General features: G+C 73.5%; 36 protein-coding genes and 4 pseudogenes (2 of these 40 cut by a window edge). 21 read left to right on the top strand and 19 right to left on the bottom strand.

Annotated elements, in window-relative coordinates:
• The 6 genes and pseudogenes from DJ476_RS02240 to DJ476_RS02215 all read left to right on the top strand — a co-directional run.
• Positions 1-1,548 carry the final stretch of a type I polyketide synthase gene (locus tag DJ476_RS02240; protein ID WP_404827447.1) on the top strand. It extends 8,961 nt beyond the left edge of the window, so 1,548 of the gene's 10,509 nt are visible here — the last part of the coding sequence; the start codon falls outside the window, past its left edge; the stop codon is at positions 1,546-1,548.
• A gap of 31 nt (positions 1,549-1,579) precedes the next feature.
• A pseudogene (locus DJ476_RS02235) lies at positions 1,580-7,926 on the top strand (type I polyketide synthase).
• 17 nt (positions 7,927-7,943) lie between these two features.
• Positions 7,944-8,813: a 3-hydroxyacyl-CoA dehydrogenase family protein gene (locus tag DJ476_RS02230; RefSeq protein WP_103417772.1), complete on the top strand. Its 870-nt coding sequence runs from the start codon at positions 7,944-7,946 to the stop codon at positions 8,811-8,813.
• 22 nt (positions 8,814-8,835) lie between these two features.
• Entirely contained in the window at positions 8,836-9,117 is a 282-nt protein-coding gene (locus DJ476_RS02225; protein ID WP_103417759.1) for an acyl carrier protein, read from the top strand.
• Complete coding sequence (locus DJ476_RS02220) at positions 9,110-10,225, top strand: acyl-CoA dehydrogenase family protein (RefSeq protein WP_112489673.1); 1,116 nt, start codon at positions 9,110-9,112, stop codon at positions 10,223-10,225. The genes DJ476_RS02225 and DJ476_RS02220 overlap by 8 nt, the downstream gene beginning before the upstream one ends.
• A 35-nt stretch (positions 10,226-10,260) precedes the next feature.
• Complete coding sequence (locus tag DJ476_RS02215) at positions 10,261-11,361, top strand: HAD-IIIC family phosphatase (RefSeq protein WP_103417771.1); 1,101 nt, start codon at positions 10,261-10,263, stop codon at positions 11,359-11,361.
• 42 nt (positions 11,362-11,403) lie between these two features.
• Here the strand turns inward: DJ476_RS02215 and DJ476_RS02210 are convergent, their stop codons facing one another.
• Together DJ476_RS02210 and DJ476_RS02205 are read right to left on the bottom strand one after the other, a co-directional pair.
• Positions 11,404-12,066: a class I SAM-dependent methyltransferase gene (locus DJ476_RS02210; protein ID WP_112489672.1), complete on the bottom strand. Its 663-nt coding sequence runs from the start codon at positions 12,064-12,066 to the stop codon at positions 11,404-11,406.
• Positions 12,067-12,213: 147 nt separating this feature from the next.
• Positions 12,214-14,040, bottom strand: coding sequence for an AfsR/SARP family transcriptional regulator (locus DJ476_RS02205; RefSeq protein WP_318294302.1), 1,827 nt, complete (start codon positions 14,038-14,040; stop codon positions 12,214-12,216).
• Between the two features lie 620 nt (positions 14,041-14,660).
• On the opposite strand from DJ476_RS02205, the gene DJ476_RS02200 reads away from it, so the two are divergent.
• From DJ476_RS02200 to DJ476_RS02185, 4 genes are all read left to right on the top strand, one after another.
• Positions 14,661-15,422, top strand: a complete 762-nt coding sequence (locus DJ476_RS02200; protein ID WP_112489670.1) for a thioesterase II family protein — start codon at positions 14,661-14,663, stop codon at positions 15,420-15,422.
• Between the two features lie 33 nt (positions 15,423-15,455).
• Positions 15,456-15,809: a helix-turn-helix transcriptional regulator gene (locus DJ476_RS02195; protein ID WP_103417754.1), complete on the top strand. Its 354-nt coding sequence runs from the start codon at positions 15,456-15,458 to the stop codon at positions 15,807-15,809.
• Positions 15,810-16,061: 252 nt separating this feature from the next.
• Complete coding sequence (locus DJ476_RS02190; protein WP_103417753.1) at positions 16,062-17,024, top strand: malonyl transferase; 963 nt, start codon at positions 16,062-16,064, stop codon at positions 17,022-17,024.
• On the top strand, positions 17,021-18,100 hold the full coding sequence (locus tag DJ476_RS02185; protein ID WP_112489669.1) for an arylcarboxylate reductase: 1,080 nt from the start codon (positions 17,021-17,023) through the stop codon (positions 18,098-18,100). The genes DJ476_RS02190 and DJ476_RS02185 overlap by 4 nt, the downstream gene beginning before the upstream one ends.
• Positions 18,101-18,129: 29 nt before the next feature.
• Here DJ476_RS02185 and DJ476_RS02180 read toward each other — a convergent pair.
• A pseudogene (locus DJ476_RS02180) lies at positions 18,130-19,585 on the bottom strand (short-chain fatty acyl-CoA regulator family protein).
• Between the two features lie 211 nt (positions 19,586-19,796).
• On the opposite strand from DJ476_RS02180, the pseudogene DJ476_RS35300 reads away from it, so the two are divergent.
• Positions 19,797-20,015: pseudogene (locus DJ476_RS35300) on the top strand (MmgE/PrpD family protein); the annotation flags it as partial.
• A 230-nt stretch (positions 20,016-20,245) separates the two neighbouring features.
• On the opposite strand, the gene DJ476_RS02170 reads toward DJ476_RS35300, so the two are convergent.
• From DJ476_RS02170 to kdpF, 7 genes are all read right to left on the bottom strand, one after another.
• Positions 20,246-21,277: a sodium:calcium antiporter gene (locus DJ476_RS02170; protein ID WP_112489667.1), complete on the bottom strand. Its 1,032-nt coding sequence runs from the start codon at positions 21,275-21,277 to the stop codon at positions 20,246-20,248.
• Positions 21,278-21,538: 261 nt separating this feature from the next.
• A complete protein-coding gene (locus DJ476_RS02165) occupies positions 21,539-22,864 on the bottom strand; it encodes an LCP family protein (RefSeq protein WP_167480363.1) in 1,326 nt (441 codons plus the stop codon).
• Positions 22,865-23,090: 226 nt separating this feature from the next.
• The gene (locus DJ476_RS02160) at positions 23,091-25,628 is read right to left on the bottom strand and encodes a DUF4118 domain-containing protein (protein ID WP_112489666.1); all 2,538 of its coding nucleotides are present in this window, start codon (positions 25,626-25,628) and stop codon (positions 23,091-23,093) included.
• Between the two features lie 68 nt (positions 25,629-25,696).
• Complete coding sequence (locus tag DJ476_RS02155; protein ID WP_112489665.1) at positions 25,697-26,371, bottom strand: potassium-transporting ATPase subunit C; 675 nt, start codon at positions 26,369-26,371, stop codon at positions 25,697-25,699.
• A 6-nt stretch (positions 26,372-26,377) separates the two neighbouring features.
• On the bottom strand, positions 26,378-28,486 hold the full coding sequence (gene kdpB, locus DJ476_RS02150; RefSeq protein WP_103417747.1) for a potassium-transporting ATPase subunit KdpB: 2,109 nt from the start codon (positions 28,484-28,486) through the stop codon (positions 26,378-26,380).
• On the bottom strand, positions 28,483-30,147 hold the full coding sequence (gene kdpA, locus DJ476_RS02145) for a potassium-transporting ATPase subunit KdpA (protein ID WP_103417746.1): 1,665 nt from the start codon (positions 30,145-30,147) through the stop codon (positions 28,483-28,485). Before kdpA ends, kdpB begins: the two co-directional genes overlap by 4 nt.
• Before the next feature lie 8 nt (positions 30,148-30,155).
• Entirely contained in the window at positions 30,156-30,245 is a 90-nt protein-coding gene (gene kdpF, locus DJ476_RS02140; RefSeq protein ID WP_103417745.1) for a K(+)-transporting ATPase subunit F, read from the bottom strand.
• 458 nt (positions 30,246-30,703) lie between these two features.
• Between kdpF and DJ476_RS02135 the strand changes: the two genes are divergently transcribed.
• Genes DJ476_RS02135 through DJ476_RS02115 form a run of 5 tightly spaced genes read left to right on the top strand, consistent with a single transcriptional unit; the run spans position 30,704 to position 44,332 of the window.
• Positions 30,704-31,564 carry a DUF4132 domain-containing protein gene (locus DJ476_RS02135; RefSeq protein ID WP_103417744.1) on the top strand — a complete coding sequence of 287 codons (861 nt, stop codon included), beginning with the start codon at positions 30,704-30,706 and terminating at the stop codon, positions 31,562-31,564.
• Positions 31,561-36,996 (top strand): hypothetical protein, encoded by a 5,436-nt coding sequence (locus DJ476_RS02130; protein WP_112489664.1) that lies wholly within the window; start codon positions 31,561-31,563, stop codon positions 36,994-36,996. The genes DJ476_RS02135 and DJ476_RS02130 overlap by 4 nt, the downstream gene beginning before the upstream one ends.
• Complete coding sequence (locus DJ476_RS02125; protein ID WP_112489663.1) at positions 36,993-38,222, top strand: ATP-binding protein; 1,230 nt, start codon at positions 36,993-36,995, stop codon at positions 38,220-38,222. The genes DJ476_RS02130 and DJ476_RS02125 overlap by 4 nt, the downstream gene beginning before the upstream one ends.
• Positions 38,223-38,225: 3 nt before the next feature.
• The gene (locus DJ476_RS02120; RefSeq protein ID WP_318294300.1) at positions 38,226-42,344 is read left to right on the top strand and encodes a vWA domain-containing protein; all 4,119 of its coding nucleotides are present in this window, start codon (positions 38,226-38,228) and stop codon (positions 42,342-42,344) included.
• Positions 42,341-44,332: a hypothetical protein gene (locus tag DJ476_RS02115; RefSeq protein ID WP_112489662.1), complete on the top strand. Its 1,992-nt coding sequence runs from the start codon at positions 42,341-42,343 to the stop codon at positions 44,330-44,332. Before DJ476_RS02120 ends, DJ476_RS02115 begins: the two co-directional genes overlap by 4 nt.
• A 262-nt stretch (positions 44,333-44,594) precedes the next feature.
• Here DJ476_RS02115 and DJ476_RS02110 read toward each other — a convergent pair whose 3' ends face one another.
• Positions 44,595-45,002: an SHOCT domain-containing protein gene (locus DJ476_RS02110; RefSeq protein ID WP_053558255.1), complete on the bottom strand. Its 408-nt coding sequence runs from the start codon at positions 45,000-45,002 to the stop codon at positions 44,595-44,597.
• Positions 45,003-45,171: 169 nt separating this feature from the next.
• On the opposite strand from DJ476_RS02110, the pseudogene DJ476_RS02105 reads away from it, so the two are divergent.
• Positions 45,172-46,280, top strand: a pseudogene (locus tag DJ476_RS02105) (ammonium transporter); the annotation flags it as partial.
• On the opposite strand, the gene DJ476_RS02100 reads toward DJ476_RS02105, so the two are convergent.
• The 5 genes from DJ476_RS02100 to DJ476_RS02080 form a co-directional block, all read right to left on the bottom strand.
• Positions 46,243-46,773: a nucleotide triphosphate diphosphatase NUDT15 gene (locus DJ476_RS02100; protein WP_103417740.1), complete on the bottom strand. Its 531-nt coding sequence runs from the start codon at positions 46,771-46,773 to the stop codon at positions 46,243-46,245. The pseudogene DJ476_RS02105 and the gene DJ476_RS02100 sit on opposite strands and share 38 nt — an antisense overlap.
• A 198-nt stretch (positions 46,774-46,971) precedes the next feature.
• Positions 46,972-47,871: an NAD(+)/NADH kinase gene (locus DJ476_RS02095; protein ID WP_103417739.1), complete on the bottom strand. Its 900-nt coding sequence runs from the start codon at positions 47,869-47,871 to the stop codon at positions 46,972-46,974.
• Positions 47,868-48,917, bottom strand: a complete 1,050-nt coding sequence (locus DJ476_RS02090; protein ID WP_103417768.1) for an SPFH domain-containing protein — start codon at positions 48,915-48,917, stop codon at positions 47,868-47,870. The genes DJ476_RS02095 and DJ476_RS02090 overlap by 4 nt, the downstream gene beginning before the upstream one ends.
• A 77-nt stretch (positions 48,918-48,994) precedes the next feature.
• Positions 48,995-49,792, bottom strand: a complete 798-nt coding sequence (locus DJ476_RS02085) for an SDR family oxidoreductase (RefSeq protein ID WP_112489661.1) — start codon at positions 49,790-49,792, stop codon at positions 48,995-48,997.
• Between the two features lie 261 nt (positions 49,793-50,053).
• Positions 50,054-50,722, bottom strand: coding sequence for a TetR/AcrR family transcriptional regulator (locus DJ476_RS02080; protein WP_103417737.1), 669 nt, complete (start codon positions 50,720-50,722; stop codon positions 50,054-50,056).
• A 159-nt stretch (positions 50,723-50,881) separates the two neighbouring features.
• On the opposite strand from DJ476_RS02080, the gene DJ476_RS02075 reads away from it, so the two are divergent.
• Positions 50,882-51,796, top strand: a complete 915-nt coding sequence (locus DJ476_RS02075) for a phosphatase PAP2 family protein (protein ID WP_103417736.1) — start codon at positions 50,882-50,884, stop codon at positions 51,794-51,796.
• Entirely contained in the window at positions 51,793-52,827 is a 1,035-nt protein-coding gene (locus tag DJ476_RS02070; protein ID WP_112489660.1) for a DMT family transporter, read from the top strand. The genes DJ476_RS02075 and DJ476_RS02070 overlap by 4 nt, the downstream gene beginning before the upstream one ends.
• A gap of 106 nt (positions 52,828-52,933) precedes the next feature.
• On the opposite strand, the gene DJ476_RS02065 is transcribed toward DJ476_RS02070, so the two are convergent.
• A complete protein-coding gene (locus tag DJ476_RS02065; protein WP_112489659.1) occupies positions 52,934-53,467 on the bottom strand; it encodes a PadR family transcriptional regulator in 534 nt (177 codons plus the stop codon).
• Between the two features lie 56 nt (positions 53,468-53,523).
• The gene (locus tag DJ476_RS02060) at positions 53,524-55,539 is read right to left on the bottom strand and encodes an NADPH-dependent 2,4-dienoyl-CoA reductase (RefSeq protein WP_103417733.1); all 2,016 of its coding nucleotides are present in this window, start codon (positions 55,537-55,539) and stop codon (positions 53,524-53,526) included.
• A gap of 248 nt (positions 55,540-55,787) precedes the next feature.
• Between DJ476_RS02060 and DJ476_RS02055 the strand changes: the two genes are divergently transcribed.
• Together DJ476_RS02055 and DJ476_RS02050 are read left to right on the top strand one after the other, a co-directional pair.
• Complete coding sequence (locus tag DJ476_RS02055; RefSeq protein WP_112489658.1) at positions 55,788-56,318, top strand: DoxX family protein; 531 nt, start codon at positions 55,788-55,790, stop codon at positions 56,316-56,318.
• A gap of 42 nt (positions 56,319-56,360) precedes the next feature.
• Positions 56,361-56,834 (top strand): DUF7144 family membrane protein, encoded by a 474-nt coding sequence (locus DJ476_RS02050; protein WP_181006481.1) that lies wholly within the window; start codon positions 56,361-56,363, stop codon positions 56,832-56,834.
• Here DJ476_RS02050 and DJ476_RS02045 read toward each other — a convergent pair.
• On the bottom strand, positions 56,777-57,671 hold the final stretch of the coding sequence (locus tag DJ476_RS02045; protein WP_318294297.1) for an MMPL family transporter. Its footprint extends 1,310 nt past the window's final position; the window shows 895 of its 2,205 coding nt (coding positions 1,311-2,205); the start codon falls outside the window, past its right edge — the gene reads right to left on this strand; the stop codon is at positions 56,777-56,779. The genes DJ476_RS02050 and DJ476_RS02045 overlap by 58 nt on opposite strands.

Genomic DNA, 57,671 nt, shown 5'->3' with positions numbered 1-57,671 from the left:
GCCGCCGTGACCGGCCTGCTGCCCCGGGCCCTGGCCGGAACCGAACCCCAACTGGCCATCCGCGCCGGGCGACTCCTCGCGCCCCGACTCACCAGGGCCGCCATCACGACAGACCTGAATCCGGGCACGGACCTGCACCCAGGCCCTGACCCGGACCTGAACACGAACCCGGCTCCTGCCCCTGCCCCCGACACCCTGTCCGGTATCGCCGCTTCCAGCGGAACCGTCCTCGTCACCGGAGCGGGCGGCGCGCTCGGCGGTCTGGTGGCCCGGCACCTCGTGACCGCGCACGGCGTGCGGAACCTGCTGCTCGTCGGCAGGCGCGGCGCGGACGCCCCGGGCCTGGCAGACCTCGCCGCCGAACTGCGCGGACGCGGCGCCCGGGTGGACGTGGAGGCGTGCGACGTCGCCGACCGGGACGCGCTCGCCGCCCTGCTCGCCGGTATCCCCGCCGACCGTCCGCTGAGCGCGGTCGTCCACGCGGCCGGTGTCCTGGACGACGGGACGGTCGAGTCGCTGACGCCTGCGCGGATGCGCCACGTACTGCGGCCCAAGGTCGACGCGGCTCTCCATCTGCACGCCCTCACCCGTGATCTGCCGCTGTCGGCCTTCGTCCTGTTCTCCTCCGCGTCCGCCACGGTCGGCAACGCCGGGCAGGGCAACTACGCGGCCGCCAACGCCTTCCTCGACGCGCTCGCCCAGCACCGCCGGGCCCTGAAGCTGCCCGCCCAGTCACTCGCCTGGGGTCTGTGGGAACGCCGTAGCACCATGACCGGCACGCTGACCGCCGCCGACCTGCGGCGCATGTCCCGGGGAGGCACCGCGGCCATCGGCAGCGAAGAAGGCCTGGCGCTGTTCGACGCGGCCCTCACCCTGGACGAACCGCTGCTCGTGCCGGTCAGGATCGACCTCGGCCGGCTCCGGGCGGCGGCCCGCACCGCACCCGTCCCGGCCCTGCTCTCGGCCCTGGTCCCCGGCACCGTACGCCGCCCGGCCTCCGGGGCGGACGCCGCCGAGGCCGACTCGCTGCGCCGCCGGCTGACCGGCCTCCCCCCGGAGGAACGCCTCACCACCCTGCTCGACCTGGTACGGAGCCGGGGCGCCGACATCCTCGGCCACGGCGGAGCCGGGTCCATCGACCCGGACCAGCCGTTCAAGGACCTCGGCTTCGACTCGCTCACCTCCGTCGAACTCCGCAACCGGCTCGGCGCCGCCACCGGCCGCCGGCTGCCCGCGACCCTGGTCTTCGACCACCCCACCCCCGCCGCCGTCGCCGCCTACCTCAGCACCCGCCTGGTACCCGACGGGGCGGGCGGACCCGCCGTCACCGGGAAGGCTGGCGGGACGCCGGACCACGAGATCGGCTCCCTGCTCGCCACGATCCCGCCCGCCGCCCTGCGCCGGGCCGGTCTCCTCGATGCCCTCCTGGACCTCGCCGGCCGGCCGGAGGCAGCGGCGGACGACACCGGCACGCCCGCCGCCGACGACATCGAGGACATGGCCGTCGACGAACTCGTGCGGATGGCCCTGGGCGGCGAACGTGACTGACCGACAGCCGCAGAAGGAGAAGCCGAACCCCATGCCCGCCGACACGGATCAGGTGGTCGCCGCCCTGCGCGCCTCGCTGCTGGACAACCAGCGCCTGCGGGAGGAGAACCGACGGCTCCGCGACGACCGCGCCGAGCCCGTCGCCATCGTGGCGATGAGCTGCCGCTACCCCGGGGGTGTGCGCACCCCGGAAGACTTGTGGGAGCTGCTGCTCAAGGAACGCGACGCGGTCTCGCCGTTCCCCATCGACCGGGGCTGGGACGTCGAGGGCGGCTTCGACGCGGACCCCGACGCGCCCGGCACGTTCTACGTCCGGGAAGGCGGCTTCCTCCACGACGCCACCGGCTTCGACCCCGGCTTCTTCGGTATCTCCCCGCGCGAGGCCCTGGCCATGGACCCCCAGCAGCGGCTGCTGCTGGAAGCGTCCTGGGAAGCGGTGGAGCGCGCGGGCATCGACCCGACGACCCTGCGCGGCAGCCGTACCGGCGTCTACACCGGAGTGATCTACGGCGAGTACGCGTCCCGGCTCGATCGCGTGCCCGACGAGGTGGAGGGCTTCCTCGGCACCGGCAGCATCCCGAGCGTCGCCTCGGGCCGGATCGCCTACACCCTGGGTCTGGAAGGCCCGGCGGTCACCCTGGACACCGCCTGCTCGTCCTCCCTGGTCGCCGTCCACCTCGCCTGCCAGGGGCTGCGCTCCGGCGACACCTCCCTCGCCCTGGCCGGCGGGGTGACCGTGATGTCCACCCCCGGCCTGTACGTCGGATTCAGCCGCCAGCGCGGCCTGGCCCCCGACGGGCGCAGCAAGTCCTTCTCCTCCGCGGCGGATGGAGCCGGGTTCGGGGAGGGCCTGGGCCTGCTCCTGCTGGAACGCCTCTCGGACGCCCGGCGCGCGGGCCATCCCGTCCTGGCCGTCATCCGGGGCTCGGCCGTCAACCAGGACGGTGCCAGCAACGGGCTGACCGCCCCGAACGGGCCCGCGCAGCAGCGCGTGATCGGCCAGGCGCTCACCCGTGCCGGACTCGCCCCGTCGGAGGTGGACATGGTGGAGGCGCACGGCACCGGCACGGTGCTGGGGGATCCCATCGAGGCGCAGGCGCTGCTGGCGACGTACGGCCAGGACCGGCCCGCCGACCGCCCGCTGCGGCTGGGATCGCTGAAGTCCAACCTCTCCCACACCCAGGCCGCCGCGGGCGTCGGCGGGGTGATCAAGTCGGTGCTGGCGCTACGGCACGGAGTGATGCCGCGCACCCTGCACATCGACCGCCCCTCGCCCGGCGTCGACTGGACCGAGGGAGCCGTCTCCCTGCTCACCGAGGCCGCCCCCTGGCCGGAGACGGGACGGCCGCGCCGGGCCGGGGTGTCCTCCTTCGGCGCCAGCGGGACCAACGCCCACGTCATCCTCGAACAGGCCCCCACAGTCCCGACGGCCGCTCCCGACAAGCCGGTTGACCCGACCGTCGCGCCGGGACCGGGGCCCGTCGCCGTCCCCTGGATACTGTCGGCGCGCACTCCGGAGGCACTGCGCGCCCAGGCGGCGGCGCTGCACGAGCGGGTGGTGGCGGAACCGGGGCTGAGCGCCGTGGACGTGGGCCATTCGCTGGCGGTGGGGCGTTCGCGGTTCGCGGAGCGTGCCGTGGTGGTGGGGGCGGACCGGGACGAACTGCTGGCCGGTGTCGCCGCCCTGTCCCGGGGCGCGGGCGCGGCGGGCCTGGTGTCCGGCAGCGGTCGGCTCCCGGGCCGGTCGGTGCTCGTGTTCCCGGGCCACGGCTCGCAGTGGGTGGGCATGGCCGCGGAGTTGCTGGGGAGTCGGAGGTCTTCGCTGAACGGATGGCGGAGTGTGAGCGGGCGCTGGGGCCTTACGTCGACTGGTCGTTGACGGAGGCGCTGGGCTCGGAGCGGCTGCTGGCGCGGGTCGATGTGGTGCAGCCGGTGCTGTGGGCGGTGATGGTGTCGTTGGCGGAGGTGTGGCGGTCGTTCGGCGTCGTTCCGGACGCCGTCGTCGGCCACTCCCAGGGCGAGATCGCGGCCGCCTGCGTGGCGGGCGGTCTGAGCCTCGACGACGGGGCCCGCGTGGTGGCTCTGCGTTCCCGTGCGGTGGGGGAGCTGGCGGGCCGTGGTGGCATGGCGTCGGTCCCGTTGCCGGTGGACGTGGTGCGGGAGCGCATCGCCCCATGGGCGGGCCGGTTGTCGGTGGCCGCCGTCAACGGCCCCTCGTCGACGGTGGTTTCGGGCGACGCGGACCCGGTCACGGCACTGGTGGAGGAACTTCTCGAAGAAGGGGTGTGGGCGAGCCGTATCGAGGTCGACTACGCGTCGCACTCCTCGCATGTGGCGCAGATCCGTGAGCGCCTGCTCTCCGACCTGGACGGCATCACCCCCCTCCCGGGCGCCGTGCCGTACTACTCGAGCGTGACCGGCGGCCTGCTGGAGACGGAGGCCCTGGACGCCGAGTACTGGTACCGCAACCTCCGGCAGACCGTCGAGTTCGAGCAGGCGACCCGATCGCTCCTCGCGGCCGGGCACCGCGTCTTCGTCGAAGTCGGCCCCCAGCCCGCCCTGATGTACGGGATCGAGGACACGGCCGCCGCCGCGGGCGCCCCGGAGACGCTGGTGCTCGACACCCTGCGGCGCGGGGCCGGAGGGCTCCGCCGGTTCCAGACCGCCCTCGCCGAGGCGCACGTCCGGGGCCTGCGCGTCGACTGGGAGCAACTGTTCGAGGGAACCGGCGCCCGGCGGGTGGACCTGCCCACCTACGCCTTCCAGCGACGTCGCTACTGGCTCGACGCCCTCCCGGCCGGCCGGGACCCGGTGGCCGCCGGACAGTCGGCCGTGGACCACCCGCTGCTCGGCGCCGAGGTCGAACTGCCCGACGACGCGGGCACCCTCTTCACCGGCCGGATCTCCCCGGCCACCCACCCCTGGCTCGCGGACCACGCCGTGGCCGGGACCGTGATCGTGCCCGGCGCGGCCCTCGTGGAGCTGGCCGCGCACGTGGGCCGCCGCCTCGGCTGTGCTCTCGTTGAGGAACTGACCCTCGCCGCCCCGCTGCTGCTGCCCGGCGACGCCGCCGACGACCACGCCGTACACCTGCGCGTACGGGTGGGGGCCGAGGACCCCACGGGGCGGCGCCCGGTGGAGTTCCACTCCCGGCCCGAGGCCGCCCCCGGCGCCGGGGCCCCGCCCTGGACCCGGCACGCGACCGGCACGGTCGGCCCGCAGGAGCCCTCGGCCGACGGGAACGGCACGGCCGCCGAACCGGTCGGCGCATGGCCACCGCCCGACGCCGTCCCGCTGGATGTGGACGGGCTGTACGGGCTCCTCGAAGCCCGGGGCGTCGCCTACGGCCCGGCGTTCCGGGGCCTGCGCGCCGCCTGGCGCACCCCGGACGCGATCCACGCCGAAGTGGCCCTGCCCGACGGCCTCCCCGGCACCGGAGCGGACGGGTTCGCCGTGCACCCGGCCCTCCTGGACGCGGCCCTCCAGACGGCCGGTCTCCGTGGAGGCGCCGGGGCCGAGGAGCCCGCCGACGGCGTCCCCCTGCCGTTCTCCTGGCAGCGCGTCGCGATCGAGCCCTCCGACGCGCCGGTCCTGCGCGTCCTGCTGCGCCCCGACGGCCCCGACACCGTCGCCGCGCGGATCACCGACCCCTCGGGGCGCACGGTGGCGACGGTCGGCGCACTCACCCTGCGCACGGCCTCCACCGCCGCGCTGCGGGCGTCCTCCGGCTCGGTCTTCCACGTCGGCTGGACGCCGGTCACCGCCGGGCCCGGCCCCCGCCCGGTCACCCGCTGGGGCCTCCTCGGCCCTCGGGACGAGCGGCTGCTGCCGGCCGGATTCCCCGCCGAACCCCTGTCCGCGACACCGGACGCGATGCTGCTGGTCTGCCCGCCGTCCGCCAGTACCGGCACCGGGACCTCGGCCGGTGAGCCGGGGGGCGCCCCCGCCCGGGACGCGGACCCCGAGGCGGTGCACACGGTCGTGTCCGGGGTCCTGGACCGCCTCCAGGCCCACCTGGCCGACGACAGCACCGCCCGTACGCCCCTGGTGGTCCTCACCCGGGGGGCGACCGGCCCGCTCGGCGCACGGCCGGCGGACCCCGGCGCGGCGGCCGTCCGGGGCATGGTCAGCGCCGCTCAGCTCGAACACCCCGACCGGTTCGTGCTCCTGGACATCGACGGTCCGGACCCGGACGGCCTCGGCGGCGCGCTCGCCGACCTCCTCGCCACGGGCGAACCCCAGTCGGCCCTGCGTGGCGGTGTCCTGTACGCGCCCCGGCTGGTCCGGCCACCGGCCACCACGGCCCCCGCCCCCGCCTCTACGGAGACGGCCCGGTCGGCCGGTGCGTTCGGCCCGCCCGAGGGAACCGTCCTGCTGAGCGGCGGCGGTGTTCTCGCCGCCGTCCTGGCACGCCATCTCGTCGCCGCGCACGGAGTACGCCACCTCCTCGTGCTGAGCCGTCGCGGCGCCGACGCCCCGGGGATGCCGGAGCTGACGGCGGAGCTGGCCGAGGCGGGAGCCGAACTGACCTCCGTGAGTTGTGATGTGACGAATCGTCAGGCACTGGCCGCCGCGCTCGCGGCCATCCCCGAACGCCATCCGCTGTGCGCCGTGGTCCACACCGCCGGAGCGCTCGACGACGGTCTGCTGGACGGGCTGACGGGGGAGCGGGTGGCCGCCGTCCTGCGGCCCAAGCTCGATGCCGCCCACCACCTCGACCGGCTGACGCGCGGGGCGGACCTCTCGGCGTTCGTCGTCTTCTCCTCCGCCGCGGGTGTGCTGGGCAGCCCCGGCCAGGCCTCCTACGCGGCCGCCAACGCCGCGCTCGACGCCCTTGTCGCGGAACGCCGGAGGCTCGGTCTCCCCGGCCTGTCCCTGGCCTGGGGGCCCTGGGAGCGGGCCAGCGGAATGACGGCGGAGCTCGGCGGCGCCGACCGGCGGCGCATCGACCGGCGCGGCGCCCGCGGCCTCTCCGACGAGGAGGCCATGGCCCTGCTCGACACGGTGTGCGCCGACGCCGCCCCGCCGGAGGACGGGAGCCCCGTCGTCCTGGCCCACCTCGACCTCACCGCGCGCGGCGACGGCCCGGTGCACCCGATGCTGCGCTCCCTGGTCCGGCGCGGCCCGGCCGCCACGACCGGGGCGAAGGGGACGCCGAGTGCCGCAGCGGCGCTGCGACACCGGCTCGACACCGCCGCCGACGCACCGGAACGCGAGCTGATCCTGCGTGAACTCGTCCTCGCCCAGGCCGCCGAAGTCCTCGGCCACACCGACTCCGGGGCGCTGTCCGCGACCGCGCCCTTCCTCTCCGTCGGATTCGACTCGCTCACCGCGGTCGAGCTGCGCAACCGGCTCGCCGCCCTCACCGGACTGCGGTTACGGCCCTCCGCCGTCTTCGACAGCGCCACCCCCGCCGCACTCGCGGCACGCCTCGCCACTGAGGCCCGTACGGAAGACACCCCCCGGCCCGCACCGGCACCCGCACCCGTGACCGGCGCCGCCGCATCCAGCACCGCCGCATCCGACACCGACGACCCGGTGAGCGTGCTGTTCCGCCGCGCCTGCGCGCTCGGCCGGATCGACGAGGGCATCGCCCTGCTCAAGAACGCCTCCGCCCTCCGCCCGGCCTTTCACAGCGGCGGCGACCTCGCGGCCACCGGCACCGGCCCCCGGCTGCTGCGCCTGAACGAGCGCGCCGACGCCCCCGTGCTCGTCTGCTTCGGCTCCGTCGTCGCCCTCGGCGGCGCCCACCAGTACGCCCGCTTCGCCGCCCGCTTCCGGGACCGCTACGCCGTCGCCGCCCTGGACGCCCCCGGGTTCACCCCCGAGGAGGAACTGCCCGCCGACATGGCGGCCCTGCTGGACTTCCAGGCGACGACCCTGCTCCGGGAACTGCCCGGACGGAGGCTCGTCCTGGCCGGCTCCTCCTCCGGCGGCACGCTCGCCCACGGAGTGGCGGCCGCGCTGGAACAGCGCGGCGAGGGCCCGGCGGCCGTGGTGCTGCTGGACACCTACCTCTCCGACAACCAGGGCATCACCCAGTTCAACGACGTCCTGCTGGGCGGCATGTTCGCCCGCGAGGACCGGGCGGCCCCGATGGACGGGACCCGGCTGACCGCGATGGGCGGCTACTTCCGTCTGCTCGACGACTGGACCCCACCGGCGGTCCGCGCCCCGCTGCTGTTGGTCCGCGCCTCCACCCCGCTCGGCCGCCCGTCCGCCGAAGCCGGTGACTGGCGCTCGTCCTGGGCCGGTGCCGACACCGTCCTCGATGTTCCCGGAGACCACTTCTCGATCATGGAAGAGCATGTCGCGACCACCGGCGACGCCGTCGCCGACTGGCTCGGCACCACCCTCCGCACCCCCGACGACCTGTGAAGACGAAGGAGAACCCGTTGACCGCGGCCCCGTACGACGACCCGCCCCCGCGCCCCGCCCTCACCGTCCTGGGAGCCGGGGTGATGGGCGTCGGCATCACCGTCCTCGCCCTCGGACACGGCCTGCCGGTCCACCTGGTCGACATCGACCGGGAACGGCTCGACCGGGCCGGGGAACTGATCGACGGTGAACTCCGGCTGGCCGAGCTGATGGGCGCCCTGCCCGCCGGGACGGCCCCCGGCACTCTGGCCACCTGCACCTCGCTCAAGGCCGTCGGCAGCTCGACCGCCGTCATCGAGGCGGTCACCGAGAACGCCGCCGTCAAGGCCGCCGTCCTGTCCGAGGTCTCCGGACTGGTCCGGCCCGGAACCCTGCTGATCACCAACACCTCCTCCATCCCCGTCGACGAACTGGCCGGGGCCCTGGAACGGCCGGAGGAACTGGTCGGCACCCACTTCATGAACCCGCCCTACCTGATCACCACCGCCGAGGTGGTCCGGGGTCCCCGGACAGGGGACTCCGCGATGGCCGCCGTGGCGGCCCTGCTCACGGCGGTACGGCGGCGGGCCGTCGTCGTCCGGGACGCACCCGGCTTCGTCACCAGCCGCATCCTGCACCCGATGATCAACGACGCGGCCCGGGTCGTGGAGGAGGGCACGGCGACCGCCGAGGACGTCGACGCCCTGATGCAGGGCTGCCTGGGACACCCCACCGGCCCGCTGCGCACCGCCGACCTGATCGGCATCGACAACCTCGTCGACTCCCTCACCGTGCTCCACGAACGCACCGGCGACGACGGCTGCCGTCCCACCGGACTGCTGCTCCGACTGGTCCGCGAGGGGCGGCTGGGCCGCAAGTCCGGGCGCGGCTTCTACGACTACACCTGATCACCCCGACGAGGAGACGGCCATGACCGCAGCGAACACGCCCAACACCCACGACCTGGAGAAGGAACTGCTGGAATTCCTGGAGGAACGCACCGGAACCGCCTGGGACGCCGAGACCGACCTGTTCGACGTCGGCGGCCTGTCGTCCCTGTTCGCCATGCAGGTGGTGGTGCACCTGGAGAAGACCTACGCCATCGCCATCCGCGGGGCGGACCTGCGGCTGGACAACTTCCGTACCGTACGGCGGATGGCGGAGCTGGTGGACCGGCTCCGGGTGCCCGCCGCCGGGGGCCGGCATGGGTGAGGACCTGAGCGGTGCCATGACCTCCCTCACCCTGCGGGTCGGAGATCTGGCGGGGGAGTGGGACCGCACCGGCCTCATCCCGCCGGAGCTGCTCCGCGACCTGGGAGCCGAGGGCCGGCTGTGCGCCGAAGTCCCGGAGCAGTACGGCGGCTGGGGGCTCAGCAGCCTGCACAGCGGCGCGTACACCGCGCACGCGGGTGGCCTGTGCAGCTCGCTGCGGAGCGTGATGACCTCCCAGGGCATGGCGGCGTGGACCATCCAGCGCCTGGGCACCGCCGAGCAGTCGGCCGGCCTCCTGCCCCGGCTGACCGGTGGGGCGCTGGCGGCGGTCGGCTTCAGCGAGCCCGGCGCGGGCAGCGACCTCGCGGCGATGACGACGACCGTCCGCCGCGACGGTGACACGGTTGTCGTCGACGGACACAAGAAGTGGGTGACCGCCGCCCACTACGCCGACCTGGTGGTCGTCGTCGGCCGCCACGAGGACGGTGCCGTGGCTGTCGTCGTGCCCACCGGCACGCCCGGGGTCAGGATCGAGCGGATCACCGACCCGCTCGGCTGCCGCGCGGCCGGACACGCGGACGTCCACCTCGACGGGGTGCGGCTGCCGGCCGACAGCGTCCTGGGCGGCCACGGGCTGCCGACCGCCCTCCTGGTGACGACCGCGCTGGCCTACGGGCGGATGTCCGTCGCCTGGGGGTGCGTGGGCATCCTGCGGGCCTGTCTGGCGGCGGCCACCGCGCACGCCGCCGGACGGGAGCAGTTCGGCAGACCGATCGCGGAACACCAGCTCGTCGCCGGGCACATCGCCGACCTCTACACGGCCGAGCAGGTGGCCACGCGGGTCTGCGAGTACGCCGGCCGCTGCTGGGACGAAGGCTCCCCGGACCAGGTGGTGGCGACCGTACTGGCCAAACACGTCAGCGCGACCCAGGCCGCGCGGGGCGCGGCGACGGCGGTTCAGGTACTGGCCTCGGCCGGGTCCCGGGACGGGCACACGGTGGCCCGGGCGTACCGGGACGCCAAGCTGATGGAGATCATCGAGGGCAGCAACGAACTGTGCCGGCTGATGCTGGCCCAGCACGCCCTCTCCGCTCCGGGGGCACCGTGAGCGGGCCCGCGTCCGACGAGACGAGGAAGGACGACATGGCCGAGACCGTCAAATGCCTGGTCTGGGACCTGGACGACACCCTCTGGCAGGGCACCCTGCTGGAGGACGGCGAGGTGCACCTGCCGGACGAGGTGCGCAAGGTGGTGATCGAGCTCGACTCCCGCGGCATCCTCCAGTCCGTCGCCAGCCGCAACGACCACGAGCACGCCTGGGCCCGGCTGGAGGCGTTCGGCGTGGCCGAGTACTTCGTCCTGCCGGAGATCGGGTGGGGGGCCAAGTCCGATGCGGTGCGCCGGATCGCGGACCGGCTGAACTTCGCGCTCACGACCATCGCCTTCGTCGACGACCGGCCCGCCGAACGGGCCGAAGTGGCCTTCCACCTGCCCGACGTACGGTGCTACCCGGCCGACCGGGTCCTGGCCCTCCCCGACCTCGTCGAGTTCACCCCCGCGACCAGCACCGTCGACTCCCGGCGCCGCCGCGAGATGTACCAGGCGGGCTTCCGCCGCGAGGCCGAGCGGGCGGCCGCACCCGGCCCCGACGAGGAGTTCCTGCGCTCCCTGGACCTGCGGATGTGCATCGGCCGGGCCACCGGCGAGGAGCTGTCCCGGGTCGAGGAACTCACCCTGCGCACCAGCCAGATGAACGCGACCGGGGTCCACTACCCGGACGCGGTGCTGCGCGGCCTGATCACCGACCCCCGGCACGAGGTCCTGGTGGTCACCCTCACCGACCGGTTCGGCCCGCACGGCGCGGTCGGCGTCCTGCTGCTGGAGCGGCACCCGGGCCTGTGGCACCTCAAGCTGCTCGCCACGTCCTGCCGGGTCGTCGCCTACGGTGCCGGTGCGACCCTGCTGAACTGGCTGGCCGACGCCGCCGCCCGGTCCGGGGTCCACCTGGTGGCGGACTTCCGGGCGACCGAACGCAACCGGATGATGGAGATCGCCTACCGGTTCGCGGGCTTCGAGGGCCTGGCCGAAGCCCCGTGCCCGTGCGCCGCCGTCTTCGTACCGGTCGCGGAGGACACCGGACTGGAGCGCCTGCACCTGGCCCCCGGCCCGCGCGTGGTGTCCACCGTCATGGATGTGGAGGCATCCGACCTGAGCACACCGGGAGGGGGCCCGGGAACACCGTGACCGCCGCGGCGGCCGGTGCTCCCGGGCTCCGGCCCGCTGCCCTCAGCGCTTGCGGACGAGGGTGATCCCGTCGGCCATCACCAGCAGCGACAGCTCCACCCGGGGGTCCTCGTGCAGCACCCGGTTCAGAGCCCGGACCCCGGCGGTCTCCGGGTCCACGGCGGCCGGGTCCGCCACCCGGCCGAAGAAGAGGGTGTTGTCGACCACGATCAGACCCCCGGCGCGCAGCAGCGCGAGCGACGACTCGTAGTAGCGGGGGTAGTTGGCCTTGTCCGCGTCGATGAACACCAGGTCGAAGCTCTCCGGCCCGCGCTCCGCCAGCAGCGTGTCCAGGGTCGCGGCGGCATCGCCGATCCGCAGGTCGATCCGTGAGTCGACCCCGTCCCGTTTCCAGAAGTCGGCGCCGATGGCCGGCCACCGGTCGTCGATGTCGCAGGACACCAGCAGACCGCCGGCCGGGAGCGCGCGGGCCATGCATAGGGTGCTGTAGCCGGTGTAGGTGCCGATCTCCAGCACCGTCCGTGCCCCCGTCAACCCGACCAGCAGGGAGAGCAGTTGGCCCTCCTCCGCCATCACCTGCAGGGCGCTCCCGCCCGGCAGCTCCGCGGTGGTCTCCCGCAGCTCCTTGAGGAGATCGTCGTCACGAAGGGAGATCTCGCGGACGTAGGCGAGCAGGTCGTGGGTGGCTGCTGTCTGGTCGGCCATGGTGCGGGGGTCCTCTCGAGGGAGATCGGGGTGATCGGGGTGGAGGAGATCCGGGCGAAGGACATCGGGTCGCGAAGGATCGGGTCGGACGCGAAAGACCGGGTCGGAAGGATCGGGGCGATGGGTGGGGCAGGGGTGCCGGGAGGGTCACCCGGCGCGCATGTAGGAGCGGCCGTGCCGCCGTACGGCGACCGCCTGCGCCCGCTCGCGGGCGTACGCCCGCAGCAGCGCGTCCAGCTGGTAGAGGCCCCCCGCGGGCGCACCCAGCAGATTCGCCACGACCAGGGAGTCCAGGGCCTCCTCGGCCTGCGCCTCCGGGCAGCCGAACATCACCGCGACCTCGCCGCCGGAGACCGAGGACGCCCCGGCGGCCCCCAGCGCGGCCAGCACCTCGGCGGGGTCGATTCCGCCCGGTGCCGTCCGCCGGAGCCCGGCCACCTCGGCGTCCAGACAGGGCCGGACACCGGCATCGCCCGCGCACAGTTCGTCCAGCAGCCGGGGGGCCTCCGTGAGCCGCCGGGCCAGGTGCCCGATGCTCCAGTGCGGGCGCTCCAGCAGCCGGGTCCCCGCGATCCGGATCGCCAGCGGCAGGCCCGCGCAGATTGTCACCACCGTACGGGCCGCCCGCGGTTCGCCGCCGACCCTGGCCGTGCCGACGATGCTGCCCAGCAGCTCCAGCGACCCGGCCTCGTCCAGCGGGCCGAGCAGAAGGGTGCGCGCCCCCTCCAGATCGGCCAGCCGCCGCCGACTGGTCACCAGCAGCCTGCTGCCCCCGCTGCCCGGGATCAGCGGCCGCACCTGCGCGGAGCCGGAGACGTTGTCGAGCACCACCAGCAGACGGCGGCCCGCGGTGAGCGAACGGTAGAGGCTCTCCCGCTCCGACTCCTCCCCGGGGATCTCGTCCCGGGGCACACCGAGGTCCGCCAGGAACCGCGGCAGCACCTCCCGGGCGGTCGACGGCCGCTCCGCCCCGCCGAGATCCGCGTAGAGCTGGCCGTGTACGGAGGAGCCGCGCATGGTGTGCGCCGCGTGCAGGGCCAGGGCGCTCTTGCCGACACCGCCCCGGCCGGTCACCACCGCCGTCGCCACCATGCCCGCGGGCATCGTGCCGGTCGTGAGGAAGTGCCGCACCCGCGCCAGCGCGTCGGAGCGGGCCGACAGCGGCAGCGGCACCGAGGGAAGCTGCGCAGGATCGGGCCAGCGGGGCCTTTCCCGGACCGTGGCAGCGGCCGGTGCGGCGGCTGTCTCCGGGGCCGGCGCGGGCCGCTCCTGCGGGTCGGGCGTACGGGGCCGGTCGTGGGCCGAGAGGATGTGCCGGTGGACCTCGCGCAGATCCGCGCTCGGCTCGGCCCCGAGCTGTTCGACGAGCAGTACCCGGGTGCGCCGGTAGAGGTCCAGGGCCTCCGACTGCCGTCCCGAGCGGAAGAGCGCCAGCATCAACTTGCCCACCAGGGCCTCCCGTAAGGGATGCTCCCGCACCAGCCGCACCAGCTCCGGCACGATCTCGGCGTGCCGCAGCAGCGCCAGCTCCGCGTCGAACCGCAGCTCCATGGTCTGCAGCCGGAGCTCCTGGAGGTAGCGGCCCTCCACATCGCGCAGCGTCCGCGACGGGATGTCCGCCAGCGGCTCCTCACGCCACAGGGCCAGCGCCTCGGCCAGCTCGGCGGAGGAGCCCTCCAGGTCTCCGCGCTCGGCCAACTCCGCCGCGCGTCTGCGGTGGGCGGTGAACTGGCCGAGATCACTCTCGTGCTCGCCGAGTTCCAGAAGGTAGCCGGGCGCCCGGGTGAGGATGCGGGCGGAGGCGTGCTCGCCCAGCGACTGCCGCAGGCGCATCACGTAGGTGCGCACGGTCGCGGCGGCACTCGGAGGCGGGGCGCCGTCCCAGACGTACTCGGTGATGCGGTCGACCGAGATCACCCGGTTGGCGTTGAGGAGGAGCGCTGCCATGACCACGCGCTGCCTCGGCGCCGACACGTGCACCTCACGCGCGTTCAACCGGACGGAAAGCGGGCCCAGCAACAGGAAGTTCAAGGGGGGAGTCCTCTTCGTCGCACGACCGGTGGGCAAGACTGCTTCCAGCGTCTTAGGTGACCATGTGGGGGTCAACGCGCTCCTGTCGTGTCTAGATGTATTCCTAGAGCGAGGGGTCTTGCGCTCGTGCCGGGTTTACGCTGCGCGGCACCCTCGTGGCGGCTCCGCGTCCGCCGCTCCGGGGCGGCCGGAGTCCGGGGTCGTACGGGAGGAGCAGCGGGTCCGCCGTCACGGGCCCGCCCGGCCCGTCGCCGTGGAGCCGGAGCCGAGTAAATCCCCGGGATTGATCCGGACCGCAGCTTTCTCGCCATTTACCGGAGAAGCAGCGGAAATTGAACGCGGACCTGCGTGGCCGGATACGCTCAGATGCGTACTTGCTGACATTCCGAGAGGCATGGCAGGCTGTCATATGCGGTGCCCTGACTCGCCGATCACCGCCGCTCGGCGCTCCCCGCATTAGCGCGTACTGGCCGACCCACCGGTGCGGAGGATGTGCCATGCGATCACCGAGCACCGCTCGCCGGCCACGCGCGGATAATTCGAGAAAGGATTGAAAGGCCGACATGACCTCGCTTTCCTTGGACAGCGACCTGTGGTGCCGTCGCTTCCATCCCTCGCCGACGGCCACGCGCCGCCTGGTCTGCTTTCCGCACGCCGGTGGCTCGGCCAGTTTCTACTTCCCGGTTTCCGCGGCGCTGCGCGGACCGGTCGACCTCCTGGCCGTGCAGTACCCCGGCAGGCAGGACCGCCGGGAGGAGCCCGCCGTCCAGGACCTGCACCGCATGGCCGACGACGTGGCCGAAGCGCTGCGCCGCTGGGACGACCTCCCTCTGACGCTCTTCGGGCACAGCATGGGCGCGCTCGTCGCCTTCGAGGTGGCCCGGCGGATCGAGCGCGCGGGCGGCCGGATCGACCACCTCTTCGTCTCCGGCCGCAAGGGGCCGTCCGTGGACGGGCCCGAGCTCTCCCACCCGCTCGACGACGAGGGCATCGTGGCGGAGGTCAGGGCCATGAGCGGCACCGACGCCCGGCTTCTGGAGGACGAGGAGCTGCTGCGGATGGTGCTGCCCGCGCTGCGCGGCGACTACCGGGCCCTGGGGGCCTACCGGGCCGACCGCGACGCCGTGGTCACCTGCCCGGTCACCGCCGTGGTGGGGGACCAGGACCCCTGGACACCGGTCCCCGAGGCCGCGCACTGGCGCGACCGCACGACAGCCGCGTTCGACCTCAGGGTCTTCCCCGGCGGGCATTTCTACCTCAGCAGCCGGGCGGACGAGGTGACCGCCATGCTCCGTGACCACCTCACCGGCACGCTGCGGACCTGAGACAACGGACGACAGAGAAGGGGGGACCGGGGAGTGACACCGTCAGCGACCTCTGAAGAGACCAAGCCCGCACCGCGGCCGCCGAGGTCCGAGCCCGTCGGCGACGCCCGTCCGGCGGGCGCGGACCCGTCCGCCGGCACGGGTGTCCGGCGGCTGACCGCCGTGGACGTCCGCATCCTGGAAGGTGTCGCGGTCGGCACCCCGACCGTCCGGCTGGCGGCATCGCTCTATCTGAGCCGACAGGGCGTCGAGTACCGCATCGGGCTGATGATGCGCCATTTCCAGGCCACGAACCGGGCCGCTCTGATTTCCCGGGCGCACTCGCTCGGTGTGCTGAGCGTCGGGGCATGGCCGCCCCGTGTCCTCCCGGAATTCCTTGAACCCTAGAAGAGGGCGTCGACCCCTCGGACAAAGGACCGAACAGATCCTTTCCGAAGGCGAGAGAACGCACTCCGCCGGTATGCTGCCGGAGATTTTCCCAGAGCTGGATATCGTCTCGATATCGCGCCGCGCGACAGATTGCCGACCGCCCGGGCGAACGCCGGATTCTGCGCCATGGAACTGTCAGGTACACGTCCGCTGTACTGCACCTGGGCCGCACCACTGCCCCTCCATTCACACCAATCCACAGGAGCTGTCATGAGTCTGGGGTACCTATTCGGCGGTGGCGTCGGGACCGAGCCGCGGGGCCTGGAGCTCTACCGGACCTACGAGACCGTGCGGAGCTGGTACGAACAGGTCTCCGCATGGACCGGGCTGACGGTCGGACAGATCCTGGAGGAGGACCTCCCGGCCGCCCAGGAGGAGCGCCAGAGCGTCGGCACCGTCCGCGAAGCCGCCCTCGCGATCGGCGTACACGACGTACTCGCCTCGTTCGGCCTGCGCCCCGCGGCCATCGGCGGACTCAGCCTCGGCGCGATGACCGCCAGCTGTCTCGCCGGGGCGCTGGGGCGGCGGGAACTCTTCGACATGCTGGCCGGTTCCCGCGACGCCCCGGAATCGCCCGCCGGAGACCCGCGACAGGGGATAGCCATCGCCTTCGGCTCCCTCGACGGGGGCGCCCCCTCCCACCCGGGCGAGAACGTCCCCGGCATCCACCTGGCGGGCGACTTCGGGCCCACGGCCGACGGCACCCGGCGCATCATGATGCTCGCCGGCCACGCCGAAGCACTCGGCGCGCTCGCCGCCGAGGCCCCACCGGGAACGGTCGTGCCGCTCCCCGGGCGCACCATCGCCGTCCACACCCCGCTGCGCCGGCCCTACCGCGACTTCATGGCCCCGCGCATCGACGCGATCCCCTTCACCGACCCCGAACTCCCTTTGCTGTCCTGCCTGGAGCCCAAGGTCCTACGCACCGCGGCCGACGTCAGAGACCTCTTCCAGCGCAACTCCACGCACCCGATCAGCCTGGTCGACGTCTACGGCGGGATGAAGGAGCAGGGCGTACGGCTCGGGCTGGTGATGGGCCCCTCGATCCCCGAGGGCATCCTCGCGTTTCCCTTCCCCGTGGTCCACATCGAGCGGCCCGAACACATCGAGCAGGCCCTGACCACCGCCTACGACCTCGGTATCGACCTCTCCGGCGCCCCGGCCCTGTCGTGACCGCCGCCACCCGCGCCGACCCCGACGCCCGGATCGCACGATGGCTGGACACCGACCTCGACGAGTGGACCCGCACCGTGGTCCGACGGCACTTCGACCCGGTGTCCGGCAGCCCCTACTGGCTCGATCAGGCCTCCCGGCTGGACTTCGACGCCCGCGACATCACCCGCTACGACCAGCTCGGCGCCTTCGGCCCGTTCCCGCTCGACCGGCTGCGCGAGGAGGACCCCGCGGACCTCGTCCCGCTGTCCGTGCCCAGGCCGCTGGCCGGACGGGTCTGGGACAGCGGAGGCACCACCGGCACCCCCTGCCGGGCGTTCTACACCCCCGACATGCTGCTGCACCGGGCGATCTGGCGCCGCTGGTCCTTCGTACGGGAAGGGTTCGCCCCCGGCCGCACCTGGCTGCAGGCCACCCCCACCGGACCGCACCTGATCGGGAACGGCGTCCGGGAGGTGTCCGAACTCCACGCCGGCCAGGTGTACGCGGTGGACATGGATCCCCGGTGGGTCAAGCGCCTCATCCGGGCGGGACGTCTGGCCGAGGTCGACGACTACACCGCCCACTTGCTGGAGCAGATCACCGACGTCCTCAGGCAGGGCCGGGTCCACTACCTCAACACCACCCCGGCCCTCCTCCAGGCCCTCTGCCGGCACCGGCCCGAACTGGTCGCGGCCCTGGACGGCGTACGCCTGAGCGGCACCCAGATCAGCGCCGACATGTACCGGACCTTCACCACCGCCCTGCGGGGCGGGATCTGCGGACTGACGTACGGCAACACCTTCGGCAACGCGGCCTGCCTGGACATCGAGCGGGACGGCGAACTGATCAGCTACGTCCCGAACTATCCGCAGGTGACTATGGCGGTGGTCGACAGGAGCGACCTCTCGACCCCGGTCGCCCCGGGCGCGGTCGGCCGGGTGCGCCTCACCGTCCTCCACGAGGACCTCTTCCTCCCCAACATCCTGGAACGCGACCAGGCCCTCCGCCACCCGACCGACCTCTGGCCCACCGACGGCGTCGCCAACATCCGCCCCCTCCAGATCACCGACTCCTCGCCCGAGGGCCTCTACTGACGCAGCTCCCCGGCCAGGCGCTGGACACGCTAGGAGCGTCTCGCCCCGCGGGAGTTGGCGCCCTCCACCGAGTACGGGACGTACGTCCGCCGGTCCGGGTCGATGGCCAGGCGGCCCCCGGCCGGGGGGCGGGCCCGCTGGGCGCAGTCGCGGCGTTCGCAGATGCGGCAGCCGAGGCCGATCGGGGTCGCCGCCCGGGGGTCGTCGAGGGCGACCCCCTCCGCGTAGACGAGGCGGTGCGCGTGGCGGAGTTCGCAGCCCAGGGCGACGGCGAACTCGGCACGCGGGGCGTGATGGCTGTAGCCGCCGCGGGTGATCGTCCGGGCGACCCAGAAGTAGCGCTTGCCGTCCGGCATTTCCGCGACCTGGGTGAGGGTGCGGCCGGAGGCGGAGAACGCCTCGTACACCGTCCAGAGCGGGCAGGTGCCGCCCATGCGGGAGAAGTGGAAGTCGGTCGCGGACTGCCGTTTGGAGATGTTGCCGGCCCGGTCGACCCGGAGGAAGGAGAACGGCACCCCGCGGTGGCCGGTGCGGTGGAGGGTGCTCAGGCGGTGGCAGATGGTCTCGAAGCTCACACCGAAGCGGGCGGACAGCAGCTCGATGTCGTAGCGGACGGCCTCGGCCGCGGCGTGGAAGACGGTGTACGGCATGAGCAGGGCCCCGGCGAAGTAGTTGGCCAGGCCGATACGGGCCAGCGTGAACGACTCGGGCGAGGACAACTCTGATGCGCTGTCCGCGAGTTCGTCCATCAGCGGGCGCTGTTCCAGGAAGGCGAGCTGGGTGGCGAGCTGGAAGGCCCGCTGGCCGTCGCTGAGCCAGGGGGAGAGGAAGAGCAGCCCGGTGTCGGGGTCGTAGCGGCGGGCATCGGCGGCCCGGCCCGGCCTGGACGACGTGGACACCGTGGCGTTCGGCGAGCAGCGCCGTGAGGGGGTCGGCGGCCCGGCCCGGGCGCAGCTCCAGGGCCTCCGCGGTGCGTTCGGCCTCCGTGTCGAGGGGGCCGAAGTGGTTGTGGTGGGCGTAGAAGAAGTCGCGTACCTCGTCGTGCGGCTCGGCCGGGGGCAGGAGCGTCTGTCCTGTTTCCGGTGAGGCGAGGGCGGCGGCCTGTTCGGCGGTCTCGCGGTAGCGCAGGTGCAGGGCCACCAGTGCGCGGGCCACCTCCGGGTGGTCGCGGGCCGCTTCGGTGATCTCCTCGGCCGCCGGGACGGTCACCCCGCACGCCTCGTCGGCCAGGGCCGCGCGCAGGTCGGCCGCGAGACGGTCTCCGGCGGCCTCGGAGAAGAACTCCGCGTCGACCCCGAAGACCTTCGCGATCTGCGGGAGCACGCTCGCGGTGAGCGGCCGCTGCCCCAGCTCGATCTGGTTGGCGTAGCTGGCGGAGATGCCGAGCGCACGGGCCATCTCGATCTGGTTCATCCCCCGCTCGCGGCGCAGACGGCGGAGCTTGGAATGGGCGTAGACCTTGTGCTCGGTCGCTCGTCGGGCCACGGGTCCCCCCTGGTCGCGTGCCTTCCGAAGGCGGGGTGCACCTGCGCATGTGCTTGCGAACATAGCATCCGCGTCATTCGCAACATTCGCAGATTCGCAGCTCATTCCTGGTGGGGCTTCACAGCTTCGACAGGTGGTCCGGGAGCGGCGGAGCGGGCACTGTCCATGGCATCAGCTCTGACAGCACCGACCACGCTTTGCGAGGAGTCCCGTGATCGACCACCAGGTACGCGTCCACCCCAGCGCCGCCCGGCTGCCCCGTGAGGAGCAGCTCGCCTGGAAGCTCGCCGTCGTCGCCGCAGGCACCCAGGAGGCCGGGGAGCTGGACCCGGACGCGGCGGCCATGGCCGCCAACCGGATCATCGACAACGCGTCCGTCGCGGTCGCCTCCCTGCTGCGCCGCCCGGTCGCCGTCGCCCGCGCCCAGGCCCAGCGCGCCGTGATCACCGCGGTCCGGCGGACCCTGGAAGCCATCAACCGCGACGGCGACAGCGGTGCCGTCCATGACGACATGGCCTCCTTCGCGGAACGCGAGCGCATCGTGCGCACGGCCGAGTACCTCGCCATCGGGTCCTGACGGCCGGAGGACCGGAGGGGTCGGGTGCTGCGGGAGCGGCCCGTCGGATGCCGGACCGCTTCAGGCATCAGAACGCTTCGGCGTCAGAACGCGAGCACGACGACGGTGCTCGCGTAGATGGCGATCAGCAGGATCCCGTCGAAACCGATCTTGAGCCAGCCACGCTTCTGGCGGACGAGGAGACCACCGAGCAGGACCGCCGTCATGACCAGCGCACCGCTCGTGAGGAACAACTCGTCCTGACTTGCGGCGTGGAACAGGGAGCCGCCCCGATAGGCGATGTCCCCGACGACGAGGTTGAGCGCGTCCAGGCAGTTACCGCCGACGATGGCGGCCACGGCCAGGGTGACGGCTCCGCGGCGGACGGCCGCGATGGAGGTGACCGTCTCCGGAAGCGCGTTGACCAGGCCCATGAACACAGCCCCGACGAGTCCGGCGCTCAGGCCCGTGTTCTCCACGATGCCTTCCGCCGCGCGGGCCACCGCCCACCCTCCGACCATGACGAGGGCCGCCGCGGCCAGGAACTCGCTCCACAGCCGTGCCGTGCTGTGGGCGCCGAGCCCTTCGGTCTCTTCGCTCGCGACATCGGAGACCGTGTCCGTCGTGGGCACCGCCCGCCACATGGGTTCGCCGTGGGAACGGATGAGTTGGAGGCCTCCGACGTAGAAGGCCACCATCACCACGGACGCGGGGTGCAGGCCCAGAACGGTGACCGACGGGCTGAACGTCGCCATCAGGGCGATTCCCAGCAATCCGATCAGCAGGCAGCCGAAGAGCATGTTGGGCACCGACGCTGAGGCGTGTTCAAGGTTGACTCTCCGTAGGAAGGCATCGGCGACGACGAGAGCGAGCGTCTGCGCCGCGATACCGCCCACAGCGTTGCTGTACGCGAGGTCGGGCTGATCGGCAGCGGCGCTGACCGCGGTCATCACGATGCCCGAGAGGGACGTCACCAAGCCGAACAGCACCGCGCCGAACAGGGCTTCGCCCCAGCCGGTACGGTCGGCAAGGGTGTCGCCCACCCCCGCGAGCCGGATGCTGCACACCACGGTGACGGCCGTGGCCAGCAGGAAGATTCCGATGCTCCCGCTCAGAGGCCATACGTCGGTCAGCATGGAGCATGGAACCCCTTCGGCGTGACGAAGCAGCGGAGAGTAGCCGTCTCTCTCTTACCACGTAGCTCCCGCTCTGAACGTGCTGCCTGCCAGAGGGAGGCAGTGGCGGGCGGAGCTCATGGGGCACGGGTTCAGGAACTCCACCACGGCGGGCGGGCGTCCTGCCCGGTGCCGGTACGGGGGGCGGTGGTGGTTCCGATTCCGGTACGGGGGCGGGGGGGCGCGCGGCCCGGCGCGGCCCGTACCGGCACTGGCGAAGCCTCAGGCGGCGCCCGGGTAGTCCGGCCCGATGACCAGGGTGAGGACCTGGCCCGCACTCTGCTCGTCCGGGTGGGCCGTGACCCCGTCCAGCCGGGAGGTGAGCACCCGTGCGTGGTCCGCCATGCCGGGCGCGTGCAGTACGGCCGTACGTTCGGCCGGATCCGGGGCGTTTCCCGTACCGACGACGGTGTAGCCGAGGTCGCGCAGCTCCTCGGCGGCCTGCGCGGCCCGGCCGGCGACGCCGGTCCCGTTGAGCACCCGGACCCGGACCGAGCGGGCGTGGACCGGGTCGGCGGCCGAGGCTTCCAGCGCCTTCTTGTCTGTCTCGCGGTCTTCGGCCATCGCGTCGAAGAGATCGGCGGCCTGGGGGTACTGCCAGACGACGTTGGCCCGGTCGGAGGGCACATCGGCCTCGCGGGCGTAGTTGGGCACGGTGAGGAAGGTGAGCCGGTCGGCGGGTATGCCCTTGAGCTCGGCGGCGAGCGCGGACAGCGGCTTGATCCCGGCCAGGGCGCGGTCGGTGGTGATGGACTTGGTGGCGGAGTCGAGGAAGCCGTAGAGGTCGGCAGGGCTGGTCAGCGTCTGCTGGGCCTTGGCGGCCAGCGCCTTCATGAACTCCTGCTGGCGTCCGATGCGTCCGATGTCGGAGCCGTCGCCCACGCTGTAGCGCGTGCGGACGTAGCCGAGGGCGTCCTCGTCCCTGACGGTCTGGCAGCCGGCTTCGAGGTCCAGGCGGGCCTTCTCGTCCCGGATGGCCGCCTCGGGACACACCTCGATCCCGCCCAGCGCGTTCACCATCCCCTTGAACCCCTGGAAGTCGACGGAGACGAAGTGGTCGATGCGCAGTCCGGTGTTCTGCTCGACCGTCCTGATCGTGCAGGCGGCGGCTGCCCCGACATCGCCCCCCGTACCGCCGATGGCGAACGACGCGTTGATCTTGAAGCTGTGCGGTTCGGACCTGATCCCGTCGCCCCGGTCGCAGGCCGGTATACGGACCCAGGAGTCGCGCGGGAGCGATACGGCCGTGGCCCACTCGCGGTCGGCGGCCAGGTGGAGAACCATCAGCGTGTCCGACTGCATGGTCTCCAGGCCCTTGCCGTACGCCGCGTTCCCGCCCGCCCTGCTGTCCGAGCCGACCACCAGGATGTTCTTGGAGCCCGGGCTCATGTTGCGGGGGCGCTCACCGCCGATCCGGTTGTCGACGTCGGCGGCGTGGATGTTGCCGTCCAGCTCCCCGTAGATCCAGGCCCCGGCTCCGGCCGCGCCCAGTACCAGTACGGCCAGCACCCCGGCCGACCACAGCAGGACCCGGCCACGCCGGGTCAACGGTGCCTTGCGGCGGTCCCTTCCCCGACGGCTACGGCGTCGCGCGGCACGGCCCCGCCGCCCTTGGCCTTCTGTGCCCACACTGCCCTCCGACGATCCTGCCCCGCCCTGCCTCCCCGCGCACACGCCGATCCGGGGTTGCCGCCGCATCGTGCGGCTGAAAGAACTTTACAGTTCTGTAGATGTGCGGATGCGGGGTCCCCTTCCCCGGCTCGCGTCCATGAGGTCACCCGCCGCCGCGTTCGGCCGGGGGAGCCGGTGGCCCGGCGGCGGTCCGGGGCAGGGTGAGGACCATGGTGAGGCCACCGCCGGGGGTGTCCTCGGCGGTGAGGGTGGCCCGGATCGCCTCGGTGAAGCCGCGCGCGACCGCCAGGCCCAGCCCGACGCCGGCACCCCGTGGGGCGTCCCCGAGGCGCTGGAACGGTTCGAAGATGTGCTCCTTGGCCGTGTCGGGGACGCCGGGGCCCCGGTCGACGACGCGGAGGACCACCCGGTCGTGCAGGCTCCCGGCCGATACCAGGACGGGGCAGCCCGGCGGGCTGTACTTGACAGCGTTCTCGACGATGTTGGCGACGATACGTTCCAGCAGTCCACGGTCGACGGCGACCATGGGCAGGGTCTCCGGGATGTCCAGCTCCACGCTGCCCTCGGGCACACCGCTCAGGGCCATGGGGACGACTTCGTCCAGATCCGTCTCCCTGATCATCGGGACGACGGTGCCTGTGTTCAGCCGGGACATGTCCAGGAGGTTGCCGATCAGCGCGGCCAGCCGGTCGGCCCCCTCCTCGATGCCTTCGAGGAGGGCCTCGCGGTCGGTCTCCGACCAGGTGACGTCATGGGAACGCAGCGAGGTGACCGATGCCTTGATCCCGGCCAGGGGCGTGCGGAGGTCATGGCTGACGGCGGCGAGCAGGGCCGTGCGGAAGCGGTCGCTCTCCGCCAGCTCGCGCGCCTCCTGGGCCTGGCCGACCAGGCGCTGCCGGTCCAGGGCCACGGCGGCCTGGGCGGCGAACGCGCCCAGGACCCGGCGGTCCTCGGCCCGCAGCGCCCGGCCGCTCAGGACCAGGGCCAGGTTGTCCCCCACGGGGATGTCGACGTCGGCGTCCTCGGGACGGCCGACCGGGCGGCCGCCGACCGCCGCCGCGCACGACCAGTGCTCGACCTCGCTGTCACGCTCCAGCAGGGCGACGGAGTCCATGGCGAAGGTCTCCCGGAGCCGTTCGAGCAGGGCGTCGAGGGAGTTCTCACCCCGCAGGATGCTGCCCGCCAGGAAGGACAGGATCTCCGACTCGGCGCGCAGCCGGGCGGCCTGGTGGGTACGGCGGGCCGCCAGGTCGACGACCGAGGCGACGGAGACGGCCACACCGACGAAGATCACGATGGCGACGATGTTCTTCGGGTCGGAGACCGTGAACCGGTGGAAGGGCGTGGTGAAGAAGTAGTTGAGCAGCAGGCAGCCGGTGGCGGCCGAGGCGAGGGCGGGAAGCATGCCGCCGAGCAGAGCGGCGGCGACGGTGAAGGTGAGGAACAGCAGCATGTCGTTGGCGAGCCCGAGATCGGGAACGACGGTCTTGAGCAGCAGGCCGAGGAGGGCGGGCCCCAGGATGCCGACGAGCCAGCCCCAGACGATCCGGGCCCGCCCGAGCCGGGCGCCCCCGGCGGTCGGCAACCCGCGGCCCTTGGCGGCGGCGTCGTGCGTGACGATGTGGACGTCGAGGTCGGGACCCGACTCACGGGCGACCGTGGCGCTGACCCCGGGGCCGAGGACGTACTGCCACGCCCTGCGGCGGCTGACACCCAGGACGATCTGGGTGGCGTTGACCCCGCGGGCGAAGTCCAGCAGCGCCGAGGGCACATCCTCACCGATGACGTGGTGGAACGTCCCGCCGAGCCCCTCGACCAGCGTGCGCTGGACGGCCAACTCCTCGGGCGACACGGCCTTCAGCCCGTCGCTCGCGGCGATATGGACGGCCAGCACCTCGCCGCCTGCCCCCTTCTCCGCGAGGCGGGCGGCGCGGCGGATGAGGGTGCGGCCCTCGGGTCCACCGGTGAGGCCGACGACGATGCGTTCACGGGCCTGCCAGGTGGTCCGGATGCCGTGCTCGCCCCGGTACTGCCGCAGGTACTCGTCGACCCGGTCGGCGGTCCACAGGAGGGCCAGCTCACGCAGGGCGGTGAGGTTGCCGGGGCGGAAGTAGTGGGAGAGGGCCGCGTCCATCCTGTCCGGCCGGTAGATGTTGCCGTGCGCCATCCGGCGGCGCAGCGCCTGGGGCGACATGTCGACCAATTCGATCTGGTCGGCCCGCCGCACCACCTCGTCCGGGACCGTCTCGCGCTGCCGTACCCCGGTGATCGACTCCACGACATCGCCGAGCGACTCCAGGTGCTGGATGTTGACCGTCGACACGACGTCGATCCCGGCCCTCAGCAACTCCTCGACGTCCTGCCAGCGCTTGGCGTTGCGGCAGCCGGGGACGTTGGTGTGGGCCAGCTCGTCCACCAGGGCCACGGCCGGAGCCCGCTCCAGGACCGCGTCCACGTCCATCTCGGTGAACGTGGCTCCCCGGTGCTCCAGCGCCCGACGCGGAACGGTCTCCAGCCCGTGCAGCATCACCTCCGTCCGGGGCCGCCCGTGGTGCTCCACGAACCCGACGACCACGTCGGTGCCGCGCTCGATCCTCCGACGGGCCTCGGAGAGCATCGCGTACGTCTTGCCGACGCCCGGCGCCGCACCGAGATAGATCCGCAGTCTTCCGCGTTCCATGACCGTTCCCTGCCGTTCCGTGCTGTTCCTTGCCGTTCCGTGCCGGACGAGGACTCAGGGTTCCGGATTCATCGGTTCCGGGTCAGGTTCCTGAGCGCCGTGTTCAGCTCCAGCACGTTCACCCGGGGTTCCCCCAGGAAGCCGAGGACCCGGCCGGCGGTGTGGTCCGCGACCAGATCCTCCACCTCCCCGACATCGAGGCCGTTCTTCGCGGCGACGCGGTGGACCTGGAGCTTCGCGTACGCCGGTGAGATGTGCGGGTCCAGGCCGGAACCGGACGAGGTGACGGCGTCGGCCGGGATGTCACCGGGGTTCACCTTGTACGTGGGCGTGGAGTTGTCCCTGACCACGGCGGCCCTGGCGTCCCGCACCCACCGGATCAGCTCCTCGTTGTCGCCGGAGCGGTTGGTGGCTCCGGAGAGGAGCAGCGAGTACTGCGTGTTGACGCTGTTGGTGCCGAGCCCGTTGGAGGGGCGCGGCTGGAACCACCGCAGGTCCGGGGCGGGAGTCCCCCCGCCCCCCTCCGGCGGGAGGTCGTACCGCTGCCCGATGAGGGAGGAGCCGACGACCTGCCCGCCCGCGTCCCTGATCTCGGAGCCGTTGGCCTTGTCGGGGAACAGGGCCTGGGCGACGCCCGTGACGGCGAGGGGATAGAGGAGCCCGCAGACCAGGGTGAGGACGAGCAGGGCGCGGAGACCTGCCCCGAGTACGCGCGCGGTGTTGCCGACGGTGTTGTGGGTCATGGCGGATCAGCCGATTCCGGGGATGAGGGAGAGGAGCAGGTCGATGAGCTTGATGCCGATGAACGGGGCGACGATGCCGCCGAGTCCGTACAGGGCGAGGTTGCGGCGCAGCATCCGGTCGGCGCTCGCGGGCCGGTAGCGGACGCCCTTGAGGGCGAGCGGCACCAGGGCGACGATGATCAGTGCGTTGAAGACGACGGCGGAGAGGATCGCGGACTCGGGCGAGGAGAGGCCCATGATGTTGAGCCTGTCCAGCGACGGATACGCCACGGCGAACATGGCGGGGATGATCGCGAAGTACTTCGCGACATCGTTGGCGATGGAGAACGTCGTCAACGCGCCCCGGGTGATCAGGAGTTGCTTGCCGATCTCGACGATCTCGATGAGTTTGGTGGGGTTGGAGTCAAGGTCCACCATGTTCCCGGCCTCCTTGGCGGCGGAGGTGCCGGTGTTCATCGCCACGCCGACGTCCGCCTGGGCGAGGGCGGGGGCGTCGTTGGTGCCGTCGCCGGTCATCGCCACCAGCTTGCCCCCGGCCTGCTCCCGCTTGATGAGGGCCATCTTGTCCTCGGGCGTCGCCTCGGCGAGGAAGTCGTCGACCCCTGCCTCCTCCGCGATCGCCTTGGCGGTCAGCGGGTTGTCGCCCGTGATCATCACCGTACGGATGCCCATCCGGCGCAGCTCCCCGAACCGCTCCCGCATGCCCTCCTTCACCACGTCCTTGAGATGGATCACTCCCAGGACCCGGGCACCCCGGTCGTCCTCCACGGCCACCAGCAGCGGCGTGCCACCGGCCTGGGAAATCCGGTCGTTGAGGGCGTGCGTGTCCCCGGAGACGCTCCCGCCCCGCTCCTTCACCCACGTCACGACCGAACCCGTCGCCCCCTTGCGGACCTTCCGTCCGTCCAGGTCGACGCCCGACATCCGGGTCTGCGCGGTGAACGCGACCCATGCGGCCCCGGTCAGCTCGCCCCGGTCCCGCTCCCGCAGCCCGTACTTCTCCTTGGCCAGCACGACGACCGACCGGCCCTCGGGGGTCTCGTCGGCGAGCGAGGAGAGCTGGGCCGCGTCCGCGAGTTCGGCTTCCGCCACGCCCTCGACCGCCAGGAATTCCGCTGCCTGCCGATTGCCCAGGGTGATCGTCCCGGTCTTGTCGAGCAGCAGGGTCGATACGTCACCGGCGGCCTCCACCGCACGACCCGACAGGGCCAGCACATTGCGCTGGACGAGCCGGTCCATCCCGGCGATGCCGATCGCGGAGAGCAGGGCCCCGATCGTGGTGGGGATCAGGCACACCAGCAGGGCCGCGAGCACGATCAGCGAGGTCTGGTCGTCGGCGCCCGCGTAGATCGCGAAGGGCTTCAGGGTGACCACCGCGAGCAGGAAGACGATGGTGAGGGAGGCCAGCAGGATGTTCAGGGCGATCTCGTTGGGCGTCTTCTGCCGGGCCGCGCCCTCCACCAGATTGATCATCCGGTCGATGAAGGTCTCGCCCGGCTTCGTGGTGATCCTGATGACGACGCGGTCGGAGAGCACCTTCGTACCGCCGGTCACCGCGCTGCGGTCGCCGCCGGACTCGCGGATGACCGGGGCCGATTCGCCGGTGATCGCGGATTCGTCGACGGAGGCGACGCCCTCGACCACGTCCCCGTCGCCGGGGATGACGTCTCCGGCCTCACAGACCACCAGGTCCCCGACGCGCAGCTCCGTTCCGGCGACGCGCTCCTCGGCCGCGCCGATGACGCGGCGGGCGACGGTAGCGGTCTTGGCCCTGCGCAGGGTGTCGGCCTGGGCCTTGCCCCGGCCTTCCGCCACGGCCTCGGCAAGGTTGGCGAAGACCGTGGTCAGCCAGAGCCACGCGGTGATCGCCCAGCCGAACCAGTCGGTCGGGTCCGTGACCGCGAGCACGGTGGTGACCACCGAGCCGACCAGCACCACGAACATCACGGGCGATTTGATCATCACGCGCGGGTCGAGTTTGCGCAGCGCGTCCGGGAACGACTTGAGGAGCTGCTTCGGGTCGAACAGGCCGCCGCCGACACGAGTGGCCGGCCTCTCGCCGCCGGTCGGCGGCAGGTCTCCGTGCGGAGCGCGGGCGGGGGTGACGGTGCTCATGAGGCGAGCCCTTCGGCGAGCGGGCCCAGCGCCAGGGCCGGGAAGTAGGTGAGTCCGGTGACGGTGAGGACCGTGCCGACGAGCAGCCCCGCGTAGAGGGGCTTGTCGGTGCGCAGGGTGCCCGCGGTCGTGGGCACCGGCTGCTGCTCGGCGAGCGAGCCGGCCAGCGCGAGGACGAAGACCATCGGGAGGAAGCGGCCGAGCGCCATCGCGATGCCGATGGTGGTGTTGAACCACGGAGTGTCGGCGTCGAGTCCGGCGAACGCGGAGCCGTTGTTGTTGGCGCCGGAGGTGTAGGCGTACAGGATCTCGGAGAAGCCGTGCGCGCCGGTGTTGGTCATCGAGTCGGCGGGCGTCGGCAGGGCCATGGCGACGGCGGTGAAGCCGAGCACGAGCGCCGGAGTGACGAGGATGTAGCAGGCGGCGAGCTTGATCTGACGGGTGCCGATCTTCTTGCCCAGGTACTCGGGGGTGCGGCCGACCATCAGCCCGGCGATGAACACCGCGATGACCGCCATGATCAGCATGCCGTACAGGCCCGAGCCGACGCCGCCGGGAGCGATCTCACCGAGCTGCATGCCCAGCATCGTGATTCCGCCGCCGAAGCCGGTGTACGAGGAGTGGAACGAGTTCACCGCACCGGTCGAGGTGAGCGTTGTGGCGACCGCGAAGAGGGACGAACCGGCGATCCCGAAGCGGGTCTCCTTGCCCTCCATGGCCCCACCGGCGATTTCGAACGCGGCCCCGCGGTGGGCGAATTCGGTCCACATCATCAGTGCGGTGAACCCGATCCAGATGACGGCCATCGCGCCGAGGATCGCGTACCCCTGTTTCGACGAGCCGACCATCCGCCCGAATGTCCGCGTCAGCGCGAACGGAATCAGCAGGATGAGGAAGATCTCGAACAGGTTGGACAGGGGAGTGGGATTCTCGAAGGGGTGGGCGGAGTTGGCGCTGAAATAGCCGCCGCCGTTGGTGCCGAGTTCCTTGATGGCCTCCTGGGAGGCGACGGCACCCCCGTTCCACTCCTGCGGACCGCCCAGGAACTGGCCGACCTGGTGAATACCGGAGAAGTTCTGGATCGCCCCGCAGGCGACCAGGACGACCGCCCCGATCACTGATATCGGGAGCAGGATACGGACGGTGCCGCGCACCAGATCGGTCCAGAAATTGCCGAGTTCACCGGTACGGGACCGGGAGAAGCCCCGTACGAGCGCGACGGCGACCGCCATGCCGACCGCCGCGGAGACGAAGTTCTGCACCGCGAGGCCGCCGGTCTGCACGACGTGCCCCATGGCCTGTTCGCCGTAGTAGGACTGCCAGTTGGTGTTGGCGACGAAGGACACGGCGGTGTTGAACGCCTGGTCAGGGCTGATCGAGGAGAAGCCGAGCGAACCGGGCAGCAAGCCCTGCATCCGCTGCATCAGGTAGAGGAGGAGGACGCTCACCGCAGAGAAGGCCAGGACGGCGCGCAGATAGGCGGGCCACCGCATCCCGGCGGCCGGATCGGCGCCGATGACCCGGTAGATCCACCTCTCCGGGCGGTAGTGCCTCTCGGAGGAGTAGACCTTGGCCATGTAATCGCCCAGTGGGCGGTGGACGAGGGCAAGTGCGGTTATCAGCGCGAGAAGCTGGAGCACACCAGCGATCTGGGAACTCATTTCGGCACTCAGAACCTCTCCGGGTAAAGGAGGGCCAGAACGAGATACCCGACCAGGGAGACGGCCACGACAAGGCCGACGAAATGCTCGGCGGTCACAGCTTGGTCACCCCCCGGGCGACGAGAACCACCAGCGCGAATACCGCGATCGTGGTGGCGACGAAGGCCAGATCGGCCATCGCGAGCTCCTGGGATGAGAAGTGAGGAAGGGAATCGGCCGGTCGGCCGACATAAGCAAACCTCGGGTCCGAGCCGGTTGTTGACCATCTTGACGGGGCTCATACGGGACGGGGATATTCTTGACGCCGGCCTGACGCCATTGCCTGCACAGCGCTACAAGGTGTCACTCTCCGCATCGCGCTTCGCATCGCGCGAAAGGCCGCGCTCACCCTCGGGGCCGGGGAGCGGAGGCCGAAGGGACGGCGGACAGGGTCTGGCCGCATTGTCAGTGGGGGCGCCTAGAGTCTCTCTCACTCGTCACGGTGCGTTGCCGTCGGCGGGTCTCATCAGCGTGCCGCCGCCCGGCGGCGCCGTACGGAACACGGGGAGAACAGCGCATGGGGTGGGTACCGGCGGGCGACTACGAAGTCGGCCTGGAGGCGGGCAAGGTGGTCTGCCGCAACGGGAAGGGCCGACGGCTGAAGTCCGTCCCGGCCAAACTGAAGGACGACCCGGCGGTCGTCGGCCTCCGGCAGCTCACCGAGTGGCTGGAGCGGCACGAACGCCGGTGCCTGAGCGATGTCGAGCAGTGGATGGTGCGCTCGCTGCCCGTCCCCACCGCCGTCCTCGCCCGGGTCTGGCCCGACCCGGCGTGGCAGGCGGCCCTGCGGGACGTGGTGGTGACCGGCGCGGACGGCGGGGTCGCCGGGTTCCTGCGCGATGTCGACCCCGACCGCGGCCTCGGTCTCGTCGACCTGGACGGTGACACGGTCCGGATCACCCCGGACGTGGTGAGCGTTCCGCACCCCGTCCTCCTCGACGACCTGGACGAGCTGCGGGAGTTCGCGGTCGAGCTGGAGGTGAGCCAGCAGGTGGAGCAGCTGTTCCGCGAGGTGTGGCGCCGCCCGCCCGGCCTCGCCCCGGACACCGTCTCCGTGGACACCTACGCGGGCGGTGCCTTCAAGGAGCTGCGGTTCCTGCACGGCCGCGTCACCCAGCTCGGCTACCGGTCGCGCGGCGGCTACGCGGTCTGCCCGGTGGTGGAGGACGGCACCACCGTCGAGGCGCGCATCTGGATCGGTGAGCACGACGGATACGGCGAGTACGACACCGAGACGGGCCCCTTGGGCTGGACCGACCCCTCGGGGCGCACGCTGACGGCCGCCGAGGTCGGCCCCGTCGCGTGGTCCGAGGGCATGCGCATGGCGGCGGCGCTCTACGCCGGTCGCGACGTGGAGGACGAGGAGCGGGCGGCATGAGCACCACGACGACGAACAACGACGCGAACAGCACCGTGAACACCGAGACCGAGACCGAGACCGGCATCGGGGCGGCTGCGGCGGCGCTTCCCGCCCAGGCGGGCGACCAGGCCCGTGGCCGTACCACCGACAACACCGCCACCACCGAAAACACCGCCCCCGCCGGAGACCCCGCCGCCGAGGCCCGCGCCGCGGCCCTGCTGGACGCGGGCGCCGTCGTCCCGGCCGGCACCACCGGACGGGACGACGCCGACGCGCTCACCGCCCGCACCTACACGCACCCCGCCCTCGGCGACCGCCCCGTGGTCCGCCTGGTGCCCGGCACCCTCGGTGAGGCCGAGGACCTGGCCCTGGAGTTCCTGGGGCTGACCCGGGCCGCCGAGGCCCCCGTCGTCGGTCAGGTCCGCCGCGAGACGCTGGGCTTCCCCGCCTGGGCGCTGGTCAACGACCCGGCCAACGGGCACCACGCCCTGGCCCTGGTCAAGGACATCGAGCGGCTGGGCCGACAGGCCAAGTCCCGCGCCGGTGCCGCCAAGGAGGGCTTCGACGAGCTGGGCACCCGGCTCGGCCGAGCCGTGCCCCACTTCCTCCCCACCTACTACGAGCAGGTCGCCCGCCTCTTCCTCCAGGCGGAGAACACCGTCTACGCGGCCTCCTTCTTCGGCAAGGCCCGCGAGGCCGAGCGGGTTCACGGCCTCGTCGTGGACGAGGACCGGCAGCGGGCCGTCTTCCTGGAGTTCGCCTTTGCCGGTGCGCTCACCGTCAAGGCGCTCCGGCAGTACGTACGCGACCTGGTCGCCCGGCTCGATCCGGCGGACGCCTGGGCGCAGTTCCGCCGTCTGCTCGTCGAGCGCTGTGCCGCGGGCATGCCGCCCTACGCCGCCCTGCCGCAGGACGTCCGCGCCCTGGTCAAGGCCGCCGGACTGGACCGCGAGAGTGCCGAACGCGACCTGGTGGCCGACCTGATCGGCTCCCCGGGAGTCGTGCGGGCCCCCGCCTCGTTCTGGACGGCCTACCGCCCGGCCGTCGTCGCCCTCGCCCAGCGGGACCCGGCCGTGCGCGCCCGGCTCCTCGGCTTCTTCCCGGAGACCTTCACCGAGGACGGCAGCCGGGGCGCGGACGCCGAACGCGGCTGGCTCACGCTGCTGGCCGAGTCCGGCGCCGAGGACCTGCTCACGGCCCTGCCCGGAGCCTCCGATGCCCCCGACGCCTCTGCGGTTGGCGCCTCCGGGACCGCTGTCACCTCCGCCACCGGTACTTCCGGTATTTCCGGCGCTTCCGGTCGTCCCGGTTCGCCCGGCGAGCGCGTGCCCGCCGTCTCCCCGGCGGACTGGCTCGCCCGCTGGGAGGCGCACCGTCGCCGCAACCGGGCCACCGCGGGCCGCAGCCCGGAGACCCTCGCGCTGGTCGCCCGCGCGGCGGACCGGCTGCGCACCGACGCACGCCCTGTCGAGCTCTTCCAGGGCCGCTGGCAGCGCACCGCCGACCTGGACATCCTCGACCTCTGCCTGGCCTCCGGAGTCCCGGTCGCCGAGCCGGACGACGAGGACCAGGGCGCCAGGTACGCCCCGGGCTTCCCCCTCGACGGCTGGCTGACCGACACCGCGCCCGGCGCGCGGGGCCTCACCGCCCTCGACGGACACCCCGCCTTCCGCGCCCTGCTGAGCCGCACCGTCGGCCAACTCGGTGGCGGACGCGGCCAGCGGGTGAGCGACACGGGCATGGCCCGGCTGGCCGCGCACCCCGTGCTCTCCGGAGTCCTGCGCGAGTGGCTGACCGCCCGCGCCGAGGAGTACACGGCCGCCCGGGGGCTCCCCGGACTGCAGTCCGCCCTCAACAAGCTCTCGGGATTCCGTGCCGTGGCCGCCGAGGTCGCCCCGGAGGCTGTGCGGCTCCTCAAGGCCCACGACGTGGTGCCCCTGCTCGCCGCAACCCTGCGTACCGGCGTCCTGGACGAACTGGGCTGGCCCGCACTGGACGAGACGTACGCCGAACTCGCCGCGGAGGCGGCCGCCGCCTCGGCGGGCCAGCGCCACCGCTCGGAGAGCGTCGGCGTCACCGGCGCCTGGCCCGCGCTGATCCTCAACACCTTCGAACGCGTCGTCGTCGTCGGCCCCGAAGGCGTCCTGCTCCGGCACACCCTGCGGCTGCCCGCCACCCTGGACCGCTGGCGCACCCTCGGATTCCGTTACGCCGACGGCGAGTTGCTCGTCATCTGGTGGGAGGACGGCAAGCAGCGCGGCTACTGGTCGCACCGCCCCGCCGAGGTCTTCACCGTCGGCGGCGAGCAGATCCCCCGATGGGGCCACTCCGGCGCCTCCGACGAGGTCTGCCTCCCGCTGCCCGGCGGCGGCCGCGCCACCGGCGGCAAGGCCCTGCACGCGGGCGACACCTCCCTTCCGCCGCAGCGCGCCGTCATCTCCGACGGCACCGGCCACTGGCGCGACGGACACCAGGGCAAGCAGCGCGTCTGGCTGGAGTACGACCCCGCCACCGGCACCCACGGCCGCGCCTCCCTGCCCGCCTTCCTCCGCTCCGGCGTCCAGGACGGCACCCGGCTGCTCACCGAGCACTGCCAGGTCCTGCCCCTCCAGCCCGGCCTGGAGAACACCCCGTTCGGCACGGACGGCACGGTCCTGGGCCGCTGGGTCCGCCGTACGGTCACCGAGCCCGGCACCGCCGCCCCCGCGGACGGCGACCGCATCGTCGCCGGCACCCCCGACGGCCGCACGGTGACCCTGCCGTACCCGCTCTGCGCCGACTGCGCCCCGGTGCCCCTCGGCGCCCTCGCCCTGCCCGGCGGATCACGGCCGGTCATGGCCCTGCACCACCGTTCCGTCGAAGCACGCCCGGCGGACACCGACGGCACCGGCGGCACTCTGTGGTCCGTCACCCCCGACTCCTCCGGCGGCAACGACGCGGCGGGCACCCCCTACGTGCCACCCGTCGCCTACTGGCACGCCCTGCGCCCGAGGGACGAGCGCGGCTCCGCCGCCCTGCGGGCCCTGACGGACTCGCGGGCGGGGGAGCTGTTGAAGGAGGTCGCCGCAGCGGTCGCCCGGCACCGGGAGGCGTTCCGGGCGGTCGAGGAGTACACCGGGCCCTCGTCGCGGGAGCTGAGCGAGGAGGCCGTCGCCCGGGTCCTGCCCGAGGTGTCCGACGCACGGCTCCGCGCCGGAGTCACCGGCCTCGTCCGCAACGCGGTGGACCGCGCCGCCGCAGCCGTACGGTACGTGACACCGCCCGAGCCCGCCCAGCCGGTCACCCCCCGGAACACCGCGCGCACCCAGGGGATGTTCTTCGACCACGCGCCCGAGCACGGCGACGACACGACCCTGCGGGAGGCCACCGCCTTCGGCTCCGAGCGTCTGTACGGCGGCTGGTGGGGAGGCGGGCCCCGGTGGACCACCATCCGGCAGATCCTCGGTGTCAACCATGTCCTGGGCGGCGAACCGGCGTTCGGCCCGCCCGTGCCGTCCAAGGCCCCCTTCACCCCTGTCGACGGCTGGCAGCGGGACGAGTTCACCGTGCCCGTCGGCTCGCTGTCCTGGACCTCCCTCCTCGACCAGCTGCCCGAACTCGCCTACCGGGCCGCCTCGTCGGCCCTGTCCCCCGAGCACCGCGCCGGGCTCCTGGTCCTGCTGGACACCTTCGCGGCGGGCCCGCTGGCCGACCCGGCGGGCACCGTCCGGCAGGTGGACCTCATCGAGCCGTACAGCGGCACGCCCGGGCGGGGACGCCGGGACGCCGTGCAACGCCTCGGCCAGGTGCTGCGCAAGGGCGGCCGTACGGTGGTGGTCATCGCCGAACGCGGCTGGAACACCCACGACGACGTGGCCCGTTGGCTGGCCCTGGACCACGACCCGACCGGTGCCTTCGGACCCGTCGCCGGCTTCACCCTGGACCGCGAGCGCATCTTCCGCGAGGGCATCGACCGCGACCGGCTGACCCGGCTCACCGCCCTCCTGCGGGAACAGGGCCCCGCGCCCTGGCGCCCGGAGGTCGCCGAGGCGTTCCACACGGCCACCGGGATCGGACCGCTCCAGGCCGTCGCCCTGCTTTCGGCCGCCGTCGCGGAGCCAGGCGCCGAGGCGCTCGCCCTGCTCGGCGCCAAGACCCGGGCCTTCGAGGCCGCCCGGGCCAGGCTGGACGCCCTGCCGGGCGACGAACGGCACGCCCTGCTCAGGGCGTTGCTGCCCGCGGACCCGGCCGAGCTGTGGACCAAGGGCCCGGACGTGGAGGCCGCCGCCGAGGTCTGGCGGGAGCGCCTGGGCTCCCTCGTCCGCGTCCCCGAGGAGCTGGACCTCGACCTGTCGGGCACCACGCCCGGCGCCGTCGACCTGGTCCTCAACGCGGTCTCACGCAACTGGCTCACCCACGGCACCGACGTCCCGGACGGGACCGGCCGCCCCGCCCTGCGCCGGGTCGGCGCACGCGGTTCGGTCGCCTCCGCCCTGACCGCGCTGCGGACCCTCGCCTACACCCTGCCGTACGGGCACCCCCTGCGGGCCCACCTGCCCACCGGGCTGGCGGCCCTGCGCGCCCGCCTCGCCGACCCGGCGCTGGTCCTGGACCTCGGTCTGGACTGGACGGAGGAGGGCAAGCCGATCGGCGTCCCGATCCGCGCCGCCCTCGGGCTGCCCGAGTCCGGCGGGGCGGACGCGGACGGACTGGTCCGGGCGGGTGCGGCGCTGCTCCTCGGCCCCGGCCACGGCTACGGCAACCACGAGAAGCTCCTGATCCGCCCGGCCGGTCTGACGGGCCCCGACGACCCGGCCTTCGGCCTCGTCGAAGGGACGGCCGCGCCCCACGCCACCGGCGACCTCCTCGCTCTGCGCGCCCTGCTGGGGGAGGAGACCGAGGCGCTGGTCTCGGCGGGCCTCCCCGACGGCTCGGCGGAGGCCGGGGGCACCAAGCCTTCGGAAGCCGCTACGTTCTCCGAAGGCGCCCCGAGTGCCGACGGCCTGCCGCACTACCCGGCGCAGGACCCGACCCGCGCGGTGCCGGAGCTGGTGGCGGAGGCGGCCGGGACCCTCGGCCTGAGCGCGGATGCCGCCGCCCTCTATCTGATGCTGCTCACCCTGCCCGACCCGACGGACCGCAACTGCGTCCGCTGGACGGAGTGGAAGCCGGCCCGCGTCAAGAAGGCACGCGCCGAACTCGCCGCCACCGACCTCGTCGTGGAGGCGAAGCGCTCCCGCGCCGGTCGCACCCTGTTCCTGCCCTGCGGCTGGATGGAGCGCAACGCCCCCGCGCTGCCGTTGGAGACCTGGAAGGAAGGCCTGTACCCGGTGGTCGGCGGTGTCCGCACCGTGCCCCACCTCCCTGTGCCCGCGCTGTTCGCGGCCGCCTGGGCACGGGTGCGCGGCGGCGACGCCCCCGCCTTCGAAGAACTGGACACCCGCACCTCCCGGAAGGGCCGCCGCCGATGACGAGCGACACCACCACCAGCAGCGACATGGACAGCACCACTGTGGCCGGCGTCCCGGACCAGGCGGCGGCGCCCGGCCGGGAACACCGCCAGGTCACCCCGGCCGAGGACCGGTACGCCACCGAACTGGCCTTCCTCGCCGCCCAGGACACCGGCCCCCGCCCGCCCGGCTGGCAGCTCACCCCGCGCGCCGTCGTCACCTTCGTGACCGGGAGCGCGGGGGAGGCGCTGAGCCTGCCGAAGGGCGCCCGGCCCGACGCCGGGGTGCCGCGCCGCCTGGTGATCGAGCAGAAGTTCGTCGGTGAACGCGCCCTGGTCGAACGGTGTGTGGTCACCCTCGCCGGAGAGCGCGGACTGCTCCTGGTGGGCGAGCCCGGCACCGCCAAGTCGATGCTCTCCGAACTGCTGTCGGCGGCCGTCTGCGGCACCAGCGCACTCACCGTGCAGGGCACCGCGGGCACCACCGAGGACCAGCTCAAGTACGGCTGGAACTACGCGCTGCTGCTCGCCCAGGGCCCCACCGAACAGGCCCTGGTGCCCTCCCCGGTGCTCACGGCCATGACCCGGGGAGCGGTCGCCCGCGTCGAGGAGGTCACCCGCTGTCTGCCCGAGGTCCAGGACGCGCTGGTCTCCCTCCTCTCCGAGCGGCGGATCGCGGTCCCCGAACTCGCGGGCAGCGAGGGCGCCCAGGTGCACGCGGCCCCCGGCTTCACCCTCATCGCCACCGCCAACCTGCGGGACCGGGGCGTCTCGGAGATGTCCGCCGCCCTGAAGCGGCGCTTCAACTTCGAGACGGTCGGCCCGATCGGGGACGTGGACGCCGAGACCGCGCTCGTCCGCCGCCAGTCGCGCGCCGCCGTGGAACGGGCGGGCGCCGCCTACCAGGTGGACGACGCGGTCCTCGAAGCGCTGGTCACGGCCTTCCGGGACCTGCGCGAGGGCCGCTCCACGGAGGGCTGGGAGGTCGAGCGCCCCTCCACGGTGATGAGCACGGCGGAGGCGGTCTCCGTCGCGGGCTCCCTCGGCCTGGCCGCCGCCTACTTCCCGGGGGACCGGGACGTGCTCTCCCTCCTGCCCGGCCATCTGCTCGGCGTCGTCCGCAAGGACGACCCGGCCGACGCGGCACGGCTGCTGGGGTACTGGGACGGCCCGGTCCGCAGGCGCGCCGAGCAGGGGTCGGCCACCTGGCGTGCCCTGTGGGACCTGCGCGCGGTGCTGGAGAACTGACGGATGAGCGAGTCGACCACGCCCGAGGAGCGGGCGGCCATGCCGGAGGGGCGGCCGGTTGCCGAGGCGCCCGGAGCCGTCCCACCGCAGGGCCCGGAGGCGGGGCCCGTCACCCCGGAGGCCGCGGTGGCGGCGCTCGCGGCGGACGGGCCCGGGCTGCCGTTCCTGATCGGGGTGCGCCACCACGCGCCCTCCCTCGCGGCCGCCGTCCCGGCCCTGCTGGACGCGGCGGCCCCGGACGTCCTCCTCGTCGAACTGCCCGCCGAGTTCCAGCCCTGGCTGGGCTGGCTCGCCCACGAGGAGACCCGGGCCCCGGTGGCGCTGGCCGCCGTGCCCGCCGCAGGAGCGGGCGCGGGCGGCGAACGGGGGCCCGCCTTCTACCCGTTCGCGGACTTCTCGCCCGAACTGGCCGCCCTGCGCTGGGCGGCCCGGAACGGGGTCCCGGCCGTGGCCTGCGACCTCCCGCTCGCGGACCGGGCCTGGGCGCGGGGCGGGCCGGACGCGCCTGTGCCCGCGCCCGCGCCGGGCGCCGACTCCGTACGCGTACCGGGGGAGGGCCACGGGCTGTCCACCGCCCTCCGGTCCCGGCTCACCGGCCGCGAAGGCGACGACCTGTGGGACCGCCTGGTGGAGGCCCCGGCCCCCGGCTCCTCGCCCGAGGCGCTCCGCCGCGCCGCCCTGCTCACCGGCTGGGCGCTGCGGTACGAGGCCGAGGCGCGGTACGGCGTGGACGGCACCGACCTCGTGCGCGAGGCGTGCATGCGCGACCACATCGCCGCAGCCCTGGCGAACGGGCAGCGGCCCGCCGTGGTGGTGGGCGCCTTCCACACCCCGGCGCTGCTGCCGTCCGCCGTGCCGGGGGCGGACACGGCCCTGGTGTCGGGCGCATCGGCGGCACCCGGCACCTCCGGGGCTCCGGCGGGCCCGACGTACGCCCCTGCGGACGCACCCGATGCCGCCGCGGGCGTGCCCGACACGGGGCCGGATGCATCCAGCGGTGCCGCCGCAGGCACTCCGTACGCCCCCGGGGACGCGTCCAAGGCCGGCACGGACGCGCCCGACACCCCGGCCGACGCACCGGCCACCCCCGCCCGCGAGCCCGGCGCGGGTTCGACGGAGGCGGCCTGCACCGTCTCGCTGATCCCGTACACGTACCCCCTGCTCGACTCCCGCTCCGGCTACCCGGCGGGCATCCGGGACCCGGAGTGGCAGCACACCGTCCTGGACGCCGCCGGGGACCCGGCCGCCCTGCATGAGGCGCTGATCCGTACGGCGGTCCGGGTCTGTGTGGCCCTGCGTGAACAGGGCCACCCCTACGGTCCGGCGGACGGCCGGGAGGTCGTACGGGTCGCCGGGGACCTGGCACGGTTGCGCGACCTGCCCGCCCCCGGGCGCGGTGAATTCCTGGAGGCCGTGCAGACGGTGCTCGGCCGGGGCGAGACCTACGGCACGGGCCGCGCCGTCGCCCACGCGCTCGAACGTGTCCTCGTCGGCTCCCGTACCGGACGCCCCACACCCGCCGCCCCGCGCAGCGGCCTCGGCCCCGCCGTGGAGGCCGAGACCGAGGCGCTGTCCCTCCCCGGCCCGGCGGACACGGCCGGGAAGGCCCCGCGCGACCTCCGGCTCGACCCGGCCCGCTCCGCCCTCGACGGCCGCCGTGAACTGCTGCTGCGCCGGCTGACGGTGTGCGGCATCCCGTACGCGCAGGAGCAGGAGGTGACCGGCGCGGCGGGTTCGGAAGGGCTCACCACGCGCTGGCAGGTGCGGTGGACCCCGGCCACGGCCGCGATGCTCACCGCGGCCGGAGCCCGGGGCGTCACCCCCGCCCAGGCGGCCGAAGGCGTACTGCGCGGGCGGCACGCGGCCGAGCGCGCGGAGGGCGGCCCGACGGCCGCGCAGGTCGTACGCGGCCTGACGGAGGCCGCGGAGTGCGGGCTCCCCGCCCTGGCCGAGGAGCGCCTGACGGAGCTGGCGGCCGTACTCCCCGCGAGCGGGACCCTTCCCGAACTCCTCGCCGGTCTCGACCTCCTGGACCGCGTCGCCGCAGGTCACCTGCCGGGCCTGGCGGTGCCCCGCGACCTCTCGCCCTCCGGCACTCCCGACGCCCTCGCTGCCCTCCCCGCCCGCCTCGCGCACGCGGCGGAACTCCTGACCTCGGCGGCGGTCCGGCAGGTCGACGGCCTCACCGGTTCCGAGGAGCCCGAGGACGCCCGGGCGCTGCTCGAACTGGCGCAGCGCGCCGACCGGGTGGGCGGTATCCGGCTTGCCGACGCCCTCGCCCGGCTCGCCTCCGACGGCACCCCGCTGATCGCAGCGGCCGCCGGAGCGGTCCGGGTGCTCACGGGCCACGAGCAGGCCGACACCTTCGGGGTGCGCGTCGCCTCCTGGGTGGACGCGGCGGTGGACAGCCCCTCCCGGGCCGCCCTGATCGCCCGTCTCACCGGCGTCCTGACGGCGGCGGGCCCGCTCCTGACCGTCGGCGTCGCGGCCCTGGACCCCTTGCTGCACCGGGTCGTCGAGCTGGACGACGCCGCGTTCCTGGCCCGGCTGCCCGCCCTGCGCGGGGGTTTCGACACCTTGAGCCCGGCCGCCCGGGACCGGCTGCTGGACACCGTCGAGGAGCGCCTGGGCGAACGGGTGGACCTCGCCGGTGCCGACGACCCGGCCGAGTTGGCACGCCGCGCGGTCGCGGACCTCGCGGCCCGCGACCTCCTGGCCCGCCTGGGCCTGCCCGTCCCGTCCCCCGGGGGCACCGAGGGGCACCCGCCTGCGGCCCACACTCCAGAGCCCGCGCCGACGACCACCGCCACCACCACGGCCCCGCCCTCGGCCTGCGCCACCATCACCCCGTCTCCCGCCGACCGGGCGCACCCCCACCCCCGTACAACAGAGGAGGGCACCAAGACCGGCACCGGCACCGCCCAAGCTCCCAGCCCCGAGACCGGCCCCGACGCAGCCACCGGGACCGCCGCTCCGCCGACCGGCCTCGGGGGTGCCACCACCCCCGTGCGGACCCTCGCGCCCGCCGACCGGTGGCGGCTCGTCCTCGGCCGGCGTCCCGACCAACTGCCGCCCGGGGCCGCCCGCCTGGCCACCGCGCTGGACGAGTTGTACGGGGCGGGGCGTGGTGAGGGCTCCCGTGGGGGTCTGCCCATGCCCGGCCAGGGCCGAGGCGGCCGGGAGGCGTCGTTCCCCGGCGTCCGCGAGTGGTCCGAGGAACTCGCCGCGCTCTTCGGCCCCGGCGTCCGTGAAGAAGTCCTCGCCGCCGCTGCCGCGACCGGACGGCAGGACGTGCTCACCGAACTCGACCCGGCCGCCGCCACCCCCTCCGTGGAACTGCTCCGCACAGTCCTGCGTTACGCCGGCGGGCTCCCCGAGGCGCGCCTCGCGGCGCTCCGGCCGCTGGTCCGCCGCCTGGTCGACGAACTGACCCGGCAACTGGCCACCCGGCTGCGGCCCGCCCTCACCGGCACCATGCAGGCCCGGCCCACCCGTCGCCCGGGCGGACGGCTGGATCTGCCGCGTACGCTGCGCGCCAATCTGGCCACCGCCCGCCGCACGGAGGACGGCACGGTCCAGGTCGTCCCCGAGAGGCCGGTGTTCCGCAGCCGCGCCCGTCGGTCGGCCGACTGGCGCCTGATCCTGGTCACCGACGTTTCCGGGTCCATGGAGGCCTCGACGATCTGGTCCGCGCTGACCGCTTCCGTACTGGCCGGGGTGCCGACCCTGAGCACCCACTTCCTGGCCTTCTCCACGGAGGTTGTCGACCTCACCGGCCATGTGCACGACCCCCTCTCGCTCCTCCTGGAGGTGAGCGTGGGCGGCGGCACACACATCGCCGCAGGCCTCCGGCACGCGCGCAGCCTGATCACGGTGCCCAGCCGCACGCTCGTCGTCGTCATCAGCGACTTCGAGGAGGGCGCCCCGCTCGGCGGACTGCTGTCCGAGGTACGGGCCCTGGTCGCCACCGGCTGCCATGTCCTGGGATGCGCCAGCCTCGACGACGTCGGCCGGCCCCGCTACTCGACGGGCGTGGCCGGGCAGCTCGTGGCCGCCGGTATGCCCGTGGCGGCCCTCAGCCCACTCGAACTCGCCCGCTGGATAGGGGAGAAGACCGCATGACCGCCGCCCAGTTGCCCCCCGTCGCGCCGGAGGTCACGGCCACGCTGGTGGAGGACCTCTCGCCCCGGCTGCGCAAGCGGCTGGACGCGGCGGTCACCAAGCTCGCAGCCCGCCCGACGCACCGCGACGGGGACACGGTGACGGTCGCGGTCGACGACGACACCGAACTGCGCCTCCACGCCCCGGGCGGGGTGGTGGCCACGGTGGACGCCATCACCTGCGGCTGCCTCCTCGCCCCGGCCTGCCTCCACCGCGCGGCCGCCGCCTGCGCGGCCCCCGCGGCGGACCCGCCCTCCGAACCCGTCCCCGACGCGGCCCCCGAACCCGCTTCCGCAGCGGACCCGACCCTCGAACCCACCCGCGCCACGCCCCAACAACCCGCCCCTGACCCCGCCGCGCAACCGGCCACGACGCCCCCCGACTCCACCCCCCTCACGACGACGCCCCACGCGACCGACTCCACCCCGGCAACCTCAGCTCCCGCCCCGGCCCCCGCTCCCGCTCCCACTTCCGCTCCCGAGGAGGCGAGCCCCGCGCAGCGCGAGGCGGCTGCCGGCCTCTGGTCGGCGGGCGCCGCCGTGCTGGAGGCGGGCGTGGACGGGGCCGGTGCCGTCGCCCAGGCCGCACTGCTGCGGGCCGCGCACACCGCCCGGCTCCGGCAACTGCCGCGCGCCGCGTCCGCCGCGCTGTCCGTCGTCACCCTGCTGCGCGCGGCCCGCGCCGGTGACCCCTCGTACCGCACCGCCGACCTCGTCACCGCCCTGGCCGAACTCCTGGGCACCGCACACCGGGTGGGGACGGCTACCGGTGCTGAGCTGGCAGCGGTACGGGGCCGTGCCCGCCGCCCGTACAGCCCGGACGGCTCCCTGCGCCTGTACGGCCTGTTCACCGAACCCGTGGTCACCGAGTCGGGGCACGGCGGCGCCCGCACCTGGGTCGCCACCTCTGACGGCCGGCTCTGCACGGTGGGGGACGTGGCACCCGGTGGGGTGGGGCGCGCCCTGGGCGTGGCCGACCGCACTGTGCGCCTCGGGGACACCGCTCTCACCCACCGGGAGCTGGGCCGGGCCGGTCTCGTGGTCGCGGGGGCGACGGTCTCCCCGGACGGCAGACTGGGCGCGGGGAGGGGCGTCAAGGCTGTCACCGCCCGGGGTGCCGCCTGGACGGAACCGCCCCTCGCCGCCCTGTGGGAGACCCCGCCGGCCGAACAGGCCGCCCGCGCCCTGCGGTCCGTCTCCCGCTACGCCGAACCGGACGGCGGCGGCAGCGACCTGCTCTTCCTGGACGTCGGACTCCTGGGCGCGGTACGGGAATCGGGCGGCGCCTGCCTGCTCGCGCGGTGCGACGGCGGGCCCCTTGTCCGCCTGACCGTCGCTGACGACGACCCCGGGCTGGCCCATCGCGACAACCTGATGCTCCTGGCCACGGCACCGGGTATGAGGCTGCGGATCATCGGCCGCCTGGTGCCCGCCCAGCACCCCCGGCTCACCCTGCTCGCCTGCTCGCACCCCACCGGGGAGGGCACGGTCGACCTCGGTTTCGACCGTCTGCGCCGCGCCGACCTCCCCGGCCCGGGCGCTCCCGTGCACGCGGCCCCGCCCGGCAGCCCCGGCGCGGAGTCGCCCCTCCACCTCCTGGAGCGCCGCGTCGAACAGACCGTCCCGGCGGGCCGCGCCGCCCTCGGCCTGCTCGGTGACGTCACCGCCGAGGCCCGCCGCCTGCGCCACGGGGGCCTCCCCACGGCCGCCGGACTGCTCACCGCCCTCTGCGCCTCGGCGGCCCAACGCGAACGCGACCTCTTCGGCCGCCTCCTCCCCGCCGACACCGACGGCTTCGCCACCCACTGGCTCGCCGCTGCCCGCTACTCCGCCGCCGTTGCCGAATCCCTGTGTGCGGCGGCCTGGGGACCGGGCCCGGGGATCCTCACAGAGAGCCCCACAGGCGCCGCTACCGCGTCCCGCCTCGCCGGAACCGTAAGCCGCCGATGAGTACCCCCGTACGAAGAGCCTCCGCCCGGACGCCGATCTGCTGACCGGCCCCGACCGACGCCGTCACCGACCGGGCCGGGTGCGAGCGGAAGCGACCGGCCCGGGGAGAGACGTCGTGGCGTCGGGGAGTTGCCCTGCAACCGCCTACCCTTCGGCGGTTGTGACCACATAGTCCGGGAGCCGATAGCCCAGTCTTTCCATTTGACCGGTGATTGCATGGGGATGCAATGCGGCCGCCAGGCCCGCCAGGCCGCGAGACCCGTCAAGCCAGGAGCTTCGCCTTGGCCCGCTCGTACTCGTCCTCGTTGAGCGCGCCCTTGTCCTTGAGTTCGGCGAGCTTGGCCAGATCGTTCACGTGGTCGCTCCCGCCGGAGCCGCCGCCCGAGGTGCCCGCGGCCTCCCTCACGTACTGCCGGAAGGCCGCCTCCGAGTCCTTGACCGCCTTGGCGTCGCGCTCGTGCATGCTGCGGCCCCGCACGATGAGGTAGATCAGCACGCCCAGGTAGGGCAGCAGGATGACGAAGATCAGCCAGCCGGCCTTGGCCCAACCGTTCAGCGTGTGGTCGCGGAACAGGTCCGTCACCACCTTGAACAGCAGGAAGAACCACATGACCCAGAGGAACAGGTACAGCATGGTCAGGAAGAGATTCAGGAGCGGGTAATCGTCCATGGGGCCAACTCCGTTCGAGCCGTTGATCCCTCATTCATACGCTTGGTCCTCTTCCTCCGCATCTGCGCCGTGCGCCTGCGGGCAGCCCCCGGTGAACACCGGCGCGAGGCTCCGTCGGCCTGAACGGCCTAGTCAAACGTCGCACAAGCCGCGAACCCGGCGTCTTCTTGGTGTGATCGGCAACCTCGATCACGTCTTCATGAACGACATCGGGCTCACCACGCTGACCGGCCACATCCCCACGTACGCCTACGCCACGTTCCAGATGGGATTCGCGATCATCACGGTCGCCCTGATCGGCGGTGCCGTCGCGGACGGGGCCACGATGAGGGGGTGGCTGGTCTTAGTCGTCCTGTGGCTGCTGATCGTCTATGTCCCGCTCGCGCACTGGGTCTTCGACGACGGGTGGATCGTCAAGCACCTGGGCGCCCTGGACTTCGCGGGCGGGCTGCCGGTGGAACTCAACTCCGGGGTCGCCGGTCTGGCTGTCGCCCTGGTGCTGAGGGCGCCGCGCGACTTCGCCCGCCGTGAGGAGCGCCCCAACAACATCCCGCTGGTCGTCGTCGGCGCGGGCCTCCTCTGGTCCGGCTGGTTCGGGTTCAACTCGGGTTCCGCGCTGACCGACCAGGGGAGCGCCGCCGCTGCCTTCATCAACACCCAACTGGGCGCCGCGGGCGCCATGGTGACCTGGCCCCTGGCGGAGAAGTGGCGTACGGGCAGCGTCAGCACGATGGGCGTCGTCTCGTCCGCCGTTGCGGGCATGGTGGCCATCACGCCCGCCTGCGGGGAGATCGACACCCTGGGCGCGGTCGTCACCGGCCTGGTCGTGGGCGCGGTGAGCGCCTTCGCCGTCACCCTCAAGTACCGCTTCGGCATCACGACACCCTCGACGTGGTCGGGGTGCACGGCGTGGGCGGCTTCATCGGCCTCATCATGGTCGGCCTCTTCGCCACCGCCCGGATCGGCGGTCAGAAGGGGCTCTTCGAGGGCGGCGGCTGGGCGCTGCTGGGCAAGCAGCTCGTGGCGATCGCCGCGGTGATGGCGTTCTCCTCCGTCCTGACCTGGCTCATCGCGAAGGCCGTCGACCGGACCGTCGGGTTCCGCGCCACCGAGGAGTACGCGGGCGTTCCCGGCAAGGAGGAGGAGCGCGCGTACGACTTCCGGACCGCCGAGCGGCTGGAGGAGATCGTCGCGGGCAAGGCCGCCTCCGCCGCGAGCGACGAGGAGATCGTCCGGCAGATCAGCCGGCTGCTGCGGGACCGTCAGGCCTCGCGCTGATCCGCAGTACGTGCGCGGGCGGGTGGGGCACCTCCAGGTCCGGGCGCCAGGCCGCCAGGATCTGGGCCGACGGGTCGAACAGCGGCGCGGGCAGTTGCTCGGGGGCGGTCCACCGCCAGGCGCTGATCAGATGGGGCTCGGTCACCTCCGGGACCCCGGAGCCCAGACGTACGAGCGCGCCCATGCTGATTCGGTTGATCCCGCCGATCACGTCGTGGACCATCGCGAAGACGTCCACCGCGCTCTCGTCCACCACGAGACCGGTCTCCTCGCGCAGCTCCCGCACCGCTGCCGCCGCGACCGACTCGTGCGTCGGGTCGACCTTGCCGCCGGGCAGCTCCCACGTACCGCTGTGGTGCCTCCCCAGCAGCACCCGCCCCCGCTCGTCCGCCACGATCACACCGACCCCGAGGGCCGCCTGTGCCGTAGGTGGGCGGGTGTTGCGGGAGGGGCGGGGGAGGGGGCCGGTGGCTTCGGCGGTCTCCGTGGACATCGTGCTGCTCTCCGCTCTCCGGGATCGGTTCCGGGGTGCTCCGGTCTCCGGGATCGTCTCCGGGGTGCTCCGGGCCGTCGGTCGTACGGGGACACCGTAACGACACCGCGAGCCGCCGGTTGCGGCGTTGGGCCGGATCCGGCCCCGGGGCCGGTGCGTGGGCCCAGTGCGTCGGCCGGTGCCGGGGTTGGACGCTGCTCAGACCACCAGCCGCAGCGCCGTCGCCGAGATGCCCAGCCGTACGCTCTGCCCCCAGGTCAGCTCCAGCGCGTCGGCCTCCATCCCGTCCCCGAAGGCCACGATCCGGTCCGACTCCACGGTGAGCCGGAGTCCCTGTCCCCGGCCCAGCTCGCCGGAGACCTGCGAGGTGCCCGTGGCGGGGGAGGGCCAGGCCTCGCGGACGAACCAGAGGAGGCGGGGGTCGCACGGCGCGGGCAGGGGTACGGTGCTGCCGCGCTCCAGCCACAGGGAGCGGAGCCAGCCGGTGGCCCCCGTTCCGGTGCCGACGAGGACCCCGGAGGAGGCCTGGGCCTCGCCCGGGGAGCCGTCGCCGTCGGGGGCCAGGCGGTAGCGGGCCGTCTGATGGCCGGGCGGGCCGAGGTAGATCTCGTTGAGCGCGACCAGCCGCTGGGTGTCGTCGGCGACCGCCTCCACCATCGTCAGCGCCTCCACCGTGCCCCCGGCCGCCGTCGCGGCGCGCAGCAGGGCGGCCGTGTCGGCGCACCGGTGGCGGACCAGGACGCCGGGGTTGCGGCCGGGGTCGGTGTCGATGCCCACCACCGGCTGCCCGGACAGATACTTCGCGGCGTTGGCGACCAGCCCGTCCTGGCCGACCACGACCACCACGTCCTCCGGCGCGAAGAGGAACCGGTCAAGGTCCGCCCGCTCCACCCGGGTGGAGCGCCAGGTCAGTGGTACGGCCGCCGCCACGTCCCGCAGAGCCTGCCGCGTACGTTCGTGGCGCCGGGCCACCTCGTCGATCGAGCGGCCCCGGCTGGAGAGGAAGAACGCGGCCTGCCCGTGCGTACCGTGCCGGGCGAGCAGCTCCTCGTACTCGGTCCGGCGGTGTACGAGGACGGCCCGGGGCGCCAGACTCACGCTCCTGCCCTGCCTTCCGGACGGCCTTCCGCCCGGCCTACCGCCCCGCCTTCGGGGCGGCCGAGCTTCGCGAGGAGGCCGGTGAGGACGTCGGGCGAGAGAGTGAGGCTCTCGATGCGCGGCACGTTCTCCGCGAGCCGGGTCGCCGCCAGGGCGTGCAGCGTGGCCGGGTCGACCTCGCCGTGCACCCGCAGCCAGGCCGCCTGCGCCTCGGCGCGCGCCGCACCCGTCTCCCGCGCCGCTGCCGCCTCCGCGCGCGCCAGGCGCACCTTACGCGCCGCCTCGGCCTCCGTCCGTACGCCGTCGGCGGCGGCCTTCTCCTCGGCCTCGCGGCGGGCGTTGGTGCCGCGTTGGTCGACCAACTGCTCCTCGCGCCGGGCCAGTTCGATCTGGCTCGCCAGCTCGTTCTCCGCGATGGCGCGCTCGCGCTCGACGGCCACCGCGCGCCGCTCGTAGGTGGCCCGGTCCGCCTCCTGCTGGATCTGCTCGCGCGCCGGGGTGCGCAGAGCGCGCTCGACCTCGGCCTCGGGGCGGATCGCCACGACCCGCACGGCCACCACGTCGATGCCGGTGGCGGGGAGCCTCGGCTCGGCGGCGAGGCCGGTGGCGACCCGTTCCCGTACGGAGGCGACCCCGTCCACCAGGGCCTCGGCCAGCGGGGTGCGGGCCAGCACGTCCAGCGTGTGCTGCTGCGCGGTCTCGGTGAGGAGGGTGGCGATCTGCTCCAGCGGCGCCCCGCGCCAGCTCCCGGTGTCCGGGTCGACGGAGAAGTCCAGCCGGTCGGCCGCCAGGGCCGGGTCGCTGACCCGGTAGGTGACGGTGGCCTGGACGGTGACGTCCTGGAAGTCCGCCGTACGGGCGTGGAACGCCATGGCCAGCTCCCGGTCGTCGACCGGCACCTCGGAGAGCGCCGCCGACAGCGAGCGGTACCAGAAGCTGAGCCCCCGGCCGTCGTGGGCGAGCGTGCCGCGCTTGTGGTGGCGGATGTGGGCGGTGGGCGCGGAGCGCAGATGCCGCCAGCCGAAGCGCCGGGTGATGTCGGCCATGGGGACCCCCTCGAACTCGTACGCAACCGCGCACTTCATCTCGTCATGACGACGATAAGGAGTGAGGGGTTATATAGTCAAGATGACGAGAAGGGGGGTCGGATTGCTCGGTGCGCCAAGTCCCTGGCCGGGATCTCGCCGCCCCCGTGCACGGCCAGGTCGGCGCCGTTGACGTACGCGGCGTGCGGCCCGGCGAGCCAGAGGCAGGCGTGCGCCACGTCCGCCGGGACCGCCAGCCGTCCCATCGGCACGGTGCCCGCCACCGCGGCGCCCCCGTCGTCGCCGTAGAGCGCGGTGGCGTCCGCCGTACGGACGAGGCCCGCGGTGATGTGGTTCACCCGGACCCTGGGTGCCCACTCCAGGGCCAGCGCCCGGGTCAGCCCGAGCAGCCCCGCCTTCGCCGCCGAGTACGCGGCGGTGCCCGGCTGCGGGTCGTGCGCGGAGACGCTGCCGATGTTGATCACGGCCCCGCCCTCCGGCTGCTCCCGCATGACCAGGTTGGCGGCCTGGGCCGCGTAGAAGGGCGCGAGCAGATTGAGGGCGACGACCTTCTCGACGAAGCGCGGGGAGACGGTGGCGGCATCGGCGTCGGGGGAGCCGCCCGCGTTGTTGACCAGGACGTCGAGCCGGCCGAACCGCTCGGCCGCCGCCGCCACCAGTCCGGCCGCCGCCGTCGGATCCCGGACGTCCGTGGCGTGGAAGGCGGCGCTCCGCCCGCCCGGCGAAGGGAGGGTGGCGGGTGCGGTACGGCCGCAGACCATGACCTCCGCGCCCGCCGCGAGGAATGCCTCCGCGATCACGGCGCCGATGCCCTTGGTGCCCCCGGTGACGATCACCGCCCGCCCGGCGAAGTCGATCGGATCGGCCAGTTCCATGGTCCGCCCCTCGATGGTGGTCCCGGTGGTGGTCTCCGTGCGTGCGGGGGAATCTACCAATCGCTTGTTTGGTGCGATAGGTGCCGCGAGCCGGGACCGGGACGTGAGGCACGGTGGGTGCGGGGTGGGCAGGGAATGAATACGGGCGGCCGGTGACCTCCGAAGAGGGCACCGGCCGCCCGGGTGTTGCGCCGCCCCCGTCCCCACGGTGCGGCGCCGGGTGGACCGTCCCCATCCGCTGGGACGGACGGTCCACGTCTGTCAGGACTCCGGCGTCCCCGCCGTGAGTCCGGGTGCGGGTTCCCCTCCGGGTTCGAGTCCGAGTCCGGGCAGGATCGCCTTCTCGACGAACCTGCTGAGATACGCGGCGTCGGCGTACCGCCCCTCCAGCAGCGGACGGGCGCGCATCACGCCGAGCAACTGCGCCGCCACGTACTCCGCGCCCGGCAGCTCCGCCGCGATCTCGCCGCGTTCCTGGGCGCGCCGGACCATCGCGTCGATCGCCGCGATCTCCGGCACGATCAGCGCCTCGCGCAGCGCGCACAGCAGCTCGGGGCTCTGCAGCGCCGCGTGGCTGAGCGCGTGCATCAGTGGGGTGTCGCGCTCCGACGCCTCACCGATAGCGCGGGCCGCCTCCAGGAGGTCCCCGGCGAGCGACCCGGTGTCGATCTCCGGGAGCCGCATCCGCCGGGTGCCGTGCAGCGCGGCGACGACCAGTTCCGGCTTGGTGCCCCACTGCCGGTACAGCGTCGACTTGCCGCACCGCGTACGGGCGGCGACGCCCTCCATGGTCAGTGACTCGTAGCCGCCCTCCCGCAACAGGTCCAGCACCGCCGCGTACAGCTCCTGCGCCCGCTCCGGTGTGATCTTCGACCGGCGGGAGGTGGGCGCCGGCTCCGGTACGGAACGTACGGAATCGGGCGACGGCATGGGGTGTCCCTCCTGCGGCGGTGCTGCGAGGCTCTCGATACGCCAGTGTACCGATACGTGCGGGTACCGATACGCGAACGTATCGGTACACTGGCGTATCGATTCGGCACGGAGCGACCGTGCCGTCCTGATACCGCTTCGCATCCAAGGGGGCACCGGGTGACGACGTACGCCCGCACCGAGCCCACGGACCAGGAGCCGGACATACGTGCCCGACCGCCCCTCGTTCGCGAGTTCCTTCTGGTGGCCGGACTCTTCCTCGCCTACAAGCTCGGCCGCCGGGCGGCCAACGGCCATGTGGAGGAGGCGTTCCGCAACGCCGGGAACATATGGGACCTCGAACGCGCCCTGCACCTCCCGGGGGAGGGCGCCGTCCAAGCCCTGCTGCTGCACAGCCAGCCCCTGATCCAGGCGGCGAACACCTATTACGCCGCCGTGCACTTCCCCGCCACGGCTCTCTTCCTGGTCTGGCTCTACTGGCGCCGCCCGCTCCACTACCTCTGGTCGCGGCGCGTCCTCGCCGTACTCACCGGTGGCGCCCTCGTGCTCCACCTGGTCTTCCCGCTCGCCCCGCCCCGGATGCTCCCGGCCGCCGGTCTCGTCGACACCGGCCAGATCTACGGGCCGACGGTGTACGGGGCGACGCCCGCGACCGACACGATGGCGAACCAGTTCGCCGCGATGCCCTCGCTGCACGTCGGCTGGGCCGTGATGGTCGCCGTCGGCCTGATCGCCGCCACCCGCTCCCGGTTGCGGTGGCTCTGGCTCCTCCACCCGGCGATCACCCTGCTCGTGGTCGTGGCCACGGCGAACCACTACTGGCTCGACGCCATCGTGGTCGTGGCGATGCTGGCGGTGGCGCTGGCCGTGCTGCGGATGCCGGGCAACCGCATGGACGCGGGCGCGCGTACGGGCGTGAGCGCGCGGACGGACGCGATGCTTACGGATGGGGGCTCGCGTACGTACGTGGCTGCCTCCTCGCCCGCCCGCATCCCCGCCGAAATCGTGGTTCCGGCCCAGGCCCCCGCCGAGGCGCCCGTCCGGGCCCCCGCCGACACCGGGGCCGGCCGATGAACGCCACGATGATCGCCGTCGCGCTCTCCCTCGTCTCCGCCGGTGCCTACGCCTCCGCGGCCGTGGCCCAGTCCCGGCTGGCCGGGCGTACCGACCCCTCCACCGGGGTCCTGCGGCTGCTCGGCCGGGGCGCCTGGTGGGCGGCGGTCGGCCTCAACGCCGGGGGAGCACTCCTCCATGTCGCCGCGCTCAACTACGGCCCGCTCACCCTGGTCCAGCCGCTCGGCGCGCTCACCCTCGTCGCCGCCGTCCCGCTCGGGGCGCGCGCCGCGGGGCGCCGGGTCGGGCGCACCGAGTGGCGGGGCACGGTCCTCACCCTGCTCGGCCTCGGCGCGCTGCTCCTGACCACGGGCGGCGGCTCCGCCCCGCAGGACACCCTCACCCTCCCGGAGGCCCTCGGCGTCGGCGCGGCCACCATGGCCGTGGTCGCCGGGCTGAGCCGGCCGGGCGCCCGACCGGGGCTGCGGCACGCGGCGGCCTCCGGCATCACGTCGGGCGTCGCCTCCGCGCTCACCCAGACCCTGACCGTCGCCGTCACCGACCACTCCGGAGGCCCGCTGTTCAACTGGCGGCTGCTGACGGTGGCGCTGCTCGTCTCCGCCTTCGCGATGGGCGGCCTGCTGCTCTCCCAGACCGCCTACCGGGGCGGCCTCGGCGCGCCCCTCGCGGTCGTCACCCTCGCCAACCCGGTCGCCGCCGCCGCGATCGGCCTGGCCCTCCTCGGCGAACGCCTCCAGGGCGGGCCGGTCAGCCTGATCCTGGCACTGTTCGGTACGGCCGCCGCCGTACGCGGGGTGATCCTGCTCAGCCGGGCGCAGGCGCGCGGCGCGGACCGGGGGGAGGCGGACGAGGCCCCCGGGCCGCTGGACCCGGTCGCCTCCAGGGTCGTGATCGGCAGCCCCCGGCGTGCCGACGGTACGCCGCTGGGCGCGAGCGCCCTCGGGGCGGGCGCGGAGCCGCTGGATGCGGGCCCCTTCACCGTGGGCGCGGACCCCTTCCCCGTACGGGCGACTGCCCAGCCCTACCGGTAACGGGCAACCGTCCGGCCTCACCCGTGACGACCGACCACCCGAGCCCACCCGCAGCAGTCGACCGCCCAGGCCCCCATGACCCGACCGGAACGGCCCGCCCCGGGGCTCAGCCCTCCTCCAGATCCCCGATCGCCCGCGTCAGCCAGCCGATCCAGAACGTCTCCAGGTCGATGCCGCCCCGCAGCACCAGATGGCGCAGCCGGTCGGCGTCGGCCTCTGGGGGAGGGGTGAAGTCCCGCTCCTCGATCTCCCGGTACTCCGCCAACTGGCTTTCGTGCAGAGCCAGATGGCGGCGCAGCTCGGCCTCCATGCCGTTCACCCCGACGACCGCCGCCGCCCGCATCCGCAGGAGCAGCGGGTCGCGGACCGGGCGCGGGTCCTCGGGGAGCGCCACCCAGACCGCCAGCTCCTCGCGGCCGGCGGGCAGGACCTCGTACTCCTTCTTCTGGCCCCGGGCCGGTGCCGCCGTGGGCAGCGCCCTGATCCGTCCCGCCTGCTCCAGTCTTCCCAGCTCGCGGTAGATCTGCTGGTGGGTCGAGGACCAGAAGTAGCCGATCGACCGGTCGAACCTGCGGGTCAGCTCGAGACCCGAGGACGGCTTCTCCAGCAGGGCGGTGAGAATCGCGTGCGGCAGTGACATGACGTGCATCCTAAGGACGGGGGCGGGCAGTGGTCCGGGCCCCCGGCGGGGCGGGTTCAGAGGGCGGCGGCGAGCTCCGTGCCCTGGCGGATCGCCCGCTTGGCGTCCAGTTCGGCCGCCACGTCCGCGCCGCCGATCAGATGGACCGGGCCGCCCGCCGCGCGCAGCTCCTCGTACAGCTCGCGGCGCGGTTCCTGGCCCGCGCAGAGCACCACCGTGTCGACCGGCAGCACCCGCCGCTCGCCGTCGACGGTGAGGTGGAGGCCCTCGTCGTCGATCAGGTCGTAGGAGGCGCCCGCGATCATCTCGACGCCCCGGTGGCGCAGTTCGGTGCGGTGGATCCAGCCGGTCGTCTTGCCGAGGCCCGCGCCGACCTTGGTGGTCTTGCGCTGGACCAGGTGGACGGTACGGGGGACCTTGGGGCGCTCGGGGGCCCGCAGGCCGCCCCGGTCCGCGTAGGCCGTGTCCACGCCCCACTGCCGGAAGAACGTCTCCGCGTCCAGGCTCGCCGCGTCGCCGCCGTCGGTGAGGAACTCCGCCACGTCGAAGCCGATGCCGCCCGCGCCCACGATCGCGACCCGGTCACCGACCGGAGCCCCGTCGCGCAGCACGTCCAGGTAGCTGAGCACGCTCGGGTGGTCCGTGCCGGGGATCGCGGGGGTGCGCGGCTCGACGCCGGTGGCGAGCACGACCTCGTCGAAGCCGTCCAGCGTCCCGGCGTCGGCCCGGGTGGAGAGCCGCACCTCGACGTCCAGCTCCGCCAGTCGCGTACGGAAGTAGCGCAGCGTCTCGTCGAACTCCTCCTTCCCCGGCACCCGGCGGGCCACGTTGAGCTGCCCGCCGATCTCGTCCGCCGTGTCGAAGAGGGTCACCGCGTGGCCCCGCTCGGCCGCCGTCACCGAGCAGGCGAGCCCCGCCGGTCCGGCACCGACCACGGCGACGCGTTTACGGGTCCGGGTGGGGCTCAGGACCAGCTCGGTCTCGTGGCAGGCGCGCGGATTGACCAGGCAGGAGGTGATCTGGAGGCTGAAGATGTGGTCCAGGCACGCCTGGTTGCAGCCGATGCAGGTGTTGATCGCGTCCGCCCGCCCGGCCGCGGCCTTGGCGACGAACTCCGGGTCGGCCAGGAAGGGCCGCGCCATCGAGACCATGTCCGCCCGGCCCGAGGCGAGGACGTCCTCGGCCACCTGCGGGGTGTTGATGCGGTTGCTCGTCACCAGCGGTACGGAGACGGCTCCGCGCACCCGCTCGGTCACCCAGGTGAAGGCCGCGCGCGGCACGGAGGTGGCGATGGTCGGGATACGCGCCTCGTGCCAGCCGATGCCGGTGTTGATGATCGTCGCGCCCGCCGCCTCGATCTCCTTCGCCAGTGTCACGACCTCCTCCAGCGTCGAGCCGCCCGGCACCAGGTCCAGCATGGAGAGCCGGTAGATCAGGATGAAGTCGTGGCCCACCCGCTCGCGGACCCGGCGGACGATCTCGACGGGGAACCGGATGCGGTTCTCGTAGCTGCCGCCCCAGCGGTCGGTGCGGTGGTTGGTCGCGGAGACGATGAACTCGTTGATCAGATAGCCCTCGGAGCCCATGATCTCGACGCCGTCGTACCCCGCGTGCCGCGCCAGCTCCGCCGCCCGGACGAACTCCTCGATGGTCTCCTCGACCTGCTCGTCGGTGAGGGCGTTCGGGGTGAAGCCGCTGATGGGGGCCTTGAGCGCGCTCGGGGCCACCAGGTCGGGGTGGTGCGCGTACCGGCCGAAGTGCAGGATCTGCATGGCGATCCGGCCACCCGCCGCGTGCACCGCCGAAGTGATCTCCCGGTGCTGCTCCGCCTCCGCCTCGGTCGTCATCTTCGCCCCGCCGGGGAAGGAGCAGGCCCGCTCGCTGGGGGCGATGCCGCCGGTGACGATCAGGCCGACGCCGCCCCGGGCGCGCTCGGCGTAGAAGGCCGCCATCCGCTCGAAGCCGCGCTCGGCCTCCTCCAGGCCGATGTGCATCGAGCCCATGAGGACCCGGTTGGGGAGGGTGGTGAACCCGAGGTCCAGCGGGCTCAGCAGGTTCGGGTACAGGCTCATCCGGATCTCCTCGGCACGGGGGCGTCGCGTCAGTTGTAGACCACCCCGAGCTGCTTATGCAACAAGTTGCACAATGACGTATGTCGCACCGGGAGCCCTTCGCGCCCGTACGGATCCTTTGTGGCGCCCGGCCCGCAGCCCATGTGGCGCCCGGCCCGTGCCCCGTACGGCGTAACCGGCCGCGCCCGCCCGGTGGCCGCCGAGGAGAGTGGGAGCCGTACCGTACGCACCCCACCCCGGGAGTCCTCATGGTCTGCGTCAACCGGCGTGATCTCGGTCTGCTCGCCCTGCGCGTCGGCACCGGCGCGGTGCTTGCCGCCCATGGCAGCCAGAAGCTGGCCGGGTGGTTCGGAGGCGGCGGGATCCAGGGCACCACGGCCGCGATGGAGGCCATGGGGTTCCATCCGCCCAAGCACAGCGCGGTCGCCGCCGGACTCGGTGAGGCGGGCGGCGGTGTGCTGCTGGCGCTGGGCCTGGCCACGCCCGCCGCCGGGGCCGCGGCGGCGGGCGCCATGGCGGGTGCGGTGGCCGTGCACGCCCCTGCGGGCTTCTTCGCCCAGGGCGGCGGCTACGAGTACCCGGCGTTCCTCGGCTTCACCGCCGCCGCCATCGGACTGGCCGGCCCCGGCCGCTACTCCGTGGACCACGTCACCTGCCACATCTTCGACCGCCCCTGGATGGTCGCCCTCGCCTTCGCGGGGAGCGCGGTCGCCGCGGCAGCGGTGGTCGGCAAGCGGGCCAAGGGGCAGGCGGACGAGGAGCAGGAGACGGGCCGATGAGGCCGGGGAAGACAGACCGATGAGGCAGAGGGAGACGGACCGATGAGCGAGGACCCGCGCCTGTACGACGGTTCCGCCGGCGCCCCTCCGGTGCCCGACCCGGGGAGTGCCTGGGTCACCGGAGGGGTCCTCTTCGCCGGGGTGCTGATGCTGTGCCAGGGCGTGGTCGCAGCCCTGCAGGGCGTCGCCGCCCTCGCCGACAGCGATGTCTACGGCACCGTCGGCGACTACCTCTACCGGTTCAGCCTCACCAGCTGGGGCTGGATCCACCTGGTGATCGGCCTCTGCGCGGTGATCACCGGCGCCGGGCTCCTCAAGGGCGCGGGATGGGCCCGGGTCACCGGTATCGTCCTCGCCTCCCTCACCCTCTTCGCGCAGTTCCTCTTCCTGCCGTACGCGCCGGTGTGGTCGGTGCTCATGATCGGGCTGGACATCTTCGTGATCTGGGCCCTGGTCGCCTACCGGCCTCCGGCCCCCGGCTCTCCGGACTCGGCCCCGGGCGCCGCACTGCGCTGACCGTCCGCGCTCTTCCTCGCACGTCCTTCCGCGTTCCTCCCCGTACCTCCCGCCGCGCCTCCGTCGGCGCCCTCGCGGCTCAGCGCCCCCGGCCACCAGGACTTCGGCCCGATGTCCCGGACGAGCGCCGGGACGAGGAGCGAGCGGACGACCAGGGTGTCCAGCAGGACACCGAAGGCGACGATGAACGCGATCTGCACGAGGAACGCCAGCGGGATCACGCCCAGCGCGGCGAAGGTGGCCGCCAGCACGACACCGGCCGACGTGATGACCCCGCCGGTCGTGGTCAGCCCGCGCAGGATGCCCTCCCGGGTGCCGTGACGCAGGGACTCCTCACGGACCCGGGACATCAGGAAGATGTTGTAGTCGACGCCCAGGGCGACCAGGAACACGAACCCGTACAGCGGCACCGAGGAATCCGTACCGCTGAAGCCGAACACATGGGTGAAGACCAGCGACGAGATGCCCAGCGTCGCCAGGAAGTTGAGCGCGACCGTGGTCACCAGCAGCACCGGCATCAGCAGCGAGCGCAGCAGGAAGACCAGGATCACCAGGATGATCGCCAGCACCACCGGCACGATCAGCGTGCGGTCGGCCTCGGCCGTGCGCTGGGTGTCGTACTGCTGGGCCGTGTAGCCGCCGACCAGGGCGTCGGAGTCCGGCACCGCGTGCACCGCCTCGCGCAGGGCGGCCACCGTTTCCTTGGCGCTGTCGCTGTCCGCCGCGTCCTTGAGGGTCGCGTCGATACGGACCTTGCCGTCGACGACGAGGGGTTCACCGCCGGGCCGGCCGCCCTCGCTGACCGGCGCGACCGAGGCCACCCCGTCGGTACGGGAC

Source organism: Streptomyces bacillaris, assembly GCF_003268675.1.
In the GTDB taxonomy this organism is placed as follows: Bacteria; Actinomycetota; Actinomycetes; order Streptomycetales; family Streptomycetaceae; genus Streptomyces; species Streptomyces bacillaris.
The sequence above is the reverse complement of the archived record's forward strand: the minus strand, read 5'-3'. Positions and strand labels throughout refer to the sequence as shown.

Coding starts and splice junctions, on each gene's coding strand:
- DJ476_RS02225 (WP_103417759.1), top strand. CDS start 8,836: ATGACCGCAGCGAACACGCCCAACACCCACGACCTGGAGAAGGAACTG.
- DJ476_RS02220 (WP_112489673.1), top strand. CDS start 9,110: ATGGGTGAGGACCTGAGCGGTGCCATGACCTCCCTCACCCTGCGGGTC.
- DJ476_RS02215 (WP_103417771.1), top strand. CDS start 10,261: ATGGCCGAGACCGTCAAATGCCTGGTCTGGGACCTGGACGACACCCTC.
- DJ476_RS02210 (WP_112489672.1), bottom strand. CDS start 12,066: ATGGCCGACCAGACAGCAGCCACCCACGACCTGCTCGCCTACGTCCGC.
- DJ476_RS02200 (WP_112489670.1), top strand. CDS start 14,661: ATGACCTCGCTTTCCTTGGACAGCGACCTGTGGTGCCGTCGCTTCCAT.
- DJ476_RS02190 (WP_103417753.1), top strand. CDS start 16,062: ATGAGTCTGGGGTACCTATTCGGCGGTGGCGTCGGGACCGAGCCGCGG.
- DJ476_RS02170 (WP_112489667.1), bottom strand. CDS start 21,277: ATGCTGACCGACGTATGGCCTCTGAGCGGGAGCATCGGAATCTTCCTG.
- DJ476_RS02160 (WP_112489666.1), bottom strand. CDS start 25,628: ATGGAACGCGGAAGACTGCGGATCTATCTCGGTGCGGCGCCGGGCGTC.
- DJ476_RS02155 (WP_112489665.1), bottom strand. CDS start 26,371: ATGACCCACAACACCGTCGGCAACACCGCGCGCGTACTCGGGGCAGGT.
- kdpB (WP_103417747.1), bottom strand. CDS start 28,486: ATGAGCACCGTCACCCCCGCCCGCGCTCCGCACGGAGACCTGCCGCCG.
- kdpA (WP_103417746.1), bottom strand. CDS start 30,147: ATGAGTTCCCAGATCGCTGGTGTGCTCCAGCTTCTCGCGCTGATAACC.
- DJ476_RS02135 (WP_103417744.1), top strand. CDS start 30,704: ATGGGGTGGGTACCGGCGGGCGACTACGAAGTCGGCCTGGAGGCGGGC.
- DJ476_RS02130 (WP_112489664.1), top strand. CDS start 31,561: ATGAGCACCACGACGACGAACAACGACGCGAACAGCACCGTGAACACC.
- DJ476_RS02125 (WP_112489663.1), top strand. CDS start 36,993: ATGACGAGCGACACCACCACCAGCAGCGACATGGACAGCACCACTGTG.
- DJ476_RS02120 (WP_318294300.1), top strand. CDS start 38,226: ATGAGCGAGTCGACCACGCCCGAGGAGCGGGCGGCCATGCCGGAGGGG.
- DJ476_RS02115 (WP_112489662.1), top strand. CDS start 42,341: ATGACCGCCGCCCAGTTGCCCCCCGTCGCGCCGGAGGTCACGGCCACG.
- DJ476_RS02110 (WP_053558255.1), bottom strand. CDS start 45,002: ATGGACGATTACCCGCTCCTGAATCTCTTCCTGACCATGCTGTACCTG.
- DJ476_RS02100 (WP_103417740.1), bottom strand. CDS start 46,773: ATGTCCACGGAGACCGCCGAAGCCACCGGCCCCCTCCCCCGCCCCTCC.
- DJ476_RS02090 (WP_103417768.1), bottom strand. CDS start 48,917: ATGGCCGACATCACCCGGCGCTTCGGCTGGCGGCATCTGCGCTCCGCG.
- DJ476_RS02085 (WP_112489661.1), bottom strand. CDS start 49,792: ATGGAACTGGCCGATCCGATCGACTTCGCCGGGCGGGCGGTGATCGTC.
- DJ476_RS02080 (WP_103417737.1), bottom strand. CDS start 50,722: ATGCCGTCGCCCGATTCCGTACGTTCCGTACCGGAGCCGGCGCCCACC.
- DJ476_RS02070 (WP_112489660.1), top strand. CDS start 51,793: ATGAACGCCACGATGATCGCCGTCGCGCTCTCCCTCGTCTCCGCCGGT.
- DJ476_RS02065 (WP_112489659.1), bottom strand. CDS start 53,467: ATGTCACTGCCGCACGCGATTCTCACCGCCCTGCTGGAGAAGCCGTCC.
- DJ476_RS02060 (WP_103417733.1), bottom strand. CDS start 55,539: ATGAGCCTGTACCCGAACCTGCTGAGCCCGCTGGACCTCGGGTTCACC.
- DJ476_RS02055 (WP_112489658.1), top strand. CDS start 55,788: ATGGTCTGCGTCAACCGGCGTGATCTCGGTCTGCTCGCCCTGCGCGTC.
- DJ476_RS02050 (WP_181006481.1), top strand. CDS start 56,361: ATGAGCGAGGACCCGCGCCTGTACGACGGTTCCGCCGGCGCCCCTCCG.